Genomic DNA, 54,809 nt, shown 5'->3' on the forward strand with positions numbered 1-54,809 from the left:
CATGATCTCGACGGCCGCCGCCTTGCGGACCGCCTCTTCGACGTCGGACGACCGGTCTTCCAGAAACTCTGCGAGCAACCCTTCGATCATGCGTCCAGCAAAACACGCCCCACTGACAACCGGCGAACAGGGCCCCGACCCCGGGCGTCATCGAGGTGACGTCGCAGGGCGCCGGGGGGCCCCGGCCGCCCCGCGCCGGATCACCGCCGGGGGTCACCGTCCGACCGCGTACCCCTGCATCCCGCGCGGGTTCGCGGCGGCGGACAGGACGGTGCTCTGCGGGTCGCGGGCGACCGCGCACAGCCGCCCCTCCGACCAGGCGCCGCCCACCGTGACCCGGTGCCCGCGCCGCCGCAGCCCCGCCACCACGTCCTCGGGGAAGCGCGCCTCGACCGTGACGCTGCCGTACCGGGTTTCCCGGGGGTGGAAGGAACTCGGAAAGGAGTCGTTGTGCCAGTTCGGCGCGTCGATCGCGCTCTGGAGGCCGGGGCCGCCGCGCTCGCCGGCGCCGAGGGCGACGGCGAGGAAGAAGTGGAGCTGCCACTGGTCCTGCTGGTCCCCGCCGGGGGTGCCGAACGCCAGCACGGGTACGCCGTCGCGCAGCGCCAGGGTGGGCGACAGCGTCGTACGGGGGCGGCGGCCCGGTGTCAGGGTGTTCGGCAGCCCCTCCTCCAGCCAGGCCATCTGCAACCGGGTGCCGAGCGGGAAGCCGAGTTCGGGGACGACCGGGTTGGACTGGAGCCAGCCGCCGCTGGGGGTCGCGGCGACCATGTTCCCCCAGCGGTCGACCACGTCCAGGTGGCAGGTGTCGCCCCGGGTGGCGCCGTCCGGGCCCACGGTGGGCTCGCCCGAGCCCGCCGCGCGGGCCGCGGGCTCCCGCGCGCGCAGGGCCTCGCGGGCGATCCGGGGCGGGCGTCCGCCGGGACTGCCGGGCCGCAGCTCGTACGAGGCGCTCGGGCCGACGAGCGCGCGGCGGGCCGCGTTGTAGCCGTCCGAGAGCAGCTCGTCCGTGGGCACCCGGCGCGCGTCCCCGTACCAGGCCTCCCGGTCGGCCATGGCGAGCTTGCAGCCCTCGACGAGCAGGTGGACGTACTCGGCGGATCCGTACGGCGGCAATTCCCCGGGCAGCAGCGCCAGTTGCTGGAGGAGGGCCGGTCCCTGGCTCCAGGCGCCGGGCTTGCAGAGGGTCCAGCCGTTCCAGTCGTACGTCACCGGGTCCTCGTACGTCGCGGACCATCCGGCGAGGTCGGCCTCCGTCAGCGTGGCGGTGTGGCGTTCGCCGCTGGTGTCCAGGGTGGGGCGGCGGGCCTGCGCGACGAGTGCCCGGGCGACGAACCCCTCGCGCCAGATCCGCCGGGCCGCCTCTATCCGGCGCACGCGCGCGTCCCCGGTCGCGGACGCGCGTGTGGGGGCCGACTCCGCCAGGAGACGGCGCCAGGTGCGCGCGAGGGCCGAGTTGCGCAGCAGCCTTCCGGGGCGCGGGGAACGGCCGCCCGGCAGGTACACCTCGGCCGAGGACGGCCACTCGTTCTCGAAGAGCGCGCGCACGCTCTCCACGCTCTGCCCGATCCGCTCCACGGGCGGATGGCCGTGCTCCGCGTATCCGATGGCGTACTTCAGTACGTCGGCGAGCGGTTTGGTGCCGTGGTCGCGCAGCAGGAGCATCCAGGCGTCGAAGGCTCCGGGGACGGCGGCGGCCAGCGGTCCGGTGCCGGGCACCAGGTCGAGGCCGAGCGCGCGGTAGTGGGCGGCGGTGGCTCCGGCGGGCGCGGTGCCCTGGCCGCAGAGCACGCGTACCGGGCTGCCGGCGGGGGCGAGCAGGATCGGCACCTCGCCCGCCGGACCGTTGAGATGCGGCTCGACGACCTGGAGGACGAAGCCCGCGGCGACGGCGGCGTCGAAGGCGTTCCCGCCGTCCTCCAGGACGGCCATGGCGCTCTGCGAGGCGAGCCAGTGGGTGGAGGACACCATGCCGAAGGTGCCCTGGAGGGTGGGCCGGGTGGTGAACACCCTCGCAGGCTAGACGGGCCCGTGCCGGAATGTCAGAGGCCGCCCGTAACGTTGATCCCGCTCGGAACGGATGGAGGAGCAGCGGTGCACGGTGAGTACAAGGTCCCCGGCGGCAAGCTCGTGGTGGTGGACCTGGACGTGGAGGACGGGGTCCTGCGCGGCGTGCGGGTCGCGGGCGACTTCTTCCTGGAGCCCGACGAGGCGATCGAGGCCATCAACGGCGCGCTGGAGGGCGCCCCGGCCGACACGGACGCGGCGGGCCTCGCGGCCCGGATCGACGCGGCGCTGCCCCCGGGCACGACGATGTACGGCCTGACGTCGGAGGGCGTCGGTGTCGCGGTCCGCCGGGCGCTGGCGCACGCGACGGACTGGACGGACTACGACTGGCAGCTGATCCACGACGGCCCGCAGTCCCCCGCCCTGCACATGGCGCTCGACGAGGTGATCACCGCCGAGGTCGCGGCCGGCCGTCGCCCGCCGACGCTGCGGGTGTGGGAGTGGGGCGCTCCGGCGGTCGTCATCGGCAGCTTCCAGTCCCTGCGCAACGAGGTCGACCCCGAAGGGGCCGAGCGGCACGGCATCACGGTGGTGCGCCGGGTCTCGGGCGGGGGCGCGATGTTCATCGAACCGGGCAACACGATCACGTACTCGCTCTCGGTCCCCGACGCCCTGGTCTCCGGACTCTCCTTCGCGGACTCGTACGCCTATCTGGACGACTGGGTCCTGGAGGCGCTCGGCGACCTGGGGGTGAAGGCCTGGTACCAGCCCCTGAACGACATCGCCACGGACGCCGGCAAGATCGCGGGCGCCGCGCAGAAGCGGGTGGTCGCGGACGGCGGCGCGGTCCTGCACCACGTGACCATGGCGTACGACATCGACGCCGACAAGATGCTCGAGGTGCTGCGCATCGGCCGCGAGAAGCTCTCGGACAAGGGCACCAAGAGCGCGAAGAAGCGCGTCGACCCGCTGCGCCGCCAGACGGGCCTGCCCCGCGAGGCGGTCATCGAGCGGATGATCGCCTCGTTCCGTGGGCGGTACGGCCTGGCCGAGGGCCGGGTGACGGACGAGGAGCTGTCCCGCGCCCACGAGCTGGCGCGGACGAAGTTCTCCAGCGAGGAGTGGACGGCACGGGTGCCCTAGGCGCCCCCGCGTCACACCCGGCCTGCCTGTCCCCGGCCCCGCACGGACCGGTGGCGCCTCGGCCCCCGCGACGGACGGGGGCCCGGGACCCCTCAGCTCAGCGCCGGAATCACCCGCTCCCCGTACGCGTCGATGACCGCCTCCCGCGCGTCGTGCATCGCGTACACCGCGAACTGGTCGACGCCCAGGGCCCGTAGCGCCTTCAGTTTCTCGATGTGGGCCTCCACGGGGCCCAGCAGGCAGAAGCGGTCGACGATCTCGTCGGGGACGAACGCCGTGTCCGGGTTGCCGGTGCGGCCGTGGTGGCTGTAGTCGTAGCCCTGGCGCGCCTTGATGTAGTCGGTGAGCGCGTCCGGCACCAGGCCGGAGTGCTCGCCGTAGCGGGACACCAGGTCCGCCACGTGGTTGCCGACCATGCCGCCGAACCAGCGGCACTGCTCGCGGGCGTGGGCGAGGTCGTCGCCGACGTACGCGGGGGCCGCCACGCAGATGGTGACGGCCGCGGGGTCGCGTCCGGCCTCCACGGCGGCCGTGCGGACCGCCTTGACCATCCACTCCGTCAGGAACGGGTCCGCGAGCTGGAGGATGAAGCCGTCGGCCTTCCGGCCGGCCAGCGCCAGCGCCTTCGGGCCGTACGCCGCCATCCAGACGGGCAGCCGGCCGTCCCTGACCCAGGGCAGCTTCAGCGGCTGGCCGTCGACCTCGGCCTCCCGGCCCTCGGCGAGATCGCGGATGACGTCGATGGCCTCGCCCAGGCGCGCCAGGGTGTTGGGCTTGCGGCCGGCGACGCGCATCGCGGAGTCGCCGCGGCCGATGCCGCAGACGGTGCGGTTGCCGTACATCTCGTTGAGGGTGGCGAAGGTGGAGGCGGTGACCTCCCAGGTCCTGGTGCCGGGGTTGGTCACCATCGGGCCGACGCGCAGCTGCCGCGTGTGCTCCAGGATGCGGCTGTAGATGACGAACGGCTCCTGCCAGAGCACCGCCGAGTCGAAGGTCCAGCCGTAGCGGAAGCCGTTGCGTTCGGCGCGGCGCATCAGGCCGACGACGGTCGAGGCGGGCGGGTCGGTCTGCAGGACGAGTCCGAAGTCCATGGGGTGCTGCTCCAGGTGGCTAGCCGAGGTACTGGGTGGTGGCCCGCGGGGTGTAGACGCCGTGTCCGGCCCGTCCGGTGAACCGACGTTCGTGAAGGACGAGTTCGCCGCGCGAGAGGACCGTCTCGACGCGGCCGGTGATCCGCCGGCCCTCGTACGCCGAGTAGTCCACGTTCATGTGGTGGGTCTCGGCGGAGAGGGTCTGCTCGGCGTGCGGGTCGTAGATGACGACGTCGGCGTCGGCGCCCGGCGCGATGGTGCCCTTCTTCGGGTAGAGCCCGAACATCCGCGCGGGACTGGCGCAGGCGATCTCGATCCAGCGCCGCCGGGAGAGGTGGCCGTCGAGCACGGCCTGGTGGAGCAGGTCCATCCGGTTCTCCACGCCCGGCAGCCCGTTGGGGATCTTGGAGAAGTCGCCCCGGCCGAGCTCCTTCTGCCCCACGAAGCAGAACGGGCAGTGGTCGGTGGAGACCACCTGGAGGTCGTTGGTGCGCAGCCCCCGCCAGAGCGCGGCCTGGTGCTCCCTGGGGCGCAGCGGCGTCGAGCAGACGTACTTGGCGCCCTCGAAGCCGGGCTCGGCCAGGTTGTCGGTGGACAGGAACAGGTACTGCGGACAGGTCTCGCCGAAGACCGGCAGCCCCTTGTCCCGGGCGGCGGCCAGCTCCGCCACCGCCTCCTCGGCCGACACGTGCACCACGTACAGCGGCGCCCCCGCGACCCGGGCCAGCTGGATGGCGCGGTGGGTGGCCTCGGCTTCGAGCAGGGCGCGGCGCACCTCGCCGTGGTAGCGCGGGTCGGTGCGACCGGCGGCGAGCGCCTGCTCGACGAGGACGTCGATGGCGATGCCGTTCTCGGCGTGCATCATGATCAGCCCGCCGTTGGAGGCGGAGCGCTGCATCGCGCGCAGGATCTGGCCGTCGTCGCTGTAGAAGACGCCCGGGTAGGCCATGAACAGCTTGAAGGAGGTGATGCCCTCCTCCACCAGGAGGTCCATCTCCTTGAGCGAGTGCTCGTTCACGTCGGAGAGGATCATGTGGAAGGCGTAGTCGATGGCGCACTGGCCGTCGGCCTTGGCGTACCAGGCGTCCAGGCCCTCGCGCAGGGCGTGGCCCGGCGACTGCACGGCGAAGTCCACGATGGTGGTGGTGCCGCCCCAGGCCGCGGCCCGGGTCCCGGTCTCGAAGGTGTCGGAGGCGAAGGTCCCGCCGAAGGGGAGCTCCATGTGGGTGTGGGCGTCGACGCCGCCCGGGATGACGTACCTGTCCGTCGCGTCGATCGTCCGCTCGGCGCTCCAGCTCTGGGCCGCGCTGGACCCGTGGGCGGCCAGGGCGGCGACGCGGCCGTCCTCGATGAGGACGTCGGCGTGGATCTCGTCGGCGGCGGTGATCACCAGGCCGCCGCGGATGAGGGTGCGGGTACTCATGGGTGGTGCTCCCTTTCGTACACGTACGACGCGCTCCGCTCGCGGGGCGCGGTTGCCCGGCCGTGGGGCGTCCGTGGCCGGTCGCGCGCGGCGGAGCCGCTGATGTCACGGCCGCGTGCCCCGGGTGGGGCGCGGCGGCTACACGCCTCGCAGCGCCTGTTCCAGGATCGCCGCGCCCTCCTCCGCCTCCGCGACCGTCAGGGACAGCGGCGGGGCGACCCGCAGCACGCTCGTGTTGTGGCCGCCGCCCTTGCCGATGAGCAGACCGCCCTCACGGGCCGCCTCCAGGACGGCCGCCGCGGCCTCCGGGTGGGCCTCGTCGGTGCCCGGTTTCACCAGCTCGATGCCCGCCATCAGCCCCCGGCCGCGCACCTCACGTACGAGGGGGAGCTGGGCGGCGACGGCCCGCAGCCGCTCGATGAGCAGTCCGCCGACGCGGCGGGCGTTGCCCTGGAGGTCGTGTTCGAGCAGGTACGACAGGTTGGCGAGGCCGGCCGCCATGGTGACCGGGGAGCCGCCGAAGGTCGAGATGGAGTTGGCGTCCAGGCAGTTCATGATCCGGGCGCTCGCGACCACCCCGCCGATCGACATGCCGTTGCCGATGCCCTTGGCGAAGGTGAGGATGTCGGGCGGGCCGTTCTGGGCGTGCGCCTGCCAGCCCCAGAAGTGCTCGCCCGTCCGGCCCCAGCCGGTCTGCACCTCGTCGCTGATCCACAGGATGCCGTGCCGGTCGAGGACCTCGCGGAAGGCGGCGTAGAGCCCGTCGGGGGGCGAGGTGAAGCCGCCGACGCCCTGGATCGGCTCGGCGATGAGCGCGGCGACCTCGCGCGTGTGGCCGAGGAGGTCTTCGAGGTCGGCCACGCAGGCGTTGATGAACTGGCGGTCGCTCAACTCCGCGTAGGGGCCGCGGGTGCGCACTCCGCCGTGGACGTACAGCGTCTGCAGGGGGGACAGGCTCGTCGGCGACCAGGAGTGGTTGCCGGTGATGCCGACCGCGCTGAAGGAGCGGCCGTGGTAGCTGTTGCGCATCGCCAGGATCTGGTTGGAGCCGCGGTGGGCGGTGGCGAGCAGCAGCGCGGTGTCGTTGGCCTCGGTGCCGGAGGTGGTGAAGAAGACCCGGGCGTCCGGGATGCCGGAGAGCTGGGCGATCCGCTCGGCGAGCTCGACCATCGGGCGGTTGAGGTAGAGCGTCGAGGAGTGGATGATCCGGCCGGCCTGCTCGGAGACGGCCTTGGTGACCTCGGGCAGGGCGTGCGCGGTCATCGTGGTGAGGATGCCGCCGAAGAAGTCGAGGTAGCGGTTGCCCGCGGAGTCCCAGACGTACCGGCCCTCGCCGTGGGTGATCTCGATCGGGTGCCGGTAGTAGAGCGCGAGCCACTCGGGCAGCACCGCGCGGTGGCGGTCGAAGAGCGAGGTCACGGCCTCACCAGCCCGTCGTAGGCGTCGGGCCGCCGGTCGCGGTAGAACGCCCACTGCCGGCGCACCTCGTCGATGAGGCCGAAGTCGAGGTCCCTGACGAGGAGTTCCTCCTCCTTGTCGCTCGCGGTCCCCCCGACGAACTGGCCGCGCGGGTCCACGAAGTAGCTGGTGCCGTAGAAGTCGTTGTCGCCGTACTCCTCGCGGCCGACGCGGTTGATCGCGGCGACGAAGTACTCGTTGGCGACCGCCGACGCGGGCTGTTCCAGCTGCCAGAGATGGGCCGAGAGTCCGCGCGAGGTGGCGGAGGGGTTGTAGACGAGCTGGGCGCCGTTGAGGCCCAACTGGCGCCAGCCCTCGGGGAAGTGGCGGTCGTAGCAGATGTAGACGCCGACCTTGCCCACGGCGGTGTCGAAGACCGGCCATCCCAGGTTGCCCGGTTTGAAGTAGTACTTCTCCCAGAACCCCTTCACCTGGGGGATGTGGTGCTTGCGGTACTTGCCGAGGTAGCTGCCGTCGGCGTCGATCACGGCCGCGGTGTTGTAGTAGAAGCCCGAGTCCTCGATCTCGAAGACCGGGACGACGATCACCATCCCGGTCTCCCGGGCGAGCTCCCGCATCCGCTGGACGGTCGGCCCCTCGGGCACCGGCTCGGCCCACCGGTAGTGCTCGGGCTCCTGCACCTGGCAGAAGTACGGGGCGTTGAAGACCTCCTGGAATCCGATGATCTTCGCGCCCCGCCGGGCGGCCTCGCGGGCGTGTTCCTCATGTTTGGCGATCATGGATTCGGTATCGCCGGCCCAACTGGCCTGGACCAGGGCGGCGCGGACAACAGTGGCCATGAGCTGCTCCTTAGACGAGCCGTCAGCCAGGCGTCGACACGCGTAGATTGCGTGTGGAGAGACCGTAAAGCCCGTCACGCACCGTGGCAAGACCATCGCCGTCACGCCACGAAGTCGATCACATTTCCCTCGGTAGGGGGCCGGGCAGCCGCCCCCAGCCGCCCCGCCGGGCGTGCCTCAGCAGCACCGGGTCGTCCCCGACGACCACCGGGTGGCCCACCTCGGCGAGCAGTGGCAGATCGGCCGCCTCGTCGGCGTAGGCGTAGCAGTCGGCGGCGAGCAGGGCGCGTGCGCGCAGCAGGGCGCGGGCCGCGTACCCCTTGCCCTGGCCGGACATCGGGGCGCGCGGCCGGGCGCAGAGCACCGCGTCCGCGCCCAGTTCGCGGGCGACGGGCGCGACGGCCCCGGCGGGCGACGGCGTCACCAGGACCACCAGGTGGCCCCGGTCGGTGTGGTCCTGCAGGGCGGCGAGCACCGGCGCGTGCCAGAGGCGGCCGAGCGGCGGCCCTGGGCCGCCCGGGGGCAGCTCGGGCAGCGCCAGGAGCGTGCCCTCGACGTCGAAGAACGCGGCGGCGCGCGGCGCGCGCGACCGGGGCGGGCGGGAGCGGAGCCGGGATACCTGGGCGTCGTTGTCCATTGCCGGGGAACCTGCCCACCCGCACCCTGCCCTCAATCCATGGATTTCAACGTTCTGTTGCCATTCCGGCCACGCGGAACGCGTGCACGAGGTCCCGTCTGCGGCCCTCGGAGACCGCGCGGGCGGCTGCCAGCAGCCGGGGGCCGAGGCGCGCCGGGGCGTGCGCGGCCAAGTGCGCCGCGTCCTGGGGCGTACGGACCCGGACGAAGACGTCCAGCAGCGCGTCCGCCTCGCGCTCGCGCCCGGCGTCGTCGAGCGCGAGCACCGCGTGCGCGAGCTGTTCGGCGGGACGGCTCACGCCTTGGCGCAGCAGACGGTGGCAGTCCTCGTCCTGACCGGCTGCGGCGAGGGCGGCGGCAGCGGCGGCGAGCCGGTCGGGCGGCAGCGAGGCCGCCTCCCAGAGCAGGGTGGCCCAGTCGGCGCCGAGGCCCGCGCGGTGGAGCTCGCCCGCGAACAGCGGCAGCAGGTCGGCGGGCCCGGCCGCCGCGTCGCACAGCACGGCGTGCGCCTCGCCGGTACGGCCCCGGGCCCGCAGCCGTACGAGCTTGACGACGGCCTCGCGGACCGTGCGCCGCCGGTCGCGCTCGTCCGCCCGCTCCTGCCGCGGCTCGTCCTGGCCACGGGCGTGCTCGGGCTGTCTGCGGGGCTGCCGACCGCCGCCGAACCGGGCGCCGGTGGGCGCGGCGGCGACGGACGGCAGTAACGGCCCACCGCCCTCGGCCTCCGCTTCCCCGGTCTCGAGCCCGGCGAACCGGGCCCCGCGCGAGACACGCCGAGTAGCGGGCCGGGGCGGGGGCGCGTGAACGTCCGGTTCGGGGCCGCTGGGGACCTGGGCGACCCGGGGGGCCACCGGGGCCACCGGGGCGTGGGGCGCGTCGGCGGCCGCCGGGGACGCCCCGCCCCGGGGCCGGGCCACCGCCCGCTCACCGAACCAGCCCCGCGGCACCTCCGGCCCCAACGCGGCGATACGGGCTCGCAGTTCGGCACAGCGGGCGGTGGCCCGGGCCAGGTCGTCCTGGATCCAGGCCGACTCGTCCGGGGCGGCGCCCGGCAGGCGCTCAGCCGCGTGCGCCTGGGCACGCAGCACCACGGCCAGCTGTTCGCGCAGGGCCTCGCGCCCGCCCGGGCGGGTGTCGTACGCCGTCGCGGCCGCGGTGTGCAGGGCCCGCGCCCGTACCGTCTCGCGGGCCACCGCTTCCGGGCCGTGGGTCGGCACGAGGTCCTGGAGCAGCGAGGCGACCACGTCCCAGGGCGGGACCGCGCTGCCGTCGAAGCAGGCTGCCAGGGAGTCGGGGTCGCGCTGCCGGAAGACGGCGTACCAGCCCCCGGACCGGTCGAGCAGGTCCGCCACCCGACCCATGTACCGAACGAAAGCCCCTATATCAACAGGGAGTTGATTGCCCGTCATCGCGCCGCCCCCCAACCGCCGACTGAACCCCCACGGCCCTCGGGCATTCGATACCCGCCGTATTGCGCCGGTGTTACGCCGAGGTCTTCGCCGCGCTACCGGGGTATGGCCGCGGGCCGAACGGCGAGGTGATCCCAAAAGACGCACGCCCCACAGGGCGCCCCCGCACGCCCCGCTCCTCCAGGCGACGAACAGGTCAGCCGCCCCGGCCGGACGCGGACCCCAGGGGCGCGAGGAACTGCGCGACCGGCCCTAAGACCTCCCGCACGCAAACCACCAGACCAGCCCCATCAGGGGCGCGGGGAACTGCGCGACCAGCCCAAAGACCACCCGCACCCAAACAACAAGCCCGGCCCCATCAGGGGCGCGGGGAACTGCGCGAGCAACCACCCACCGACCCGCACCCGAAATCAAGGCCGCCCCACGCACCCCACCACGCCCCACGCAAGCCCTCACGCAGGCAGCAGACTGCAACTCCCCGCGACCTCGTCGAGCGAAAGCCCCAACACGCCCGCCAGCGCGGCCACGGTGAAGAACGCCGGCGTCGGCGCCCGGCCGGTCTCGATCTTCCGGAGGGTCTCCGCGGAGAGCCCGGCCGCCGCGGCGACCTCGCTCATACTGCGCCCGCCCCGCGCGGCCCGCAGCAGCTTGCCCAGTCGTTCGCCGCGCTCGCGCTCTTCGGGGGTGAGAGGGGTGCGAACCATGGGCCCGAGTCTAGTCCGACACGGACCGCCACGGACCGGGGGCGGACCGGGAGCGGACCGGGAGCGGACGGGGGACGGGCCGGGGACGGACCGGGCACGGACCGGGCACGGGTACCCCGGAACCACCGGCCCGGACCGGCCCCACGGACTCAACCCCCCACAGCCCCCTCCGCCGCCCACCCCTCCACCTGGAACCGCGGCGTCACATCCCGTCGGCGGACCTCCTCGCCGCAGGACCGGCACGCGATCATCGGGTCCAGGTCGGCCCCGCACGTGTGCTGCCACACCGTGGGCGGCACGTCCGCGAGGTGCCGGTCGCCCCACCGCATGAGCGTCAGCAGCACCGGCCGCAGCTCCTGCCCCGCCTCGGTGGCCCGGTACTCGTACCGCGCGGGCCGCTCGTTGTAGAGCACCTTCTCCAGGACCCCCGCGTCCACGAGCCTGCGCAGCCGGGCGGTGAGGATGTCGCGCGGGGCGCCCACGTTGCGGGCGATCGCGTCGAAGCGGTGCACGCCGAAGAAGACCTCGCGCAGGACGAGCAGCGCGTACTTCTCCCCCACGACCCCGAGCGCGTCGGCGATCGAGCAGGGCCGGGAGTTCTTCTGCGATGTCGTCATGGCTCCACGGTAAGCCAGGAAGAGCGGTGCATTGGATTTTCCAACCCACCGGGCTACAGTGAATCCAGTTTCCCAACCTACTCGTGGGTAGCGAGTGGGACCCGAGCAGCATGCGAGCAATCCAGCACCCCGAGCAGCATCCGAGCACACCGAACACACCGAACACACCGAGGAGCGCGCGATGCGTGACGCCGTGATCGTGGAAGCCGTCCGTACCCCGATGGGAAAGGGGAAGCCGGGCGGGGCGCTGTCGCAGACGCACCCCGTCGAACTGCTCGCCCACACCCTGCGCGCCCTCGTCGAGCGCAGCGGAGTCGACCCGGCGCTGGTCGACGACGTGATCGGCGGCACCGTCGACCAGGTCGGCGAGCAGGCCATGAACACCACCCGGTACGCCTGGCTCTCCGCCGGGTTCCCGGACAGCGTCCCCGCCACCACCGTGGACCGTCAGTGCGGCTCCTCGCAGCAGGCGGTCCACTTCGCCGCCCAGGGCGTGCTGTCGGGGGCGTACGACCTGGTCGTGGCGTGCGGGGTGGAATCGATGAGCCGGGTGCCGATGTGGTCCAACGTGCCCGCGGGCACGGACCCGTTCGGGCCGGGGGTCGCCGCCCGCTTCCCCGAGGGCCTCGTCCCGCAGGGCATCAGCGCCGAGCTGATCGCCGCGAAGTGGTCGATCGGGCGGCAGGCGATGGACGAGTTCGCCACCGCCTCGCACCGGAAGGCGGCCACCGCCTGGGACGCCGGGCTGTTCGACGCCGAGACCACGCCGATCGCCGGGCTGACCCGGGACGAGTCGGTGCGCCCCGCGACGACCCCGGAGATCCTGGCCGGGCTGAAGCCGTCGTTCGCGGACCCGCACTTCGCCGAGCGCTTCCCGCAGATCGACTGGTCGGTGACGGCGGGCAACAGCAGCCCCACCAACGACGGCGCCTCGGCCGTACTGATCACCTCCAGCGAGACCGCCGCGCGGCTCGGGCTGCGCCCGCTCGCCCGGCTGCACAGCTTCGCGGTGACCGGCTCGGACCCCGTGCTGATGCTCACGGGTGTCATCCCGGCCACCGAGAAGGTGCTGCGCAGGGCGGGCCTCGGCCTCGCCGACATCGACCTCTTCGAGGTCAACGAGGCCTTCGCCAGCGTGGTGCTCGCCTGGCAGCAGGAGACCGGCGCCGATCTCGCGAAGGTCAACGTGCACGGCGGCGCGATCGCGCTCGGCCACCCGCTGGGCGCCAGCGGCACCCGGCTGATGACGACGCTGGTGCACGCGATGCGCCGGCGCGGAGCGCGCTACGCCCTCCAGACCATGTGCGAGGCGGGAGGACTCGCCAACGCCACGGTCCTGGAGGCGCTCTGACGCCCGCCCAGCGCCCGCCGGCCGTGCGGAGGGACGTGTGACGCGCTCCACCCGACCGGTATAGTAATTGGAATGGTGACGATCAAGACGGACGTACAGATGGACGCGATGCGCGAGGCCGGGCGGGTGGTGGCCCGGGCGCTCGCCGCCGCCCGGGACGCGGCGGACGTGGGCGTCAGCCTGCGCGACCTCGACACGGCGGCCCACGAGGTATTGCGGGCGGAGGGCGCCTCCTCGCCCTTCCTCGGCTACCACCCCGAGTTCGCGCCGGTCCCGTTCCCCGCGGTCGCCTGCGTGTCCGTCAACGACGCGATCGTGCACGGCATCCCGGACGGCTACCGGCTGCGCGACGGCGACCTGGTCAGCGTCGACTTCGGCGCGGTCCTGGACGGCTGGGCCGGGGACTCGGCGATCAGCTTCACGGTCGGCCGGGCGCGGACCGAGGACGTGCGGCTGATCTCCACGGCGTACGAGGCGCTGGAGGCGGGGATCGCCGCGGCGGTCGTCGGCAACCGCATCGGCGACATCGCGCACGCGATCGGCACGGTGTGCCGGGGCGCCGGCTACGGCATCCCGGACGGCTTCGGCGGCCACGGCATCGGCCGCCACATGCACGAGGACCCGGGCGTCCCCAACGAGGGCCGCCGGGGGCGGGGCATGACCCTGCGGCACGGCATGGTGCTCGCGATCGAGCCGATGCTGATCGCGGACGGCACGGACGACTACTTTCCGGCGCCCGACGGCTGGACCCTGCGGACGGTGACCGGCACCCGGGCGGCCCACGCGGAGCACACGGTGGCGGTGACGGAGAAGGGCCCCCGCGTCCTCACACGCCTCTGAGCGGACCACGGAGCGGACCACGGGACGCCCCCGCCCCGGCCGTCGGCGGCCGGAAGCGGACGCCCGGAACAGGCCACGGAATCCGCCCCGCGAACGGGCTACCGTGGCTGGTCCGTACCTGTCCCGGAACGTCACGTTCTGCTGTCATGGACCCGCCAACCCCCCACAGGAGTCCGGGCTGGCGACATGACCGAAGGGAGCGTCATGTTCAACGCACTGGCCATCGGCGGCGCATCGGCCGTCCTGCTGGCCGCCCCGCTCAGCACCTCCGGCCACACCCCCGGCTGGGGCACCCCGCCGCCCGACAAGATCGTGATCGACCTGGTGACCGTCAACGGTTCGGGGTGCCCCGCGGGCACCGCGGCCGTCGCGGTCTCCCCCGACAACACCGCGTTCACCGTCACGTACAGCGCCTACCTGGCCCAGGTCGGCAAGGGTGCCCAGCCGACCGACCTCAGAAAGAACTGCCAGCTCGCGCTGAACGTCCACGTCCCGCAGGGCTTCACCTACGCGGTCGCCTCGGCCGACTACCGGGGCTTCGCCCACCTGGAGAAGGGCGCCACCGCGCAGGAGCGGGCCAACTACTACTTCCAGGGCATGTCGCAGACGGCCTATATCGCGCACCCGTTCAAGGGGCCGTTCGCCGACGACTGGCAGACCAACGACACCACCGACGTCGCCGCCCTCGTCTACAAGCCCTGCGGGGAGGAGCGCTATCTGAACATCAACACCGAGCTGCGGGCCGGGGCCGGCACCTCCGACACGGTCAACACCACCAGCTTCATCACGATGGACTCCACCGACGCGAGCATCACCACCACCTACCACTTCTCGTGGAAGGCGTGCCCGCCGAAGTAGCGCCCGGCGAAGCGGTACGCGCGGGGGCCGCCCGCCGCGGGGCGGACGGCCCACCGCGTCAGTTGGCGGCGATGAACCGCCGGGCCAGCTCGTCGCCGAGCGAGACCGCCGCACTGTGGCTCTCGATCGGCTCGACCCGCGAGTTCCTGAAGAGGATGTACGTCACGCCGGACTCGGCGCCGCCGGAGACCGGGTCGGGGTTCATCCCGAGCGCCTTGGCGGTGGCGTAGGACGCCTCCCCGATGATCCTGGAGGGGCCGGTGTCGCCGACCACCGCGTACTCGACCTTGTCGCGGTAGATGACGGCGACCAGCCCCCCGCCCCCCATCCCCGACGAGGCGTAGTTCCAGATCGAGCCGGAGGCCGGCACGACGACGTACGGCAGCTTCTCGGCGTTCAGCGGTCTGCCGTCGGACTGGCGGAAGGCGGTCTCGCCCCGGAACCAGGGGTCGGTGCCGGGGTTGCAGGCGGCGGTGGTCTGGCCGTCGCAGTCGATGTCGAGGTCGGCCTTCCAGAAGACCGCGCCGTTCTTGCCGCAGACCGGGACCGTCGCGGAGGTCTCGCGGTCGGTCCGGTACTTGCCGCGGGAGATCTGCGAGCAGGACGTCACCTTGGCGAGCAGGTCGGCCGCGCTCACCCGGTCCTCGTCGGTACGGGTGGGCGCGTCGGCCGGGCGGGTCGCGGTCGAGGCGGTGGCCGGCAGGGCCGCGGTGGCGAGCAGGGCCGCGCCGGAGGCGGCGGCGAGGGCGAGCGTTCGCGTACGCACGTGGGGACCCTTCTGTAGGAGAGCTTCCTTGCCTGACGCGAACACAGCGAGCCGTTTACATGGGCGCGTCAACGCCGGTCACATAAAATGAAACGCGGCCCCCGTCCCGTGAAGGACGAGGGCCGCGCCCGCTTCACCCGCCCGGCGGACGGGTTCTGACGCAGTGTCACCCGGCCGGGCGCACCACCATCGCGGAGCCGCCGCCGCGCCGGACCTTCTCGGCCGCCGCCACCCAGCGGCCGTCGTCGAGCCGTTCCACACCGGTGGCCGCGCCGATCACCGGGTTCAGCGAGAACGCCTGCCCCAGCGCCTCCAGCCGGGCCCGCAGCGGGCTGTTGTAGAGCTCGGGCTCCAGCTCCGTCTTCGCCGCGTTGCGCTGGCTGGCACGCGGCGCGGCGATGGCGTCGACCAGCGGCAGACCCCGGTCCAGGTGTCCGACGAGCGACTGGAGCACCGTGGTGATGATGGTCGCGCCGCCCGGCGAGCCGAGCGCCATCACCGGGCGGCCGTGCCCGTCGAGCACGATCGTCGGGGACATCGAGGAGCGCGGCCGCTTGCCGGGTCCCGGCAGGTTCGGGTCGTGCACGGCCGGGCTCGCCGGGGCGAACGAGAAGTCCGTCAGCTCGTTGTTGAGCAGGAAGCCCCGGCCCGGCACCGTGATGCCGCTGCCGCCGGTCTGCTCGATGGTGAGCGTGTACGAGACGATGTTGCCCCACTTGTCGGCCACCGTCAGATGCGTGGTGTTCTCCCCCTCGTAGGTCGTGGGCGAGGCCTGGCCGGAGGTGGCGCACGGCGCCGGGTGGCGCGGGTCGCCGGGCGCGAGCGGGCTGGTCAGCGCCTTGGTGTCACTGATCAGACAGGCCCGCGCATCCGCGAACCGCTGCGAGAGCAGCCCCTTGGTGGGGACGTCCTCGAAGGCCGGGTCGCCCACCCAGCGGCCCCGGTCCGCGAACGCCACCCGGCTCGCCTCGATGTAGCGGTGCAGATACTGCGCCTCGGACGCCTTCGACAGGTCGGTGCGCTCCAGGATGTTGAGCGCCTCCCCGACCGTGGTGCCGCCCGAGGACGAGGGCGCCATGCCGTAGACGTCCAGGCCCCGGTAGCCCACCTTCGTCGGGGCCTGGTGCTTGACCGCGTACGACCGCAGGTCCTTCGCGGTGAGGTCGCCCGGGCGCGCGTTGCGTCCGGAGCCGGGCGCCACGGGGGGCTTGCGGACCGTCCGGACGATGTCGCGGCCCAGGTCGCCGCGGTAGACGGCGTCCGCGCCCGCGCGCCCCAGCTCCTCGTAGGTGCGGGCGAGATCGGGGTTCTTCAGGGTCGAGCCGACCACCGGGAGCCGGCCGCCGGGCAGGAACAGCTTCGCGGTGTCGGGGAAGTCGGCGAACCGCGCCTGGTTGTCGGCGGTCTGCTGGCGGAAGGTCTCGTCGACGGTGAAGCCCTCGCGCGCGAGCCGCTCGGCGGGCCGCAGGAGCTTGCTCAGCGGCTTGGAGCCCCAGGCGTCCAGGGCCGCGTCCCAGGTGGCCGGGGTGCCGGGGGTGCCGACGCTGAGCCCGCTGGTCACCGCGTCCGGGAACGGCAGGGGTTTGCCGTTCTCCAGGAACAGGGACGGGGTGGCCGAGCGGGGCGCGGTCTCGCGGCCGTCGATGGTGTGCACGGTGCGGGACCGGGCGTCGTAGTAGACGAAGTACCCGCCGCCGCCGACGCCCGAGGAGTACGGCTCGGTGACGCCGAGGGCGGCGGCCGTGGCGACGGCGGCGTCCACCGCGTTCCCGCCGTGTCTGAGCACGTCGATGCCGGCGGCGGAGGCGTCCACGTCGACGCTGGCGACGGCGCCGCCGTACCCCACCGCCTCGGGTGTCTTGACGGGCGGACGGGCGGTTGCCGGTGGGGCGGCCGCGACCGAGGTCGCCACGGCCGCGGCGACGGCCAGTAACGAGAGACTGCGGACGGCGGAGCGACGCATGCGTACCTCCTGGGTGCGAATGTCCGCGCAGCGTAACGCCGCTCCCGCCGTCGCGTCAGGACCCTCTCGAACACCGCGCCGCGTGGCCGCTAGCATGCGCGCCCATGAACGACGACGTACGCAACATCGTGCTGGGGGTGGTGGCCGCGGGCATCAGCGCCGCCCTGGGCTGGCTCACCCGGACCTATCTCTGGAAGCGGCGGCTCCGCCGCCAGCAGGACTTCTTCGGGCTGCCGACGCACTCCGAGTGCCTGCTCGTCGTCAACCGGGACGCGGGCGCGGAGGGTGCGGTGCACCGGTTCGACGTGTTCGCGCTCCTCGAACTCGCCTCGCTCATCAAGGACTGCGGGGCGCACGCCCGGATCGTCCAGCACGACGCGACCCAGCAGGGCTTCGGCGTACGCACCGAGTTCTGCGTGGGCGGCCCCTACTCCAACCGACGGATGGCCGCGCACCTGTCCGCGCTGCTGCCGGGCGTCACGATGAACGTGGACAGCGAACCCGTCCCGGAGCGGGGCGCGTTCACCATCGGCGGCGAACAGTACCGGGTGGAGGGCGGGGTGACCGAGTACGTCATACTCGCGCGGGTCACCGCCGGCCAGGGGCAGCGGCCCGTCTTCCTCTTCTGCGGGCAGCGCGCCATCACCAACCAGGCGGCCACCCGCTATCTCGCCCGCAACCACGAGAAACTGGCCCGCAAGCACGGCACCGGCACGTTCTGCCTGCTCCTGAAGGTCGTCAACTCCCTCGCCTACGGCCCCGACGTGGTGGAGGTCGTCGCGGACGTCACGCGCGCCGCCCTCACGGCCCCGACAGCTCCAGCGGCAGCGACTTGATCCCGTTGACGAAGTTCGACACCAGCCTGCGCGGCGGCCCGGCGAGCCTGTAAACGGGCAGCAGCCGCAGCGCCTCCTCGTGCAGCACGCGCAGCTGGAGGCGGGCGAAGTGCGCGCCGAGGCAGACGTGCGGTCCGTCGCCGAAGGACACGTGCGGGTTGGGTGCGCGGGTGAGGTCCAGGCGGTGGGGGTCGGCGAAGACGCGCTCGTCGTGGTTGGCCGAGGCGTGGAAGACCACCACCTTCTCGCCCGCCCGCACCCGCTGCCCCGCCAGCACGGTGTCCCGTACGGCGGTACGGCGGAAGGTGAGCACCGGGGGGTGCCACCGCAGCAGCTCCTCGACGGCGCCGTCCACGGCGGCCGCGCCCGAGCGCAGGGCGCGTTGGGCTTCCGGGTGCTCGGCCAGCGCCAGGAAGCCGCCGGGGGCCGCCGCCCGTACGGTGTCGTTGCCCGCGACCGTCAGCAGGAAGAAGAACATCTCCAGCTCGGCGTCGGCCAGTTCGCCGTGGGCGAGCGCGGTCATCACGTCGTCGGCCGGCACGCGCCGCTTGTACGCGGCGAGCTCCTGGGCGTAAGCGAACATCTCGCGCAGCATCGCGGGCGAGCGGGGATTGACCGGCCGCCCGTCGGGGCCGGGCACCGGGGGCTCGTCGGGGTCCTGGTAGCCGATGACCCGCTCCGTCCACTCCAGCAGCAGCCCGCGGTCGCTTCCGGGCACCCCGAGCAGGTCCGCGAGGTTGAGCAGCGCGTAGTCGTCGGTGACCTCGGTGACCAGGTCGACCACCCCGCCCTCGGCACCGTCGCGGGCCGCGCCGAGCAGGGTGCGCGCCCGGGCCCGTACCGCCGCCGCGAACCGGTCGACGCGGCCCGGGGTGAAGGCGCGGCTCACGAGGCGGCGCAGCCTGCCGTGGTCGTGGTGGCCGCCGCGGCCGGGCGCCGGTGGGGAGCCGGGCGCGGGGTCCTGGTTGAGCATCATGCGCCGGATGAACGGCAGGTCCTCGGGGTCGGGGTCGCGGATCTGGGTGGCGCCGAGCGCGGAGGAGTAGCCGGCCGGGTCCTTCAGGACGCGCACCACGTCGGCGTGGCGGGTGACCGCCCAGAAGCCGGGCCCGGCGGGCCAGCCGAGGACCTCGTACTCCTCCTGCCAGGCCACCGGGTGCCGCTCGCGCAGCTCCCGGTAGTCGTCGTGGGGCGGCCCGGCGGCGTACCGGCGCGGGTCGAAGACGTCCGGCAGATCACTCATCGCACCACGGTGCCGCCCGCCGGGGCCGCCGACAAGAGCGCCCGGCGCGGGGGCTCCCGGCGGGGGCTCCCGGCGGGGGCTCCCGGCCGGGCGGGGCCGAGGTGTCAGAAGGGGCAGGCCGTGGGGGGCAGCGTGCCGTCGGTCCCGGTGACCGTCACCGTCACCGTGGTGCTCGCCTCCTCGCCCACCGCGTGCGCGGCCGTGCACGCCAGCTGCTGCCGGGCGAGCGCCGGGAAGTCGCGCACGGCGCGCTCCAGCCGGATGTTCACGCTCCGGCCCTCCCTGCCGACGACCAACCCGCCGTAGTAGTTGGGCAGCTCACTGCCGAGCCCGGCGTCCTTCTCGGCGTCGGTCGGGCCGCTCAGGAGCAGCAGGACGGCGCCGCCCGGTGACTGCTCCTCCTGCCCGCCGGACCGGACCACCGGCAGCAGCCCGCCCGGGCCCGTGAAGTACAGGGTGACGCTGCCGAGGCCGGTGGGCGTGGGCCGCACATAGGCCGGGTCGCCGACCTCGACGACGTCGGTCGAGCGGACGCCGCAGCCGGTGGCGAGGAGCAGGACGGCGCCCAGGGCGGCGAACCGGACCGCCTTCACGAGGGACTCCCCTCGCCCGGCGGGCGCAGCGGGAGCTCGACGGTGAACACCGCGCCGCCGGAGGGCGCGTTGGCGGCCCGGACGGTGCCGCCGTGCAGCCGGACGTTCTCCAGGGTGATGGCGAGCCCGAGACCGCTGCCCGCCGAGCGGGTACGGGCGGCGTCGGCCTTGTAGAACCGGTCGAAGATGTGCGGCAGGACGGCCGGGTCGATGCCGGGGCCGCCGTCGCTCACCTCGGTCACCAGCCGGTCGCCGTCGGCGCGCAGCACCACCCGGACCGGGGCGGTGCCGTGGCGCAGCGCGTTGCCGACGAGGTTGGCGACGACGACGTCGAAGCGCCGGGGGTCCAGCATCGCCCGGATCCCCCCGGGCAGCTCGACGGCGACCTCCTCCTCCCAGCGCCTGCGCTGGAGGGTCTTGGCGATCGTCTCGGCCACGTCGACCTCGTCGAGGTGGAGCTCGGCGGCCTTGGCGTCGAAGCGGGAGATCTCCATCAGGTCGTCCACGAGGGTGGCGAGCTTGTCGGTCTCGGTGGAGATCAGCCGGACCGCGGCCGCCGTGTCGGGGTCGAGCCGGCCGGCGTCCTCGTCGAGGACCTCGGTGACGGCGAGCATCCCGGCGAGCGGGGTGCGCAGCTCGTGCGAGACGTCGGAGGCGAACCTGCGGGCCCGGGCCTCGGCCTTCTGGAGCTCCTCCACGGACCGTTCCAGCGCCTCGGCCGACTCGTTGAACGTCCAGGCCAGATCGGCGAGTTCGTCCGAGCCCTTGACCTCGATACGGGTGTCGAGGCGCCCCTTGCCCATGCTGCTGGCGGCCCGCCGCAGATCGCGGACGGGGCGCAGCACACTGCGGGCGGCGAGCAGCGCGGGCACCAGGGCGACGGCGAGCGCGGGCAGCGCGCCGTCCCGTGCGGCGGTGACCATCGCCTGGACGTTGTCCTCCTCGGCGGACAGCGGCATCACCGCGAACACCGTGAGCCCGGAGGGCTGCCCCGGGTGCACCCCTTCCTCGCCGAGCATCACGGGCATGCCGACGGTCAGCCACGGCCGGCCGTCCTTCACCACCCGCTGGAAGGTGCCGTGGGGGTTGGCGCGGGTCCGGCGCCGCAGGTCCTCGGTGAGGACGCCGGAGGTGGTCTGGCTGACGTTGGAGGCGCGCAGCGTGCCGTACTCGGCGAAGACGTACCAGGGGTGCGGCTTGCCCTGGCGGCCCACGGCGAGGCTGAGGTCGCGCAGCGAGGCGCGGGTCATCGGCAGCTTGACCGGCTGGGCGCCGATCTGGTCGCGGAGCTGGGCGACGGCGGTGTCCTGGGCCTGCTGGAGGATGACCGAGCGCGCCTCCTGGTAGATCAGGGTGGCGGTGGTGCCCGCGGCGATGGCGGCGACCAGGAGGAAGGCGGCGATCAGCCGGGCGCGCAGCCCGAGGCGCCCGGCCCGCAGACGCGCGCGTATCACCGCAGCGGGCCGAAGCGGTAGCCGAAACCGCGGACGGTCTGGATGTAGCGGGGGCTGCCGGCGGTGTCCTCGATCTTGTGCCGCAGCCGCCGGACGCAGGCGTCGACCAGCCGGGCGTCGCCGTGGTAGCTGTGCTCCCACACCGACTCCAGGAGCTGCTGGCGGCTGAAGACCTGCTCGGGGTGGGCCGACAGGTGCAGCAGCAGCTTCAGCTCGGAGGGGGCCAGGGCCAGGCGCTCGCCCGCCTTGGCGGCGGTGAGTCCGGCCCGGTCGAGGGTGAGGTCCCCGTGGAACTCCAGTCCCGGGCGTCCGGGTTCGGTGAGGCGGCGCAGCACGGCCCGGATGCGGGCCTCGATGACCTCCGTACGGGCGGGTTTGACGATGTAGTCGTCGGCGCCCGCCTCCAGGCCCACCACCACGTCGAAGTCGTCGCCGCGGGCGGTGAGCATGATGATCGGCAGCTGGCTGGTCTCGCGGATGCGGCGGCAGACCTGGACGCCGTTGATGCCGGGCAGCATCAGGTCCAGCAGGACCAGCTCGGGCTGGAAGGCGCTGAGCGCGGCGAGGCCCGCCTCCCCGGTCTCGGCCGCGCGCACCTCGTGGCCGCGCCTGCGCAGCCCGAGCTCGACCCCTTCCCGTACGGAGGGGTCGTCCTCGATGAGCAGCACGCGTGGCATGAGCGTCAGTATCCCAGCAGTCTCGTGTGTCCCGGGCGGGTGAGGTCGTTCAGCGCTTGCGGCCGCCGCGGAGCCTGCCGAGCACGTCGTTGATGCCGTCGAGCCGCAGCGGCCGGGCGAGCAGGGCGACGGTCACGAGCAGCACGGCGATTCCGGCTCCGGCTCCGGCGAAGTAGCCGAGGCCGTCGGCGGCGCGGGCGGCCGCCCAGCCGAGCAGCGCCGCCGGGGCGCAGCCCAGGAGCAGCCGGGCGTGGGTGGCGAGCGAGGGCGAGCGCAGTGCTCCGGCGCCGCCGCCGAGCCTGCGGTGCAGGGTGTACGCGGTGAGGGCCCAGCCGGCGAAGAGCGCCAGCGAGTACGCCCCGGCCATCCCGGTGACCGCCCAGCGCGCGGGCAGCAGCACATAGGCGAGCGCGGACAGGCCGGCGTTGCACCCGGCGATCACCAGGTTGAGCAGGAACGGGGTGCGGGTGTCGCCGAGGGCGTAGAAGCCGCGCGAGAGCACGTACTGCCCGGAGAAGGCGATGAGCCCGGGCGCGAACGCCATCAGCATCCCCGCCATGATGTCGACCTCGCCGGGGCTGGTCCTGCCGTACCCGAAGACCACGCCCATCAGCCAGGGTGCCAGCGCGAACAGGGCGCAGGCGGCCGGGACGATCAGCGCGGCGCTGGTGCGCAGCCCGTAGGAGAGGTCGCGCCGCACCTGTGCCGGGTCCCCGTCGGCCGCCGCGCGGCTCATCCGGGGCATCAGCGCGGTGAGCAGCGAGACGGTGACGATGCCGTGCGGCACCACCCAGAGCATGTACGCGTTGGTGTACGCGGTGTAGCCCGCGCCCTTGGCGTGCTGGGCGGCGGTGGTGGAGAGCCGGGTCACCACCCAGTACGCCAGCTGGTTGGTCAGGACCAGGAGCACCAGCCAGCCCGCCGAGCGCAGCGGGCGGGTGATGCCGCTGCCGCGCCAGTCGAACCGCGGCCGCCAGCGGAACCGGGCCGCGCCCAGCGCCGGGACCAGCGCGAGCGCCTGGACGGCTATCCCGGCGGTGGTGCCCCAGCCCAGGATCCGGGTGTCGGTGGCGCTCAGGGTGTCGCCGGAGGTGCCGGCGGTCGCCAGGTACAGGCCGAACACCGCGATCACGACGAGGTTGTTGAGGACGGGCGTCCACATCATCGCGCCGAACCGGCCGCGCGCGTTGAGGACCTGTCCGAAGAGCGTGAACAGGCCGTAGAAGAGGATCTGCGGCAGGCAGTAGCGGGCGAAGGCGACGGTGAGGTCGCGCTGGGCTCCGGTGTAGTCGGTGTAGACGTCGACGATGCGGGGTGCGGCGAGCACCGCGACGGCGGTGAGGGCGAGCAGGGCGGCGGTGCACGCGGTGAGCAGCCGGTCGGTGTAGGCGGCGCCGCCGTCGTCGTGCTCCTTGGCGGCGCGGACCAGCTCGGGCACGAAGACCGCGTTGAGCGTGCCGCCGATGAGCAGGGTGTAGAGGATGGTGGGGATGTTGTTGGCGACCGCGAAGCCGTCGCCGACGAGCTGGACGCCGAGCGCCGCGGACACCACCGCCGAGCGGGCGAAACCGGTGGCGCGCGAGACGACGGAACCCGCGGCCATCACCGCGCCGCTGCGGGCCAGGGACGGCTTGGCGGCGTGCCGCGGCGCCGTTCTGACGGGGGCCGTCACCGGCGCGCCAGATAGGCCTGGAACGCGCGGTACAGCGCGTGGTTGGCGGTGCCGCTCATCGGTGTCTCCCACTCCCCCAGTGTCTCGACCACCTGGCCGCCGGTGCCGAGCTTCCAGCGCAGCAGACCGAACGGGCGGTCCTGTGGATCGAGAGTGGAGGGTACCCCGCGCATGTCGTACACCTCGGCGCCCAGCGCGTGGGCGTCCAGCATCATCTGCCACTGGAGGGCGTTGCTGGGCCGGACCTCGCGGCGGTGGTCGGCGGAGGCGCCGGTCTGGTACCAGACCCGCCCCCCGACGGAGATCATGGTGTGCGCGGCCAGCACCTCGCCCCCGTGCACGGCGAGGTAGAGGCGCATCCGGCCGGGGTGTTCGGCGTTGAGCGCCGCGTACTGGCGCTCGTAGTACGCCAGGGAGCGGCCGAGCCGGAAGCCGTCGCGCTCCTCGGTGACGCGCAGCAGCCGGTAGAACTCGGGCAGGTCGGCCGCGCTTCCGGTGACGACCTGGACGCCCGCCTTCTTGGCCGTGCGCACATTGCGCCGCCACTCCTGGTTGAGCCCGGACCACAGCTGTTCGGGGGTGCGCCCGGCCAGCGGCACCTGGAAGACGTAGCGCGGCTGGGCGTCCGCGTCGCCGCCGTCCCCTCCGCACCGCCGCCAGCCCCGCGCCCGCAGCCGCTCGGCGACGGCGCTGCCGAGGGAGTCGACCTCGGTGGCGAGCACGTCGCCGACCCGGCGGCCGGTGCCGGTCGCGGACTTCAGCAGGGCGGCGTCCCAGCGCCGGTACGCGGGTGAGGGCCCGATACGGACGGCGAAGGCGCCCGCCCGGCGCAGATGGCGCAGCAACGGCTGGAGCCAGCGGTCGATCTCGGGGTCGGCCCAGTCCGCGACCGGCCCCTCGGGGAGGTAGGCGAAGTGTTTCCGGGTGCCCGGGAACTGCCGGTAGAGCACGAGGGCCGCGCCCTTCAGCTCACCGCTGTCGGAGTGCCAGCCGACCCTTTCCGCGGACCACTGGTCCTTCACCTCGGCCCAGGAGGGGTGCTGGAGAAAGCTCACGCCGGAGCGGGCCGCCAGAAAGGACCGGTACTCGGCGACGGAGAGACCGCGCACCCGCAGGTCCTGGTCACGGTCGCCGGTCACGAGCAGTGCGGACACGTGAGTGACCTCCCAAGTACGCCCCGCCATCGGTTCCACGGGGATGCACAGGATGCTCACAGCGGTCCATGACCGGTCCGCGCGGCGCATGTGACCGGACGGTGACCGTTCCTCTGCGGTCCTTGTCACAAAGGAATTCCGTGGATTTCCGGCCCTTTGCGCAACCTAGAGTCGGGTGACCGACTCTCTCCTACGGAGAAGCATTGCTACGGAGGTTTTCCAGTTGAGCCGCACACGCCGCCACACCCCGCTCGGCCGCCGTCGCGTCCGTAACGCCGTCATCACCGGAACCGCGGTCCTCGCCGCCGCTCTGAGCGCCTGTTCCGGCGGCTCGGGCGGATCGGGCGACGCCAAGGGCGGCGCCGACATCTCGGGCGCCAAGAAGGCGGAGATCTCCGTCAACCTGACGGGGCAGCAGGCGAAGGCGGGCGCTCCGGTGAAGGTCACCCTGGCCCAGGGCAGGCTCCAGCAGGTCGCGGTCACCGACGGCAAGGGCGGGACGCTGGCGGGCAAGATAGCCGCCGACGGCAGGACCTGGACGTCGGACCGCAACGCGGCGCCCGGCACCACGTACGCGGTCGAGGCGAAGGACGACAAGGGCTCGTCCGCCAAGGCCGGTTTCGCGACCGCCGCCGCGGACAAGGTGAACAAGCTGTCGCTGGCGCCCGGCAAGGACACCACGGTCGGGGTCGCCCAGCCGCTGTCGATCGTCTTCGACCACCCCGTGAAGAACAAGGCGGCGGTGGAGAAGCAGCTCAAGGTGACCACCTCGGACAACACCGTGGGCTCCTGGGGCTGGATGGAGGACTACTCGGGCAAGTCGCGGGTGGACTGGCGCCCCAAGGAGTACTGGAAGGCGGGGACGAAGGTCACGCTCCAGGCGGACCTCAACGGCGTCGACTCGGGCAGCGGCTGGTTCGTCAAGGACTACAAAACCGGCTTCACGGTCGGCAGGAACCAGGTCGTCAAGGTCAGCCTCGACAACCACCACCTGAAGCTGTACCGCGACGGCGCCGTGGTGAAGGACATCCCGATATCGGGTGGTACGCCCGGCGGCGACAAGGCGTCCTGGCGCGGCAAGGCCGTCCTGATGGCGAAGGAGGGCACGATCAACATGAACTCCGAGACGGTCGGGCTCGGCAAGGCCTACGACAAGATGGTCGACTACTCGATGCGTCTGACCTGGTCCGGGATGTACGCCCACGCCGCCCCCTGGAACAGCCCGTACTTCGGCAACACCAACCACAGCTCCGGCTGCATCGGCATGAGCGACGCCCACGCCAAGGAGCTGTACGGCATGGTGCAGCCGGGCGACCCGTTCGAGATCGTCGGCGATGACGCCAAGGGCACCCAGGCGGTCAACAACGGCTACGGCGAGTGGAACCTCGGCTGGGAGCAGTGGCAGGCCAAGAGCGCGCTGAACGGCGCTTCCACCACGGCCGGCTAGAGCCGCGCCGGGTCCGGGGCACGGCCGCGCCGTACGCCACGCACCCCCACCAAGGAGAGCGGCACCCCCGTCGCGTCTGCACGACGTGGGCCCGCTCGGCCTCGGCAAGCCGGTCGGCGACGCCCCCCGCACCGTCCACGGCAAGACGCCCGGCACAGGTGATGGACACCGTCGACCCGCTCTACAACGAGCACAACCCGACCGGCGCGCAGCTGACCTTCTCCCCGCCCGCGTCAGACCCGTCGTATCTGACGGTCCCTCTCCGCGAGGAGTGATCACCGGCTGCTGCCGGGTGGGCCTTGCCCCCTAGCTACTGCGCACCTGGCAGCAGCGTCCCTGGTTCGGCCGGGGCGACATCCACGGCCTCCGTCTTGGGATCGCGCTTCTGTCTCCTGGCCATCCAGGTGGCGAACCAGGAGAGCAGCATGCACATCCCGATGTAGATCGGTGAGATCACCATCACCACGGGGATGAACGGCAAATCGTAGTCGAGATTCGAGGCGATGAGCTTCCCCGCGTGCAGGAACTCCTCATAGGTGATCAGAAAACCGAGCGAGGTGTCCTTCAGGGCGACCACCAGCTGGCTGATGATGGTCGGCAGCATCGCGCGGACGCCCTGGGGGACCAGCACGTACGTCATGACCTGCGTCTTGCGCATCCCGAGCGAGAATGCCGCCTCCTTCTGGCCGCGTTCCACGGAGTTGACGCCGGAGCGGAACACCTCGGCGAGCACCGAGCCGTTGTAGAGCGTCAGTCCGGCCACCAGCGCCGGCAACGGCTGCACCTTCAGCGCCACGAAGATGAAGAAGATCATGACGAGGACGGGCATGGCGCGGAAGAACTCCACCAGCAGCGTGGCCAGCCAGCGCAGCACCCGGTGGTCGGAGAGCCGCCCGGTGGCCAGGACCGCGCCGAGGACCAGCGAGAACAGTGCCGCGAACCCGAACGCCTTGAGCGTGTTGCCGAGCCCGCGCAGCAGCAGCCGCTGGATCCCCTCGTAGGCGAAGGGCGACCACTTGGTGGAGGTGAACTGGTCGGTGTCGAACAGCAGGTAGACGATCCAGCCGAGCAGGGCGAGGATCAGGACGGTGGAGGCGATCCCGTAGAGCAGGTGGCGCTGCCGGGTGTTCGGGCCGGGGATGTCGTAGAGGGCGGTGGCTTGTCCGGACGGCTGAGCGGTCATCGGGCGACTCCCCAGTACTTCTCCATCAGGTTGAAGACGGCGCTGATGGTGAGCGTGACGATCAGATAGCCGACGGCGATCCAGATGAAGGTCCAGACGATGTCGTAGCCGAGCTCGCTGAGCGTCTTGTACGTGCCGAGCAGCTCGGTGACGCTGAACGCGCCCGCGATGGCGGAGTTCTTGGCCAGCGCGATGAGGGTGGAGCCGACCGGCGGGATGACCGAGCGGAAGGCCTGCGGCAGCACCACCGCGGAGAGCGTCTGGCCGAACGTCATCCCAAGGCTCCGGGCCGCCTCGCCCTGGCCGGTGGGGACGGTGTTGATGCCCGAGCGCAGTGCCTCGCAGATGAAAGCGGAGGTGTAGCAGCCGAGCGCGATCACCGCGAACACCTTGAAGGGCAGCACCAGCCCGAAGCGCGGCAGCCCGAGCAGCACGGCGAAGAAGAGCAGCGTGAGCGGGGTGTTGCGCAGCACGTTCACCCACACGGTGCCCAGCGCCCGGAACGAGCCGACCGGCGAGACCCGGAAGGAGGCCATCAGGAAGCCGAGGACCAGCGCCAGGGCCGAGGCGTAGACGGTGAGCTCGACGGTGCCGAGGAGACCCTTGCCGTACAGCGAGAAGTTCTTGGTCAGTACGTCCATGCGGGGCCTCAGCTCGCCGGGTAGCGGTCGATGGGCGGGGCGGGCGCGGCCTTGCGTCCCGACAGGCCGAGCGTGGCGTCGTACGCCTTCTGCCAGTCGCCGTTCTTCTCGTGGGTCGCGAGGGCGTCGTCGAGGGCGAAGCGCAGGGCGTTGTCGCCCCGGGGCACCCCGATGCCGTAGGGCTCCTTGGAGAACGGCTTGCCGACGACCTTGAGCTCGTCGGGCACCTTGGCCGCGTAGCCGCTGAGGATGGTGTCGTCGGTGGTGACGGCGTCGACCTGGAAGGTGAGCAGGTTGTCCACACAGACGGAGTACGTGTCGTACGCGACGAGATCGGCCTTCGGGTAGTCCTTCTGGATGCGCTGGTACGGGGTGGAGCCCGCGGCCGAGCAGACGCGCTTGCCGTTCAGGTCCCGCGGGCCGTCGATGTCGTCCTCGTCGGTGCGCACCAGCAGGCCCTGGCCGGCCATGTAGTAGGGCCCGGCGAAGCCGACCAGCTTCTTGCGGTTGTCGTTGATGGTGTAGGTGCCGACGTAGTAGTCGACCTGGCCGTTCTGGAGGGCGGTCTCGCGGTTGGCGGAGGCGATCGTCTTGAACTCGATGGACTTGGGGTCGAAGCCGAGGGAGGCGGACATCATCTTGGCGATCTCGATGTCGAAGCCGGAGTAGACGCCGGTGGCCGGGTCCTTCTCGCCCATGTAGGGCTGGTCCTCCTTGGCGCCGACGACCAGGTGGCCGCGGTTCTTCGCCCGCCGCCACACCGTCGAGGCGGGCAGCGAGAAGCCGGTCATGACCTGGTAGCGGGGCAGTTGGTCGGGCTGCGGGCCCTTGACCGGCGGGCTGCCCGACTTGCCGCAGCCGCCGGCGGCCAGGACCAGCGCCAGCGCGGCCAGCGCGCGTCGCGTACGCGTCATGGTTGCGTCCACTCCCCGTTCAGTGCTTGAGGATCTTGGAGAGGAAGTCCTTGGCCCGGTCGCTGTGCGGGTTGGTGAAGAAGTCCTCGGGGGTGCGGTCCTCGACGATCCTGCCGTCGGCCATGAAGACGACGCGGTTGGCGGCGGAGCGGGCGAAGCCCATCTCGTGGGTGACGACGACCATGGTCATGCCCTCGCGCGCCAGCGACTGCATGACCTCCAGGACCTCGTTGATCATCTCCGGGTCGAGCGCGGAGGTGGGCTCGTCGAAGAGCATGACCTTCGGGTCCATGGCGAGGGCGCGGGCGATGGCGACGCGCTGCTGCTGGCCGCCGGAGAGCTGCGCCGGGTACTTGTCGGCCTGGGAGGCGAGGCCGACCCGGTCGAGGAGTTCGCGCGAGCGCTGGTCGGCCTCGTCCTTCTTGCGGCCGCGGACCTTGATCTGGGCGAGGGAGACGTTGGAGAGGACGGTCCGGTGGGCGAAGAGGTTGAAGGACTGGAAGACCATGCCCACTTCGGCGCGGAGCGCCGCGAGCCCCTTGCCCTCCTCGGGCAGCGGACGGCCGTCGATGGTGATCGACCCCGACTCGATCGTCTCCAGGCGGTTCACCGTCCGGCAGAGCGTCGACTTGCCCGAGCCGGACGGGCCGATGACGACCACCACCTCCCCGCGTCCGACGGTGAGGTTGATGTCCGTCAGGACGTGCAACTTCCCGTAGTACTTGTTGACGTCACGCAGCTCGATCAACGGATCGACGGCCATACACTGTCCTGCCCACTCATCGCTGTGTCGAGGTCAGCGCAAACTATCCAGCCCGGAAAGGGACTTCATCTCGACACGCACGAACAGGACATAAACCGTATTTTGGGTTACTGACGAGTTGGGTCCCCGGTACGGGAGGGACCGGGGCGCGGCGGTCAGACCTCGGAGGCCTCCGCGTAGATCTGCGAGAGCTCGGGCGTACCGCTCGCCGCCCACTCCCCTCCGGCGCCCACCACGTCGATCTCGCGCCCCGAGGCGAGCCGCACCACCGGCTGCCCGCCCGGCCACACCTGCCAGGAGGCGCCCTCGACCGTCCGCACGAGCACCGTGCCCAGATACAGGCCGGCGTCGTTGCCCAGCCCGGGCAGCTCCTCGGGGTCGTCCCGCCAGCGCGGCGGCAGCTGGTCCAGCGCGGCCAACGAGGCCGGGCTGTCGTCCAGTTCGAGCCCGGCCTGCTGGGCCCTGACCCGGAGCAGCTCGCACTCCGCGAGCAGCTCCCCCACACCCTCCGGATCGGTCTGCACCGCCTCGGCGAGCACCGCCGTCCGCCGCGAACCGTGCCGCTTGCGCCAGTTGTCCAGGATGTTCATGGCGTCCAGCGTCCCATTCGCCCTCACCCGCGCACCACCGGCGCGCGGAGTGTGATTCTCAGATCTGAAGGCGGAGTGTGATTCTCAGATCTCCAGGTCGACGACGACCGGCGCGTGGTCGGACGCGCCCTTGCCCTTGCGCTCCTCGCGGTCCACGTAGCTGTCCTTGACGGCCTTGGCGAACGGGGCGTTGCCGTACACCAGGTCGATGCGCATGCCCCGGTTCTTGGGGAAGGAGAGCTGGCGGTAGTCCCAGTACGTGTACGGACGGTCGTACTTCAGGGGGCGCGGGACCACGTCGGACAGGCCCGCCTCGCGCAGCGCGGCGAGCGCGGCCCGCTCCGGCGGGGTGACATGGGTCTGGCCCTCGAAGAACGCCACGTCGAACACGTCCTCGTCGGTGGGGGCGACGTTGAAGTCACCGAGCACCGCGAACGGGCGCTCCCCCGCCGCGTCCTGGGCGACGGCCGCCCTCAGCGCCTCGAACCAGGCCAGCTTGTACGCGTAGTGGCCGTGGCCGACCTCGCGGCCGTTCGGCACGTACACCGACCAGAGGCGGACTCCGCCGCAGGTCGCGGAGACGGCGCGGGGCTCCAGGGTGTCCTCGAAGCCGGGGTCGCCGGGCAGGCCCCGCACCACGTCCTCCAGGCCGACCCGGGAGACCAGCGCCACTCCGTTCCACCTTCCCGTGGCGTGCACCGCCGACTCGTAGCCCAGCTCGCGGAGCTCGGCGGCGGGGAAGCCCTCCTCGGTGGTCTTGGTCTCCTGGATGCACAGCACATCCGTGCCGGTGCTCTCCAGCCAGGCCAGGAGACGGGGCAGCCGGGCGGTGATCGAGTTGACGTTCCAGGTCGCGATGCGCATGCGGACCAGCCTAACGGCGGGGTCCGACAGTCACAGGTCCGTCGACTCCCCCGGGCTCAGCCGCGCGTGGTCGGCCCCGCCCAGATTGCCCAGGTGGGTGTCGTAGATCGGCCGGGCCAGATCGGTCAGGAGCGCGTCGTGGACGTCGATGGCCCGGCGCGGGGCGACCTCCCGTACGTACTCGATCACCTCGGAGATCTTGCTCCACGGCGCCTGCACCGGCACCATCAGCGTGTCCACGGGCCGGTCCGGGACGGTCAGCGCGTCCCCGGGGTGGAAGAGCGAACCGTCCACCAGGAACCCGACATTGGTGATCCTCGGCAGATCCGGGTGGATCACCGCGTGCAGCTCGCCGTGGACCTGGACGTCGAACCCGCCCGCGCTGAAGGCGTCACCGTGCCCGACGGTGTGGACCCGGCCCGGGAAGGCCGCCGCGACCTTCTCGGCCACACTGCGCAGGGTCCAGATCTCGGCCGCCGGGTTGGCCTCCAGGGCGGTGCGCAGCCGGTCCTCGGCGAAGTGGTCGGGGTGCTCGTGGGTGACGAGGACGACGTCGGCGCCGAGCGCGGCGTCCGCCTCGCTGAAGGCGCCGGGGTCGATGACCAGCGTCCGGCCGTCCTTCTCCAGCCGGACGCAGGCGTGGGTCTTCTTGGTCAGCTTCAGACTCATGCCCCCATCCTGCTACGGCGCGGGCCGCGGCGCCCGGACCGCGCACAGGCCCGGCTTCGCCCCCCGTCGGGGTGCGGGCGGGGGTACAGGGCCAGGCTCTCAGGGCTGCGGGGTGGTGTCCTCGCGGATGACCGCGGCGGCGGCCCGGAAGGCCGCGCCCGCCGCGGGGAGGCCGCAGTACACGGACGTCTGGAGCAGCACTTCCCTGATCTCGTCGGGGGTGAGCCCGGCCCGCAGCGCGGCCCGGGTGTGGGCCGCGATCTCGTCGAGGTGGCCGCCCGCCACCAGCGCGGCGAGCGCGACGACGGCCCGGGTGCGCCGGTCGAGCCCGTCGCGGGCCCACACCTCGCCCCAGACGTAGCGGGTGGCGAGCTCCTGGAAGGCGCCGGTGAAGCCGTCGGCGTCGGCGGTCTCGGCATCCACGCGCGCGTCCCCGAGGACCTCGCGCCGCAGCTTCATGCCCCGCTCGTACGGGTCGGGCCGCGCCTCGGCCGCGACGCCCGGGGAGGCCACGGGCTCGGCGGCCAGGGGGACGGGCACGTGCAGGGTGTGCGGGGCCGGGGCGTGCGGGGCCGGGGCGTGCGGTGGCTGCGGGGCCGCGGCGACCGGGACGGGGATCGCCGGGAGCGTCTCGTGCCAGGCGGTCGAGAAGTGGTGGACGAGCAGATCGGTGACGGCGGCGGGCTGCTCCACCGGCGCCAGGTGCGCGGCGCCGGGCACCACCGCGAGCCGCGCGTCGGGCACCCCGGCGACCAGGACGCGCGCGTCCCCGGGCCCGGTCACCCGGTCCTCGGCGCCGACCAGGACCAGCGTGGGGACGCCGATACGGGCGAGGTCGCCCCGGATATCGAAGGCGGCCAGCGCCTCGCAGGCGGCGATGTAGCAGCCCGGGTCGGTGGTGCGGACCATCTGGACGGCCCACTCCACAATGGCGGGCTGGGCCGCGGCGTAGGCGGGCGTGAACCAGCGCTCGGGCGCGCTGCGGGCGATCGGGTCCATGCCGTTGCTGCGGACGACGACCCCGCGCTGCCGGAACTCGTCGGCGGTCCCGAACCGGGCGGAGGCGGCGACGAGCGCCAGCGAGGCGAGCCGCTCGGGGTGGCGCAGCGCCAGATCCGCGCCGACGGCGGCGCCGATCGCGCTGCCCGCGTACCCGAAGCGCTGGACCCCCAGCCCGTCGAGGGTGGCGATGAGCCGGTCCCCGAGCTCGGCGACCGAGACCGCCGGGAGGGCGGGGGCCCCGCCGTGCCCGGGCAGATCGAACCGGACGATCCGCCAGCTCTCCGAGAGCTCGGGTATCTGGCGGTCCCACATGTGCCAGGTGGTACCCAGTGAGGGACCCAGGACGAGGACCGGGGCGTCTTCGGGTCCGTCAGAGCGGTATTGCAGGGTGTTCTTCGACGTCTCGCTCACTCGCCCGACCCTCTCATCTGCCGCCGGGTGTCCCATAGCCGGGGTGGGCCTGATCAGGGGCCGGGGTCGGCCTGATCAGGCCGACACCTCGGGGGGCAGGACTTTCCCGACTGCTACGGGCCGCCTCTGCGGCGGGTCGGCTCCGGGCCCTGGGCCCCGACGACAGGCCTCTCGCAATCCGAGTAGATCGGCCGTTCCTGGGAACGATCAGAGCTTCCGAACGGGAAACTCCGGTCGCCTACCCGCAAGGATCGCCGATGCTCCCTGAAGTCCGTCCCCACGTATCCGCGCCCCTCACCGAGCAGTTGAGACATCAGCTGGGTCTGGCCCGGGACGGGGAAGCCGGCCGTCTCGACGTGGAGGGGGTCGCCGGGATCGCCGTCGTCGCGGCCGCCCACTCCAGTGGGTACGCGGCCATCGGCCATCTCCTGGGGCTGCTCGCCGCGCTCCCCGCACCCACCGAGGCGGGCGAGCGGTTCTGGTCGGAGCTGTGGAGGTCCTCGGGGACCGCCTACCTGCTGCCCGCCAACATCAAGGCCGAGGTGTCGCACGCGCTGGCGGGCGAGGGGGCCGGCCTGGCCCGGCAGCTTCTCTCCGCCGTCGACGAGATGACGCCGTCCCAGCGCGTCGCGGCCGGGGAGGTGATCGGTCAGGCCCTCGGGGAGTCCGACCATCTGCCCGATCTCAAGACCCGGGTCATCGGCGAACTGTGGCTGCGGGACCTCGAACTCACCGCCTGGCGCGTCCTGCACGCGGACCGCAGGTCGGACGATCCGGCCGGACGGCGGGCCTTCGTCGACGCCTGGACGCGCGCCTGACGGAAGGACGGACGGACGCATCCGCTCCCGCGAGCGGCGCCCGAAAGGAGCGGGGGCCGCGCGGCGACGGCTGCGCGGCCCCCGGTCCTGTGCACGCCCGGCGCGCGCGGGCGCGTTCGCCCGGGTGGGGCGGCGCGTCCGCGCGGGCGGGCAGAGCGGGTGGGTCAGGCGAGGTTGATGTTCTCGGCCTGCGGGCCCTTCTGGCCCTGGGTGACGTCGAACGTCACGGTCTGGCCCTCCTGGAGCTCACGGAAGCCCGAGGAGTTGATGGCGGAGTAGTGGGCGAAGACGTCCGGGCCGCCGCCGTCCTGGGCGATGAAGCCGAAGCCCTTCTCCGCGTTGAACCACTTCACTGTTCCCGTAGCCATAGTCATGCCTTCCAGTCGATGAACGCCTCCCACTCCATGCGGAAGGCGGAGGTGATCGCCCTGGTTCCTGCGGCACAGCACAGCAAAACGCCCACGCCAAGGCGTGGGCAATGGGGAACTCCGAACCACGACAGCTGACGCAAACGCTACACGCCCGCACGCCGCGTCACCAGAGGAACGATCACGCGGCACACCGAGACCGCGCGGACGGGCGCGTCGGCGCGGACGGGCCCGCGCCTCGCAGGCCGCCGTGGTGACGGGGGCGGGGGCCCGGACGGCGCACCGTCCGGGCCCCCGGCCCCGTCACAGACTGATGCGTTACGCCACCGTGGCGGAGGAGGTACGCCGGGGCGCCCCGGCGGGACGGCGCCGGCCCCTGGAGGTCGCGCCGCGCTTGGGACGCTCGACCACCGGCGCGGTGATGACGACCGGGATGCCGGACGGGGCCTGGGCGCCGGTGATCCGGTTCAGGGCCTCGTCGCCCGAGCGGACCTGGGTGGTCTGCGGGCGGATTCCGGCGTCCGACATGAGGCGGACCATGCCGCGGCGCTGGTTGGGCGTGACGAGCGTGACGACGCTGCCGGACTCACCGGCCCGCGCGGTACGGCCGCCGCGGTGGAGGTAGTCCTTGTGGTCGGTCGGCGGGTCGACGTTGACGACGAGGTCCAGGTTGTCGACGTGGATCCCGCGCGCCGCGACATTGGTCGCGACCAGCACGGTGACGTGCCCCGTCTTGAACTGCGTCAGCGTACGGGTGCGCTGCGGCTGGGACTTGCCGCCGTGCAGCGCGGCGGCCCGTACCCCGCTGTTCAGCAGGTCCTGGGTCAGCCGGTCCACGGCGTGCTTGGTGTCCAGGAACATGATCACGCGGCCGTCGCGGGCGGCGATCTCGGTCGTGGCGGCCTGCTTGTCGGCGCCCTGGACGTGCAGGACGTGGTGTTCCATCGTCGTGACCGCACCGGCCGACGGGTCGACCGAGTGCACGACCGGGTCGGTCAGATAGCGGCGCACCAGCAGGTCGACGTTGCGGTCCAGGGTCGCGGAGAACAGCATCCGCTGCCCCTCCGGGCGTACCTGGTCCAGCAGCGCGGTGACCTGCGGCATGAAGCCCATGTCGGCCATCTGGTCGGCCTCGTCCAGCACCGTGACGCCCACCTGGTTCAGCCGGCAGTCGCCCCGGTCGATGAGGTCCTTGAGCCGGCCCGGGGTCGCGACGACGATCTCGGCGCCGCCGCGCAGCGCGTTGATCTGCCTGCCGATCGACATCCCGCCCACGACGGTGGCCATGCGCAGCTTGAGGGTGCGGGCGTACGGGGTGAGCGCGTCGGTCACCTGCTGTGCCAGCTCACGCGTCGGTACGAGGACCAGCCCCAGCGGCTGGCGGGGCTCGGCGCGCTGTCCCGCGGTGCGGGCCAGCAGGGCCAGGCCGAAGGCGAGCGTCTTGCCGGAACCGGTGCGGCCACGGCCCAGGACGTCCCGGCCGGCCAGCGAGTTCGGCAGCGTCGCGCCCTGGATCGGGAACGGCGCGTCCAGGCCCTGCCTGCCGAGTTCGGCCAGCAGCTGCGCGGGCATGTCGAGATCGGCGAACGACTCGACGGGCGGCAGCGCGGGGGTGATCGTCTCGGGGAGCGCGAACTCGCCCTGCACCGCCGCGGGCCGGCGGCCGTAACCGCCGGAGCGGCCCGGCGCGGCGGAACGGCGCGGCGCCTGCGAGCCGTAGCGGCCGGCGCCCCTTCCGGCGTCGCCGCCGCTCCGTCGGGCGCGGGCGGAACGGTCGTTCGTCATGGTGCGGTTCATGGGGAACCTTCCTCGATGTGGCCCATATCAAGGAATTCCCGCAGCGAATGAACGGCATGCAGAACGACAAGTATGAACCAGTGAAAAAGCAGCGGAGCCTTTCCGGTGGAAATCATCCGGAGGCGCGGGTGCTGGGAATGTGGGTGACGCGAGGGGACCTGGAGAGCCGGTGTCGGCTACGGTGCGGCTTTTCGGGAAGCCGCCGCGTCTCTGAACCAGGAACCCTGCGACGCGGGACCCCCGGACACGTTCCGGGAGGTCCTGCGGGGCGCGGGTGAAACCGCGCGGGAAAAGCGAGCAGCTGGGGCCCGCACCCCGAGGGATGCGGGCCCCAGCTACAGATGGTGCGTGAGCGTCAGGCCGGAACGATGTTCTCGGCGGTCGGGCCCTTCTGGCCCTGAGCGATGTCGAAGCTCACCTTCTGGCCTTCGAGCAGCTCACGGAAGCCCTGTGCGGCGATGTTCGAGTAGTGGGCGAACACGTCGGCGCCGCCACCGTCCTGCTCGATGAAGCCGAAGCCCTTTTCCGCGTTGAACCACTTCACGGTGCCAGTAGCCATGTCATATCTCCTTTAGGGGCAGTGCATCGGCATCCGCACTGTGCGGACACCGAGTCGCCGCGATGATCACCCCGCCCGGAATATGACCGGAAAGACAAAAGTGCTCCCACCTGGCCGGAGCCGGGTGGGGGCACTTGAAGTTTCGGGAACCACAACTGCAACTGAGATCGACAGTAGCACGCCGGAACGGCCCGTGCGGAGTGACTAATTCGACCTTTCCCGGGACGACACAAACCCTTCCCGCATGGTCCGTGGAACTCTCCCTCGACGGGAACAGATATTGACCGCGCGGTGTGCACCATTTCGGGAAGAGTGGTGAGTGTCGTGGGCCCGGTGCCGACCCGGGCGCTCGCCTTCAGGCAGAACCCGCGTCGCCCTCGGAGGCGTCCGCCGCCCGCTGTGCCGTGCGGCGGTACTCGGCGTTGATGCGCTGAGCCTCCTCCAGCTGGTCCTCCAGGATGACGATGCGGCAGGCCGCCTCGACCGGGGTCCCCTGGTCGACCAGCTCCCGGGCCCGGGCGGCGATCCGCAGCTGGTAGCGGGAGTAGCGCCGGTGGCCGCCCTCGGAGCGCAGGGGCGTGATGAGCCGGGCCTCCCCGATGGCCCGGAGGAAGCCGGGGGTGGTGCCGAGCATCTCGGCGGCCCGGCCCATGGTGTAGGCGGGGTAGTCGTCGTCGTCCAGACGATCGCCCAGCGGACTGTCTGCTGTCATGTCACCTCGTTGTGCAGCGCGTCGAGGGGCCTGGACGCCGTACGGCCTGGCCCGGGGGAAAGTCAACACCATCCGTCGCGGTCACCGCCGCGCAGGCCTTGCCTTCCGGCGCCGTGTGTGTGGCGTACCCCTCATCTCGTACCGCGTGTGCTCTTCGGGAAGTGGGCCTCTGCCGGGCGTCGAGGAGGGGTGGATAGAATCTCGTCCCATGTCGAACCCTGACGACCTGCTCGTCGGCATCTCCACCATGGTGGAATCCGGGCAGAGCAATCAGATGTCGCTGACCGTGGTGGTCGGTGGAGCTGTCATCACCGGCCGGCTGGCTCCCGAAGCCGTATGGAGGGAGCGAGTCTCGGAGGTACTCAAGGACTCGGACCATCTGGGCCCGTTCTCCGACGTCTTCACCGCGGACCCGCCGCGGGGCCGTGCCGACGACGGGGTGCCCACCCATCTGCACTTCCATCTCGCCCGGATCCTCCAGGGGAACGTCGGGATTCCCGAGACCGGGGGGATGTACCGCGTCGCCATCAAGGACGTGAGCGCCTGGACCGTGGGCGACTTCAGCTACTCCGACCACTGAGACCTCGAACAGCGGGGAAGGGCCCTGCCGACATGTGTCGGCAGGGCCCTTCCCCGCTGTTCTGTACGGACCTGCTGTCCTGTACGGACCCGCTGTCCGGTACGGACCGGCGTGCGGCGGTCGTCGTCAGAGCCCCAGCGGGCCGGGGCCGCCCAGCAGCGCCGAAGCGGTCTGCATCGGCGTGGTCTGCGCCGCCAGCGGCACGGGTACGGCCGCTTCGGGGCCGCGGCAGCTGAAGCCGAGCCGCGCCATGGCCCGGGTGACCTCCTGGCCGGTGAAGTCGCGGCGGTCCTGCCGGGTGATGACCTCGCCCACCTGCTTGACGGGGTAGTGGCGGCGGCCGATGAGCACGGACTCCCCCGTGATGATCTCGGGCTTCACACCCTTCATCGAGGTCACGACCCCGCTCTTGGTGAGCTCGAAGGGGAAACGGGCGATGACGCAGCGCATGGTGCCTCACAGGGTGGAAGAAGGGCGACGGGGCGGCCGGGGACGGCGGGGTGGATCAGCGGAACAGGGCGAGGACGCCCGGGGTGGAGCCGGGCGGGCCGTCGGCGGCGAGGACGTCCCGCAGCCGGAGCCGGTCCGTGTAGGCGGCGCTGTCACGGACAGCGGCCAGCCGGGTCCGGGTGACCGAGCCGGTGATCTGCTCGTCCCGGTCGCACAAAAGCAGGAACCCGACCCGGGCGCCGGCCATGACGGACAGGGCCATCTCTACGGTCATGTCGTCACTCACGCGCGGGCCCGACAGGTCGGCGGCCTCGGCCGTGCCGTGGTGTGGGGCGGGGCGTTGCCGGGTCTGGACGGGTGTCAAAGGACTCTCCTGCGGGACGGGGACGGGTGGTCCGCTCACGAGGGCCCGGCGCGGTGCGCGCGGGCCCGCGATGGCGGGGAGACGCGAACGGTCTACGCGGCCTCGGCCGGGGCCGGGCGCTGGGCCGTGCGGCGGGCCGTGTCGGCGCCGGACCTGCCGCGGCCCGCGGTGCCGCGGCGGCCGCGGGGTGTGGAGGAGGCGGAGCGGCGGGAGCGTTCCTCGGCGGGCACGGTGATGGTGACCGGGACGCCCGAGGGTGCCTGGGCGCCGGTGATCCGGCTCAGTTCGGCTTCGCCCGAGCGCACCTGGGTGGTCTGCGGGGTGATCCCGGCGGCGGCCATCAGCCGGCTCATGTCGCGGCGCTGGTTGGGCGTGACGAGCGTGACGACGCTGCCGGACTCACCGGCCCGGGCGGTACGGCCGCCGCGGTGGAGGTAGTCCTTGTGGTCGGTCGGCGGGTCGACGTTGACGACCAGGTCGAGGTTGTCGACGTGGATGCCGCGCGCCGCGACGTTCGTCGCCACCAGCACCGTCACATGCCCGGACCGGAACCGGGACAGGGTCCGTGTCCGCTGCGGCTGGGACTTTCCGCCGTGCAGGGCGGCGGCCCGTACCCCGCTGTTCAGCAGGTGCTCGGTCAGCCGGTCCACGGCGTGCTTGGTGTCCAGGAACATGATCACGCGGCCGTCGCGGGCCGCGATCTCGGTGGTCGTCCGGTGCTTGTCCGCGCCCTGCACATGCAGGACGTGGTGCTCCATGGTGGTCACCGCGCCCGCGGACGGGTCGACGGAGTGGACCACGGGGTCGGTCAGATAGCGGCGGACCAGCTGGTCGACGTTGCGGTCCAGCGTGGCCGAGAACAGCATCCGCTGGCCGCCGGGCTTCACCTGGTCGAGCAGCTCGGTGACCTGGGGCATGAAGCCCATGTCGGTCATCTGGTCGGCCTCGTCGAGGACGGTGACGGCGACCTGGCCCAGCCGGCAGTCCCCGCGGTCCACGAGGTCCTTGAGGCGGCCCGGTGTGGCGACGACGACTTCCGCGCCGCCGCGCAGCGCGGCCGCCTGCCTGCCGAGCGACATGCCGCCGACCACGGTAGTCAGGCGGAGTCTGACGGAGCGGGCGTACGGAGTGAGGGCGTCGGTGACCTGCTGGGCGAGCTCGCGGGTGGGCACCAGGACGAGGGCCAGGGGTTGGCGCGGCTCGGCGCGCAGCCCCGCCGTACGGGCCAGCAGGGCGAGGCCGAAGGCGAGGGTCTTGCCCGAACCGGTGCGGCCGCGGCCGAGGACGTCACGGCCGGCGAGCGAGTTCGGCAGGGTCGCCGCCTGGATCGGGAACGGTACGGTCACGCCCTCGTGGCCCAGCGCTTCCAGCAGCTGCGCGGGCATGCCCAGATCGGCGAACGCCTCGACGGCCGGCAGGGCCGGGGTGAGCGTCTTCGGGACCGCGAACTCACCCTGGGGCGCGTTCTGCCGCCGTCCGGGGCCCGAGGGGCGGCGCGGGGAGCCGGAGCGGAATTCACCGCCGGAGCGGGGATTTCCGGTGCGGGTGCGGGCGGAGCGGTCGTTTATGCGCGTGCGGTCCACGGGGAACCTTCCTTGACGTGGCACGTATCAAGGAATTCCCGCAGCGGACGAGCAGCGCAGAGAATCGCAAGAACGAGCCGGGATAATGGGGTTCACCAACCCCTGAAAACGCAGCAGCTGGGGCCCGCACCCCAAGGTGCGGGCCCCAGCTGCGCAAGTGCGTGTCGACGTCAGGCGAGAACGATGTTCTCGGCCGTCGGGCCCTTCTGGCCCTGCGCGATGTCGAAGTTCACCTTCTGGCCTTCGAGCAGCTCGCGGAAGCCCTGGGCGGAGATGTTCGAGTAGTGGGCGAACACGTCGGCGCCGCCACCGTCCTGCTCGATGAAGCCGAAGCCCTTTTCCGCGTTGAACCACTTCACAGTTCCGGAAGCCATGTTATTTCTCCTTCGGGGCGGTGCTCGCGGTGCACACCGTGTGCACTGCGTGTCGCCGTGATGATCACCCTGCCGGAAATAACCGGGACCAGAAAGGGTCACCGCCGGAATCGACCGGCGGGACACCTGCAAGATTTCAGGCGCCACAACTGCAACTGAGATCGACAGTAGCACGGTGCGATCGGCCGTGCGCGGCACATTTCCCCGCCCCGGCCTGTCGCGTCATTATTATTAATCGCGCCCCGCTTCTCATTCTCATGTCGCGGTGACAGATATCCGTACGCCGGCCCCATGGTTTGCTGCCGGTATTTCGGCCCGGGGACGCGGCCGTGCGGGCGGGTACGTCAGGGCGTGGCCGTGGAGACGACGAAGACGACCGGGTTGTCCGGGTCGCTCTCGTCCACCGTGATGTCCTGCGTGGGCAGCGGGTCCTTCTGGGCGTGCCGGGTGCCCGCCCAGTCGTGGCCGGAGGCGAAGGTCCAGCCGACCTTCCTCGCGTCGGCGGCCCCGATCGCCACCGCACCGGGGCGCAGCGCCGCCGTGCTGCTCCCGGAGTCCTTCAGGAACTCGGCGAGGCCGGCGGCGGTGGTCCTGAAGGACACGAACAGCTTGCTGACCTTCCAGCTGTTGGTCTCGTAGTACCGCACGTCCGTGGCGTCGTCCGGGACCGGCACGTCGTAGATGCGCCGCTGGGTCTTGGACGGCCAGTCGTGCTGGAGGCCGGTCGCCGAGGCCTCGCTCTCCTTGTCGCGCCCGCTGTCGCGGCTCTGCCCGGCGGAGATGGCGAGATAGCCGGCCGGGACCCCGATGAGCAGGACGATGATCACGGCGGTGACCCAGCGGCGGCGGATCATGTGCCGGCGGTCCTCCGGCGGCCGGCTCCCGTCCGGGGGCGGCGACTGGCGCGGCACGGCGGGCCGCTCTGCGGGGGTCATCACGGCGATTCCTCGGTGGCACGGGTGGAGCCGGTCTTGCGTACGGCCTCGGCGACCTGGGCGTACCGCTCGTAGCGCTCCACCCGGCGGCGGTTGGCGCGGCGGAAGCGGCGGGCGACGAGGCGGGCCAGGTCCGCGGCGCCGACCATGCCGGCCTCGGGGCCGAGCTGCGCCTTGGCGATCCGGGCCTCGGGGCGGTAGCCGCGGCCGGTCAGATGGCGCCGGAAGGCGTCCCGGGCCGGGCCGATCAGCAGGTCGTCGGCCGCGCTGACGCCGCCGCCGACGACGAAGCAGGACGGGTCGAGGGCGGCGGCCAGGTTGGCGATGCCGACGCCGAGCCACTGGCCGATGTCCTGGAGCAGTTCGACGCACATGGCGTCGCCCTCACGGGCGAGCTCGGTGATCAGCGGCCCGGTGATGTCGGGGATGCTGCCCTTGACCCGCTCCAGGATGTTGTACGCGACCGGCGAGTCCGCGACCGCCAGTTCACGGGCCTCGCGGACCAGCGCGTTGCCCGAGCTGTACTGCTCCCAGCAGCCGCGGTTGCCGCACGGGCAGCGGTGGCCGCCGGGCACGACCTGCATGTGGCCGAACTCCCCGGCCACGCCGTACTTGCCGCGCTTGACCCGGCCGTCCTCCAGGATCGCGCCGCCGATGCCGGTGCCGAGCGTGATCATGACGAGGTGGTCCTCGCCGCGGCCCGCGCCGAAGCGCCACTCGGCCCAGGCGGCGGTGTTGGCGTCGTTGTCGACCATGACGGGGACGGCGAGCCGGGACTGGAGGGCGTCGCGCAGCGGCTCGTTGCGCCAGGCGAGGTGCGGCGCGAAGAGGATGGTGCTGCGGTCGGCGTCGACCCAGCCGGCCGCGCCGATGCCGACGGCGTGCACGTCGTGGCGGTCCGAGAGGTCGAGGACCAGCTCGGTGATGGTGTCCTCGACGACCTTGGGGCTCTTGGACTTGTCCGGCGTCTCGGTGCGGATCTGCTCCAGGATGACGCCGTCGGCGTCGACGACGCCCGCCATCACCTTGGTGCCGCCGATGTCGATGCCGACCGTGGGGACGCGGGGCGCGGTCAGGTGCGAGCGGCGCTCGCGGGTGCCGACGGTGCGCAGGACGGTGGCCCGGGCGGAGCCTCGGTAGGTGTTCATCGGGCCGCACCCCGTCGCCGAGGAAGGGGGGTGTCCACATTAGCGCGCACGACTCGGGTCGTCCCTGGTGGTCTCGGGGAGCCGGGGTGGCCGGCGGCGGACGGCGCCCGCCGTGCCCGATTCTGCCACCCCGGCCGGGACCGGACCTCGCGCGCCCGTACCGCCCCGGGCGCCCCGGGCGTCACTCGCCGCTGTCGGCGGCCCGGGCGCCCAGGTTGGGCTCGGGGGCCCGCTGGAGTTCGTGGCTGAGCTCCTCCAGCTCGCTGCCGCCCGCCATCTGGCGGGTGAGCTCGTCCAGGGTGATCTGGCTGCGCAGATGACTGCCGGTCATCGCCCCGCGCTTGAGCAGGACGAAACGGTCGCCGACGAGGTAGGCGTGGTGCGGGTTGTGCGTGATCAGGACCACGCCGAGGCCCGCGTCCCGGGCGGCCGCCACGTACTTGAGCACGACGCCGGACTGCTTGACGCCGAGCGCGGCGGTGGGCTCGTCCAGGACCAGCACCTTGGCGCCGAAGTAGACCGCCCGGGCGATCGCCACGCACTGGCGCTCGCCGCCCGACAGGGTGCCGATGGGCTGGTCCACGTCGCGCAGGTCGATGCCCATGCGCAGCAGCTCCGAGCGGGTGGTGCGGCGCATCAGGTCGACGTCGAGCCGCTTGAAGGGGCCGGCCCCCTTCGTCGGCTCGGAGCCGAGGAAGAAGTTGCGCCACACCGGCATCAGCGGGACGACCGCGAGGTCCTGGTAGACGGTGGCGATGCCCCGGCCGAGCGCCTCGCGCGGGTTGCCGAGCGAGACGTCCTCGCCCTCGATGCGGAAGGCGCCGGAGTCGTGCCGGTGCAGCCCCGCGATGATCTTGATGAGGGTGGACTTGCCGGCGCCGTTGTCCCCCAGTACGCAGGTGATCTCGCCCGCGTGGACCTCCAGCGAGACGCCTTCCAGGGCGCGGATGTTGCCGTAGTACTTACTGACGTCGTCGAGCTCCACCAGGGGGCTCTTGGTCAGGGTCGCGTCCGTCATGCCGTCGCCTCCGCCCGCTTGCGCACCCACGCGTTGAGCAGGGTGGCCAGCAGGAGCATCGCTCCCAGGAAGAACTTGAACCAGTCCGGGTTCCACTCGGCGTAGACGATGCCCTTGCTGGTCATACCGAAGATGAACGCGCCGACGGCGGAGCCGATCGCCGAGCCGTAGCCGCCGGTGATCAGACAGCCGCCGATGACGGCCGCGATGATGTAGATGAGCTCGTTGCCGACGCCCTCGCCGGACTGGACCACGTCGAACGAGAAGAGCAGGTGCTGGCCGGAGACCCAGGCGGCGAACGCCACGCCCATGTACAGGCCGATCTTGGTCTTGTAGACCGGTACGCCGACCGCGCGGGCCGCGTCGGCCTCGCCGCCGACCGCGAAGATCCAGTTGCCGAAGCGGGTGCGCAGCAGGATCCAGGTGGCGACCGCGACCAGGCCGAGCCACCACAGGATGGTGACCTTGAGGTCGACCGAGCCGACGCTCAGCTGGGAGGCGAAGACCTTCTTCGCCGAGGCGAAGCCCTCCATGTCGGCGATGGACTTGGTGGAGACGGTGCCGCTGATCAGCTTGGTGAAGCCGAGGTTGAGGCCGGTGAGCATCAGGAAGGTGCCGAGCGTGATGATGAAGCTGGGCAGTTTGGTCCGGGTCAGCATGAAGCCGTTGAAGGCGCCGAGGGCGAGCGTGGTCAGCAGCGAGACCCCGACGCCCACCCAGACGTTGGCCGTCATCTGGTAGCTGAACATCGACGACACGAGCGCCGACGTCGTCACCAGCACACCGGCCGACAGGTCGAACTCGCCGCCGATCATCAGCAGCGCCACCGGCACCGCCATGATGCCGATCGTCGACGCCGCGTACAGCACGGTCGAGAGGCTGGAGGCGCGCAGGAAGCTGTCCGCCACGACCGAGAAGAAGACGAAGACGGCGATGGCGCCGACGACCGAGCCGAGCTCCGGGCGGCCGAGCAGCCTGCGCAGCACGGACCGGTGGATCAGGCGCTCGTCCCCGGCGGCCGCGGGTGCCGGCGCGGTGGCGGTCATCGGGTCCCCCGCTTCGTGTACTTCTCCAGCTCGGCGGCGGCGTCCTTGGTGATGATCTGGGGTCCGGTCAGCACCGGAAGGCCGCCGCCGAGCACGTCGCCGTTGTACTTGTAGAGCCAGAGCAGGTCCACGGCCTCGTACCCCTGGAGGTAGGGCTGCTGGTCGACCGCGAAGCCGAGGGTGCCGTCCTTGAGCTCGGAGGCGACCTTGGCGTTCAGGTCGAAGGTGTCGACCTCGGTGGAGCTGCCGGCGGAGTTCCTGGCCTTGACGGCGGTGTCCGCGAAGGGGGCGCCGAGGGTGACCACGGAGTCGATGGACCGGTCCGCCTGGAGCTTGGCCTCGATGGAGGACTGGACGTCGGGCATGTTGGTGCCCGTGACGTAGAGGTTCTGGAGGTCGCCCTTGAAGGACTTCTTGGTGCCCGCGCAGCGCTGCTCGTGGCCCACGTTGCCCTGCTCGTGCAGGACGCAGAGCGCCTTCTTCCTGCCGCGCTTGTTGAGCTCCTCGCCGACGGCCTCGCCCGCGATGGTCTCGTCCTGGCCGATGTGGGTGAGGGCGCCGAACTCCTTGGACTTCTCCGAGCCCGAGTTCACCGTGATCACCGGGATACCGGCCTTCGCGGCCTTGGCGACGACGTCCTTCATGGCGTCCGGCTTGGCGAGGGTGACGACGATCCCGTCGACCTTCTGGTCGATGGCCGTCTGCACGAACTGCGCCTGCTGCTGTCCCTGGTCGCTGTGCGAGTACAGGAAGTCGATGTTGTCCTTCACGGCGGCCTGCTTGGCGCCGCTCTGGACGATGTCCCAGAAGGTGTCGCCGTCGCCCGAGTGGGTGATCATGGCGAACTTCCAGCGGGGGGTGTTCACCGCCGCCTTGCCCTGGGCGGCCTCCGCCTTGCGCGCGTCCTCGGCGCGCTTGCCCCCGGTGCTGCTGCATCCCACCAGGGAAGCCCCGAGCACCGCCGCCAGCACCGCGCCCACCGCGCGTACCCCTGTCCGAACCCTTGCCACGACGCCGTGCTCCTCTTGCTGTACTCCCAGGTGCGCCCGGGACTGGTGCGTGCCTGCCCCGGCCGCCCAAGTATGGGTCACATCCGGTCGGCGGCGGATCATCGGGTACCGCGAGCGGTGTACTTCTCCAGCGCCGGCACGTCCTTGCCGGTGACGACGGCGGGCCCGGTGAGGACCGGCCTGCCGCCGCCGACGACGTTGCCGTTGGTCCGGTGCAGCCACAGTTCGTCCACCGCCAGATACCCCTGGAGATACGGCTGCTGGTCGACCGCGAAGCCGATCTCCTTGGCCTTGAACTGCTTGATCACGGCGGCGTTGAGGTCGAAGGTGTCGACCTCGGCGGAGCTGCCCGCGCCGCCCTTGGCCTTGACGGCGGCGGCCGCCATCGGCGCGCCGAGCGTGACGACGGCGTCGATGGCCGATCCCCCGGAGCCGGTTTGCAGTTTCGCCTCGATGGAGGATGTCGCGGCGGGCGTGTTGGTCCCGTCGACGTTGAGGTTCTCCACCGAGCCCTTGAAGGTCTTCCTCACCCCGGCGCAGCGCTCCTCCAGCGAGACGTTGCCCTGCTCGTGGATGACGCAGACGGCCTTCTTCCTGCCGTTTGCGTTCAGCTGCTCGCCGACCGCCTCACCGGCTACGCCCTCGTCCTGCCCGATGTGGCCGAGGGCGCCGAGCTCCTTGGAGTACTGCGCGCCGGAGTTGATGGTGACGACTGGGATGCCCGCGGCGACCGCCTTCTTCACGACGTCCCGGACGGCCTCGGGCTTGGCGAGGGTGACGACGATCCCGTCGGCCTTCTGGTCGATGGCCGCCTGGACGAGCTGCGCCTGCTGCTGGCCCTCCTTGTTCGCCGAGTAGAGGAAGTCGGCGTTGTCCTTGGCCGCGGCCTGTTTCGCGCCGCTCTGGACGATGTCCCAGAAGGTGTCGCCCTCGCCCGCGTGGGTGATCATCGCGATCTTCATCCGGGGGGTGGAGACGCCCTTGCCGCCGGCCGGGGCGCCGTCGTCGGCCTTGTCCTCGGAGCTCTTGCCGCCCGAACCGCTGCATCCGGTGACCGCGAGTGCGAGGGCCGCGGCGAGCGCCGCCGCCGTGGCTGCCGTGCGGGGTATGCGCATGGGGTCCGCCTTCCGTCCCGGCCGCCGGTGTGCGGCACGTGAGTTCTAGCGGCGGGCGCTCTCAGCCGTCAATACTTTGTCCGAACATTCTTACGCGGAGATCTCGCCCGGCCCGGCCGGCCGCGCTCACGGCCGTACGAGCAGCTGGAACTCGAAGGCGTACCGCGAGGCCCGGTAGACGTGGGTGCCGTACTCCACCGCCCGCCCGGTGTCGTCGAAGGTGGTGCGCTCCATGGTCAGCAGCGGCGCGCCCGCGGTCTCGGCGAGCAGGGCGGCCTCGGCGGCGGTCGCCGCCCGCGCCCCCACCGACTGCCGGGCGCTGTGCAGGGTGATCCCCGCGCCGCGCATCAGCCGGTACAGGCCGGTGGCCTCCAGCTGCGGGGTGTCGAGCGCGAGCAGCCCGCCCGGCAGGTAGTTGCGCAGCTCGGCCATCGGCTCGCCGTGGGCGTACCGCAGCCGCTCGACCAGGTGGACCTCGTCGCCCTCGGCCACCCCGAGCGCCGCCGCGACCTGCGCGGTGGCCGGTTCCACGGTGTTGCGCAGCACCCGGGTGGCGGGCTTCTGCCCGGCCGCCTCCAGGTCGTCGTAGAGGCTGCTCAGCTCCAGCGGGCGCTTGACCTGGCTGTGCACCACCTGGGTGCCCACGCCCCTGCGGCGTACCAGCAGGCCCTTGTCGACCAGGGTCTGGATGGCCTGGCGGACGGTGGGACGGGACAGGCCGAGCCGGCCCGCGAGGTCGATCTCGTTGCCGAGGAGGCTGCCGGGCGTGAGGGTGCCGCGCTCGATGGCCGCCTCCAGCTGCTGGGAGAGCTGGAAGTAGAGCGGGACCGGGCTGGTGCGGTCCACGCCGAGCTGGAGCGGCACGGCGGGATCCGGCGCGTTTCTGGGCTGCTTGGACACGGGGTGAGCGTAGTGCTCGGGCCATGTTGACGGGAAGTCGTGAAGTCTGATTGTCAGGACAAACCCTTGACAGGGCGACCGGGTGCCGCCACCTTTTGGCCATGCGCATCGGACTCATCGGAACGGGACGTATCGGCTCCTTCCACGCGGAGGTGCTGGCCCGCCACCCCTCGGTCACCGAGCTCCTCGTCGCCGACACCGACCCCGCGCGGGCCGCCGGGGCCGCCGGGCGGACCGGGGCCGCGGCCACCACGGTCGACGGGCTCTTCGCCGCCGGGCCGGACGCGGTGGTGATCGCCTCGGCGACCGCCGCGCACGCCGGCCTGATCGCCCGCGCGGCCCGCGCCGGACTCCCCGCCTTCTGCGAGAAGCCGATCGCCCTCGACCTGACCGGCACGCTGGCGGCCCTGGACGAGGTGGAGAGCGCGGGAACGGTCCTCCAGATCGGGTTCATGCGCCGCTTCGACGCCGGATACGCGGCGGCCCGCGAGCGCGTCCGGGCGGGCGGCCTCGGACGGCTGCACACCGTACGGGCGGTCACCTCGGACCCGGCGCCGCCGCCCGCCGCGTATCTGCCCCTCTCCGGCGGCCTCTACCGGGACTGCCTGGTCCATGACTTCGACATCCTGCGGTGGGTGACCGGCCGCGAGGTGACCGAGGTGTACGCGACCGGCTCGGACGCGGGGCCCGCCATGTTCCGCGAGGCCCACGACGTCTCCACGGCCGCAGCCCTGCTCACCCTCGACGACGGCACCCTCGCCACGGCGACGGCGACCCGGTGCAACGGCGCCGGGTACGACGTACGGATGGAGCTGGCCGGGGAGCTGGACCAGATCGCCGTGGGGCTCGGCGAGCGCACTCCGCTGACCTCCGTCGAGCCGGGGGCGCCCGCGCCCGCCACCACGCCGTGGCCCGGTTTCCTGGAGCGGTTCGCGCCCGCCTACCGGGCCGAACTCGACGCCTTCGTACGGGTCGTACGGGGCGAGCTGGCGAACCCCTGCGACGGCCGCGAGGCGCTGCACGCGCTGCGCGTCGCGGAGGCGTGCGAGCGCTCCCGGCACGAGCGGCGCCCGGTGGCGCTCGCGGAGTTCACCGGCTGAGGCGCGGCCCCCCGCTCCCCCGGGGGCTTCTACCCGGGCAGCGGCGAGGGGAGGCGCGGTGCACAGGCGTTGGTGGTTCATGGGGATGCTGCGCCCGGCCGGTCCGGCGCGGCCGGCGTGGGAGCCGTCCAGGGAGGAGCAGCAGCGCGTCCTGGACGAGTGGAGGACGGCCCGCGAGCGGCTGGAACGGCTCGTCTCGGCCCGGGTGACGGCCGTCGGCGACGTGCTGCGGACGGCCGAACTCCCGGTCGGCCCGGACGCGGCGCAGAGCGCGCGGCCCGGTGGGGACGCGGACGACTACGCGTGGGTGCTCGACGCCTTCCAGGCCGCGGGCAAGCTCCTGGACGAGGCGGCCGACCTGCCGGACCTGGCCGCCGCCGCGGTCCTGGCCGAGCGCGCCCTGGTCCGGTTCGCCGCGCTGCACGCCCGCCGCGCGGGGCAGCCGGCACCGAGGCCGCCCGAGCGCTGCTACTACAACCCGCTGCACCCGGCCGCGGAGAGCGCCGGGGCGCCGGTGCGCCGGGAGCACCGCCGGCGTGCCCGGCGCCGGACCGGGCCGCGCGAGGCGGCGGCCGACCGCCGTCCCGCCTGCGCGTCCTGCCGCAAGGCGATCCTGGCGGGGCAGCCGCCGGACGTGCTGCCCGCGCTGGTCCCGGTGAAGGTGTCCCGGCGGCGCACCGCGCGGCTGCTGGTGCCGTACTACTCGGTGCCGCAGCAGTGGTCGCTGTGGTCTCTCTCGGCGTGCGGGGCGTACGGCGACGAGTGGCCCGCGCTGGTGCTGCGCGGCGAGCACCGGCGCAGGGCGGAAGCCGCCCGCACGGCGTGAGCACCGCGCCTCACGGGCCGCCACACCTCACGAACCGCCGCGCCTCACCCTTCGTACGCACGCACCGCTCACCAGCGCACCGGCAGATGGCGCACGCCCCGGATGAGCATGCCGGGCAGCCACTCCAACGGGCCAGCGTCCTCGGCGAGTCGGAGGCCGGGCGCGCGCTCCAGGAGCGTACGGACCGCGATGCGGCCCTCCATCCGGGCGAGCGGGGCACCCAGGCAGTAGTGGATGCCGTGGCCGAAGGCGAGGTGGCTCTGCGGGGTGCGGCGGATGTCGAAGCGGTCCGGGTCGGGGTGGCGGGCGGGGTCGCGTCCGGCGGAGGCGAGGCCGACCAGGACGGTCGCCCCGGCCGGGACGACCGTCCCGCCGCACTCGACGTCCTCGCGCGCGTAGCGGTACGTGGCGGTCTCCACCGGGCCGTCGTAGCGCAGCATCTCCTCGACGGCCCCGTCGATCAGGCCGTCGAAGTCGGCACGCAGGGCGGCCAGTTGCTCCGGGTGCGCGAGGAGTGCCCGCACCCCGTTGGAGATGAGGTTGACGGTGGTCTCGTGGCCCGCGACGAGCAGCAGGAAGGCCATGCCGATGAGCTCGTCCGGGGAGAGCTGGTCGCCGTCCTCGTGCCGGGTGCGGATGAGGGCGCTCAGCAGGTCGTCCGCCGGGGCGGCGGCCCGCTTGTCCTCGATGAGCCCGACCAGATAGGCGCCCATCTCCAGGGCGGAGGCGTTCGTCCCGTCGTTCTCGGTGGGGGCGACCGCCTCGTTGGAGAGCCTGCGGAAGGTCTCCCGGTCCAGGTCGGGGACGCCCAGGAGTTCGCAGATGACCGTGATCGGCAGGGGGAAGGCGAACGCGTCGACCAGGTCGGCGGTGCGGCCGGGGGCGGCCAGCATGGTGTCGAGCAGCGTGTCGGTGATCTCCTGGACGCGCGGGCGCAGCGCCTCGATCCGGCGCGAGGTGAACTCGCGCGCCACCAGCTTGCGCAGCCGGGTGTGCTGCGGCGGGTCGGAGTCCAGCATGTTGGCGCTGACCGCGGTGAACTGGCTCTCGTCGGCGACCGCCCGCCAGTCCTTGGAGAAGCGGCCGTCGGCGAGCGCGGCCCGCGCCTCGTCGTGTCCGACGATCAGCCAGACCTCGTCCATCTCGCGGGTGCGGACCCGGTGCACCGGCCCTTCCGCGCGCAGCTTCGCGTAGTACGGATACGGGTGGGCGGTGAAGTCCTCGTGGTCGCGCAGATCGATGAGCGGCATAGGTCTGTTCCCCTCCGGTGGTCCGGTTCAGCCTACGTCGCCGTCCTCGTCGAGGAGGCCCGCGTCGTGGACGAGCAGGGCGATCTGGACACGGTTGTTGAGCCCCAGCTTGGCCAGCACCCGCGAGACATGGGTCTTCACGGTGGGCACGCTGAGGAAGAGGGCGGCGGAGATCTCCGCGTTCGACTGGCCGCGGCCCACGGCGACCGCCACCTCCCTCTCCCGCTCGGCGAGTTGGCCGATCCTCGCCCGGGCCCGGGCCGCCCGGTCGCCGCCGGGCCCCTCCGGTGCGCCCGCGACCTGGTGCATCAGCTGGCGGGTGACGGCCGGGGAGAGCACCGGCTCGCCCGCCGCGACCCGGCGCACGGCGGCGACGATCTCGGCGGGCGCGGTGTCCTTCAGGACGAACCCGGCGGCGCCCGCGCGCAGCGCCCGTACCACCTGTTCGTCGGCGTGGAAGGTGGTCAGCACGATGACCTCGGGGGCGTCGGGGCGGGCGCGCAGGAGTTCGGTGGCGGCGAGTCCGTCGACGGTCGGCATCCGGATGTCCATCAGGACCACGTCCGGGCGCAGCCGGTCGGTCAGCTCCTCGACCTGGGAGCCGTCGGAGGCCTCCCCGACGATCTCCAGGTCCTCGGAGCCGCCGAACATGAAGGTGAGTCCCGCGCGGACGAGGGGGTCGTCGTCGACGACGAGCAGCCGGATGGTCATGAGGGCCACGGTAGCCAGGCGCGGACCTCGAACCCGCCACCGGGGACGGGCCCGTGCTCCAGCCGGCCGCCCGCGAGCGTGGCGCGTTCGGTCAGCCCGATGAGGCCCTGCCCCGACCCGGGCACCTCGGGCACGTCCCCGACGGGGGCGGGGTTGCGCACCTCGATGCCGAGCCCGTCGCCCGGGCGGCCGGTGACGGTCACGGTGACCTCGGCGCCGGGGGCATGTTTGCGGGCGTTGGTGAGGGCCTCCTGGGCGATGCGGTAGGCGTTGCGCCCGGTGGCCGCGGGGACGGTCTCCGGGTCCCCGATCCGGCTGTCCAGGGTGACCTTCATTCCGGCCTCGCGGGACTCGGCGACCAGCGCGTCCAGGGTGGCCAGCGTCGGCTGGGGCCGGTCCTCGGCGCCCTCGTCGGGGCTGCGCAGCACCCCGATGATCTGGCGCAGGTCCTGGAGGGCCTCGTGGGCGCTGTCGCGGATGACCCCGGCGGCACGGGCGACCTCGGCCGGGGGCGCGTCCGGGCGGAACTCCAGGGCGCCCGCGTGCACGCTGAGCAGGGTGAGCCGGTGGGCCAGTACGTCGTGCATCTCGCGGGCGATGGCCTCGCGGGCGAGCCGCTGGGCGTGCTCGGCCCGCAGCGCGGCCTCCCGCTCGGCGCGTACGGCCCGCTCGCGGAGCGCGACCACCAGCTGGCGCCTGGCCCGGACGAGCATGCCCCAGCCCATGGCGAGCAGGACCATCAGCGTGCCCATGATGGCGTTGGCGAGCAGGCCGGTGCTCGGGTCGGGGCGCAGGACGGGCTGCACCCACGAGGTGACCAGGGCCGCGGCGCCGACGGTGGCGACGGCCGGCTTGAGGGGCCGGTGCACGGCGATGCCGAAGAGGGCGACCAGCACCGCGCCGGCGGCGACCGGGGCGACCAGGGTGACGACGACGAGCACCCAGGCGAGCTGGACGGGCCAGCGCCGGCGCAGCCAGAGCGCGCAGCAGGCGAGGGCTCCCGCCAGCTGGTCGGCGGCCTGGAGGGTCTCGGAGTAGTCGGCGGCCTGGCTCATGGCGTCGGCGGCGAGCATGCCGATGGCGGCGGCGCAGAGGAAGGCGCAGGTGTCGACGATCCAGTCCCGTACGGTACGGCGCGGCCGGTTGCGGCCCGGCCGGTCGCCGGGGAGTTCGGGAGCGACGACGGCGGATGGCAGCAGCCAGCGGTATTCGGGCCCAGCGGGTGTCATGTCACCCAAGCTACGCAGGTCAGGGGCGGCGTGGCGGGTTCCGGGCGGGGTGCGCTACCAAAGTCGTACGGTCCGAGACTTTCGCCGCGCGGGCCGAGCCCGAAGGCGGACGCGGGGGCCGGTGCGCGCGGGCCAGGCTCGGGGGCATGAAGAGATTCTTGGAAGTCACCGGGTTCGTGCTGCTGGTCCAGGGGGCCGGCGGGCTGCTGCACGAGTGGACCGGCTGGTTCGGGAAGTGGAGCGTGCTGCACCGGGCGGATTTCCTGGCCGGGCACGAGATCTTCGCGGGCGTGGTGGTGGCCGTCCTCGGCGCGGCCCTGCTGGTCGCCTCGGACAGCGCGCCGCGGGACTAGGGCGTGTTGCGAAGGCCCGGCCCGTGGCTTGTATCGCGGGGCGCTCCGGTGCTGTCGGCCGGAGCGCCCCGCGCGGGGGCGGGTGTCGTCAGCCGCCCAGCTCCTGGTGGCGGGCGTTCAGCCGCGCCGCGCCGTCGCTCGTGAGCGAGCCGAACAGGCGCAGCCGGGAGATGCCGCCGTCGGGGAAGATGTCGACGCGTACATGCGTGGCCGGCGCGGGGGCGTCGAGCACGAACCGGTGGTTGGTGTCGGGCTGGAGACGGGTGCGGGGCAGGATCTCGCGCCACTCGCCCGACGCGCCGTCGCGGACCGAGAGCGCCGCCCAGCCCGCCGAGTTGCCCTTGAGGTAGGCGGTGTCGATCTCGACCGCGCGGATCTCGGACCGCGCCGCCAGGTGGTAGCGGATCCAGTCGTTGCCCTTGTCGCGGCGGCGGCGGGTCTCCCAGCCGTCGTCCATCTTGTGGGAGCGGCCGGGCTGGATGGTGTTGGTGGCGGGCGAGTAGAAGCGGTCGGAGGCGTCCTCGACCTGGCAGCCGTTCTCCAGGGCCGCGAGGTCGAAGGTGCCGAGGGCCTGGAGCCACGCCGGGTCCGGGGCGACCTCGCCGTACACGCGCAGCCGGGCGATGCCGCCGTCGGGGTGCTGGTTGACACGCAGGTGCGTGAAGCGCTGCTCGACGTCGACGGCGAAGCCGTTGGCCGCGTGGCCGCCGACCGCGGTACGGGGCACGAGCGTCACCCACTTCACGTCGTCCGCGAGCAGCTCCTCGGGCGAGGGCGAGCCCGCGACCGAGGTGGCCTCGACGGAGACGGCCTGCGGGTAGTTGCCGCGGAAGTGCGCGGTGTCGACGACGATGCCGCGCACCACGCCCGGGGCGCCCAGGCGCACCAGGGCCCAGTCGTGGTCGTCCTCGGTGGGGTGCGGCACGGCGGCCGAGACACCGCGGCGGCGGCGGGTCTCCCAGCCGTCCATGATCTTGCCCTTGTGGCCGAAGTGCTCGGGGTCGAACTCGGCGGCGGCGGGCTTGAGGAGGTTCTCGCGCTCGGCGAAGAACTCGTCGTTGGCGGCGATGACGCCCGCGCCGAGCCGCCGGTCGGCGAGGTCCGCGTAGTGCGTGAAGGGGAAGTCGGCGGTGCGGTAGTCCGCGTACGGGTCACCGCCGCCGTAGGGGTCGGCGTCACCGGTGAAGGAGGGTATGGCGCTCACGGTCTCAGTGGTTCCTTTCGAGCAGGCGGCCGGTGGGCCCGGTGAGGGTGCCGTCCTCCTGGACGCGCTTCCCGCGCAGCCAGGTCGACTTGACGACACCGTGCAGGGCCTTGCCCGCGTAGGCGGTGACGCGGTTGCGGTGCTGGAGCTCCGCCGGATCGACGGTGAAGGTCGCGTCCG

Annotated in this window: 57 protein-coding genes and 1 pseudogene (2 of these 58 cut by a window edge); 12 read left to right on the forward strand and 46 right to left on the reverse strand. The window is 72.5% G+C overall.

The window, feature by feature from the left end; genetic code table 11:
* Positions 1–90, reverse strand: partial view of an inositol monophosphatase family protein gene (locus tag AC069K_RS17825; RefSeq protein ID WP_478617152.1) — the beginning only. 747 nt of this gene lie to the left of the window's left edge; the window shows 90 of its 837 coding nt (coding positions 1–90); it begins with the start codon at positions 88–90; the stop codon falls past the left edge of the window.
* A gap of 123 nt (positions 91–213) precedes the next feature.
* Entirely contained in the window at positions 214–2,010 is a 1,797-nt protein-coding gene (locus tag AC069K_RS17830; protein WP_478617155.1) for a gamma-glutamyltransferase family protein, read from the reverse strand.
* Positions 2,011–2,094: 84 nt separating this feature from the next.
* Between AC069K_RS17830 and AC069K_RS17835 the strand changes: the two genes are divergently transcribed.
* Positions 2,095–3,150, forward strand: coding sequence for a lipoyl protein ligase domain-containing protein (locus AC069K_RS17835; protein ID WP_478617158.1), 1,056 nt, complete (start codon positions 2,095–2,097; stop codon positions 3,148–3,150).
* 92 nt (positions 3,151–3,242) lie between these two features.
* On the opposite strand, the gene AC069K_RS17840 is transcribed toward AC069K_RS17835, so the two are convergent.
* From AC069K_RS17840 to AC069K_RS17875, 8 genes are all read right to left on the reverse strand, one after another.
* Positions 3,243–4,241 (reverse strand): TIGR03842 family LLM class F420-dependent oxidoreductase, encoded by a 999-nt coding sequence (locus AC069K_RS17840; RefSeq protein ID WP_365099576.1) that lies wholly within the window; start codon positions 4,239–4,241, stop codon positions 3,243–3,245.
* Positions 4,242–4,260: 19 nt separating this feature from the next.
* Positions 4,261–5,664, reverse strand: coding sequence for a dihydropyrimidinase (gene hydA / locus AC069K_RS17845; protein ID WP_365099574.1), 1,404 nt, complete (start codon positions 5,662–5,664; stop codon positions 4,261–4,263).
* A gap of 138 nt (positions 5,665–5,802) precedes the next feature.
* Positions 5,803–7,083: an aspartate aminotransferase family protein gene (locus tag AC069K_RS17850; RefSeq protein ID WP_365099572.1), complete on the reverse strand. Its 1,281-nt coding sequence runs from the start codon at positions 7,081–7,083 to the stop codon at positions 5,803–5,805.
* Positions 7,080–7,922 carry a nitrilase-related carbon-nitrogen hydrolase gene (locus tag AC069K_RS17855; RefSeq protein WP_478617164.1) on the reverse strand — a complete coding sequence of 281 codons (843 nt, stop codon included), beginning with the start codon at positions 7,920–7,922 and terminating at the stop codon, positions 7,080–7,082. The genes AC069K_RS17850 and AC069K_RS17855 overlap by 4 nt, the downstream gene beginning before the upstream one ends.
* 118 nt (positions 7,923–8,040) lie before the next feature.
* A complete protein-coding gene (locus tag AC069K_RS17860; protein WP_478617167.1) occupies positions 8,041–8,559 on the reverse strand; it encodes a haloacid dehalogenase-like hydrolase in 519 nt (172 codons plus the stop codon).
* A 46-nt stretch (positions 8,560–8,605) separates the two neighbouring features.
* The gene (locus AC069K_RS17865; protein ID WP_478617170.1) at positions 8,606–9,919 is read right to left on the reverse strand and encodes a hypothetical protein; all 1,314 of its coding nucleotides are present in this window, start codon (positions 9,917–9,919) and stop codon (positions 8,606–8,608) included.
* 500 nt (positions 9,920–10,419) lie between these two features.
* Entirely contained in the window at positions 10,420–10,671 is a 252-nt protein-coding gene (locus AC069K_RS17870; protein ID WP_358833405.1) for a helix-turn-helix domain-containing protein, read from the reverse strand.
* A 149-nt stretch (positions 10,672–10,820) separates the two neighbouring features.
* Positions 10,821–11,288, reverse strand: a complete 468-nt coding sequence (locus AC069K_RS17875; RefSeq protein WP_365099562.1) for a winged helix-turn-helix transcriptional regulator — start codon at positions 11,286–11,288, stop codon at positions 10,821–10,823.
* A gap of 181 nt (positions 11,289–11,469) precedes the next feature.
* Here AC069K_RS17875 and AC069K_RS17880 point away from each other — a divergent pair, with 181 nt between their 5' ends.
* The 3 genes from AC069K_RS17880 to AC069K_RS17890 all read left to right on the forward strand — a co-directional run bounded on the left by AC069K_RS17880 (position 11,470) and on the right by AC069K_RS17890 (position 14,337).
* Positions 11,470–12,639 carry a thiolase family protein gene (locus AC069K_RS17880; RefSeq protein WP_478617175.1) on the forward strand — a complete coding sequence of 390 codons (1,170 nt, stop codon included), beginning with the start codon at positions 11,470–11,472 and terminating at the stop codon, positions 12,637–12,639.
* A 72-nt stretch (positions 12,640–12,711) separates the two neighbouring features.
* On the forward strand, positions 12,712–13,479 hold the full coding sequence (gene map, locus AC069K_RS17885) for a type I methionyl aminopeptidase (RefSeq protein ID WP_478617177.1): 768 nt from the start codon (positions 12,712–12,714) through the stop codon (positions 13,477–13,479).
* 204 nt (positions 13,480–13,683) lie between these two features.
* A complete protein-coding gene (locus tag AC069K_RS17890) occupies positions 13,684–14,337 on the forward strand; it encodes a DUF4360 domain-containing protein (RefSeq protein ID WP_365099936.1) in 654 nt (217 codons plus the stop codon).
* A gap of 58 nt (positions 14,338–14,395) precedes the next feature.
* Here the strand turns inward: AC069K_RS17890 and AC069K_RS17895 are convergent, their stop codons facing one another.
* On the reverse strand, positions 14,396–15,103 hold the full coding sequence (locus AC069K_RS17895) for a glycoside hydrolase family 75 protein (RefSeq protein ID WP_478617180.1): 708 nt from the start codon (positions 15,101–15,103) through the stop codon (positions 14,396–14,398).
* Between the two features lie 166 nt (positions 15,104–15,269).
* Positions 15,270–17,066: a gamma-glutamyltransferase gene (gene ggt / locus AC069K_RS17900; RefSeq protein WP_478617182.1), complete on the reverse strand. Its 1,797-nt coding sequence runs from the start codon at positions 17,064–17,066 to the stop codon at positions 15,270–15,272.
* Between the two features lie 104 nt (positions 17,067–17,170).
* Here ggt and AC069K_RS17905 point away from each other — a divergent pair, with 104 nt between their 5' ends.
* Positions 17,171–17,902 carry a hypothetical protein gene (locus tag AC069K_RS17905; protein ID WP_358833411.1) on the forward strand — a complete coding sequence of 244 codons (732 nt, stop codon included), beginning with the start codon at positions 17,171–17,173 and terminating at the stop codon, positions 17,900–17,902.
* Here AC069K_RS17905 and AC069K_RS17910 read toward each other — a convergent pair.
* The 6 genes from AC069K_RS17910 to AC069K_RS17935 form a co-directional block, all read right to left on the reverse strand.
* Entirely contained in the window at positions 17,868–19,145 is a 1,278-nt protein-coding gene (locus AC069K_RS17910; RefSeq protein WP_478617185.1) for a cytochrome P450, read from the reverse strand. The two genes, AC069K_RS17905 and AC069K_RS17910, sit on opposite strands and share 35 nt — an antisense overlap.
* A 104-nt stretch (positions 19,146–19,249) precedes the next feature.
* Entirely contained in the window at positions 19,250–19,738 is a 489-nt protein-coding gene (locus AC069K_RS17915) for a hypothetical protein (RefSeq protein ID WP_478617188.1), read from the reverse strand.
* Positions 19,735–21,192 carry a HAMP domain-containing sensor histidine kinase gene (locus AC069K_RS17920; RefSeq protein ID WP_365099548.1) on the reverse strand — a complete coding sequence of 486 codons (1,458 nt, stop codon included), beginning with the start codon at positions 21,190–21,192 and terminating at the stop codon, positions 19,735–19,737. Before AC069K_RS17920 ends, AC069K_RS17915 begins: the two co-directional genes overlap by 4 nt.
* Positions 21,189–21,869 (reverse strand): response regulator transcription factor, encoded by a 681-nt coding sequence (locus AC069K_RS17925; RefSeq protein ID WP_358833415.1) that lies wholly within the window; start codon positions 21,867–21,869, stop codon positions 21,189–21,191. Before AC069K_RS17925 ends, AC069K_RS17920 begins: the two co-directional genes overlap by 4 nt.
* A 49-nt stretch (positions 21,870–21,918) precedes the next feature.
* The gene (gene murJ, locus AC069K_RS17930) at positions 21,919–23,541 is read right to left on the reverse strand and encodes a murein biosynthesis integral membrane protein MurJ (protein WP_478617193.1); all 1,623 of its coding nucleotides are present in this window, start codon (positions 23,539–23,541) and stop codon (positions 21,919–21,921) included.
* Positions 23,538–24,695 carry a lipid II:glycine glycyltransferase FemX gene (locus AC069K_RS17935; protein ID WP_365099542.1) on the reverse strand — a complete coding sequence of 386 codons (1,158 nt, stop codon included), beginning with the start codon at positions 24,693–24,695 and terminating at the stop codon, positions 23,538–23,540. Before AC069K_RS17935 ends, murJ begins: the two co-directional genes overlap by 4 nt.
* A 223-nt stretch (positions 24,696–24,918) precedes the next feature.
* Between AC069K_RS17935 and AC069K_RS17940 the strand changes: the two genes are divergently transcribed.
* Both AC069K_RS17940 and AC069K_RS17945 read left to right on the forward strand, forming a co-directional pair.
* Complete coding sequence (locus AC069K_RS17940) at positions 24,919–26,142, forward strand: L,D-transpeptidase (RefSeq protein WP_478617196.1); 1,224 nt, start codon at positions 24,919–24,921, stop codon at positions 26,140–26,142.
* Between the two features lie 5 nt (positions 26,143–26,147).
* Positions 26,148–26,417, forward strand: a pseudogene (locus AC069K_RS17945) (acyl esterase); the annotation flags it as partial.
* A gap of 35 nt (positions 26,418–26,452) precedes the next feature.
* On the opposite strand, the gene AC069K_RS17950 reads toward AC069K_RS17945, so the two are convergent.
* From AC069K_RS17950 to pcaDC, 8 genes are all read right to left on the reverse strand, one after another.
* The gene (locus AC069K_RS17950) at positions 26,453–27,325 is read right to left on the reverse strand and encodes an amino acid ABC transporter permease (protein WP_365099540.1); all 873 of its coding nucleotides are present in this window, start codon (positions 27,323–27,325) and stop codon (positions 26,453–26,455) included.
* Entirely contained in the window at positions 27,322–27,966 is a 645-nt protein-coding gene (locus tag AC069K_RS17955; protein ID WP_358834694.1) for an amino acid ABC transporter permease, read from the reverse strand. Before AC069K_RS17955 ends, AC069K_RS17950 begins: the two co-directional genes overlap by 4 nt.
* An 8-nt stretch (positions 27,967–27,974) precedes the next feature.
* Positions 27,975–28,880, reverse strand: a complete 906-nt coding sequence (locus tag AC069K_RS17960) for a glutamate ABC transporter substrate-binding protein (RefSeq protein ID WP_365099538.1) — start codon at positions 28,878–28,880, stop codon at positions 27,975–27,977.
* 19 nt (positions 28,881–28,899) lie between these two features.
* Positions 28,900–29,643: an amino acid ABC transporter ATP-binding protein gene (locus tag AC069K_RS17965; RefSeq protein WP_358834696.1), complete on the reverse strand. Its 744-nt coding sequence runs from the start codon at positions 29,641–29,643 to the stop codon at positions 28,900–28,902.
* 155 nt (positions 29,644–29,798) lie between these two features.
* Complete coding sequence (locus tag AC069K_RS17970; RefSeq protein ID WP_358834697.1) at positions 29,799–30,233, reverse strand: DUF6278 family protein; 435 nt, start codon at positions 30,231–30,233, stop codon at positions 29,799–29,801.
* An 84-nt stretch (positions 30,234–30,317) separates the two neighbouring features.
* On the reverse strand, positions 30,318–31,097 hold the full coding sequence (locus AC069K_RS17975; RefSeq protein WP_365099535.1) for an exodeoxyribonuclease III: 780 nt from the start codon (positions 31,095–31,097) through the stop codon (positions 30,318–30,320).
* A 30-nt stretch (positions 31,098–31,127) separates the two neighbouring features.
* A complete protein-coding gene (locus AC069K_RS17980; RefSeq protein WP_365099533.1) occupies positions 31,128–31,766 on the reverse strand; it encodes an MBL fold metallo-hydrolase in 639 nt (212 codons plus the stop codon).
* Positions 31,767–31,865: 99 nt separating this feature from the next.
* Entirely contained in the window at positions 31,866–33,215 is a 1,350-nt protein-coding gene (gene pcaDC, locus AC069K_RS17985) for a bifunctional 3-oxoadipate enol-lactonase/4-carboxymuconolactone decarboxylase PcaDC (protein WP_478617205.1), read from the reverse strand.
* Between the two features lie 221 nt (positions 33,216–33,436).
* On the opposite strand from pcaDC, the gene AC069K_RS17990 reads away from it, so the two are divergent.
* Positions 33,437–33,997, forward strand: a complete 561-nt coding sequence (locus tag AC069K_RS17990; protein ID WP_365099529.1) for a hypothetical protein — start codon at positions 33,437–33,439, stop codon at positions 33,995–33,997.
* 164 nt (positions 33,998–34,161) lie between these two features.
* On the opposite strand, the gene AC069K_RS17995 is transcribed toward AC069K_RS17990, so the two are convergent.
* The 4 genes from AC069K_RS17995 to AC069K_RS18010 form a co-directional block, all read right to left on the reverse strand.
* Complete coding sequence (locus AC069K_RS17995) at positions 34,162–34,365, reverse strand: cold-shock protein (RefSeq protein WP_030325187.1); 204 nt, start codon at positions 34,363–34,365, stop codon at positions 34,162–34,164.
* A gap of 318 nt (positions 34,366–34,683) precedes the next feature.
* A complete protein-coding gene (locus AC069K_RS18000) occupies positions 34,684–36,162 on the reverse strand; it encodes a DEAD/DEAH box helicase (RefSeq protein WP_478617208.1) in 1,479 nt (492 codons plus the stop codon).
* Between the two features lie 355 nt (positions 36,163–36,517).
* Positions 36,518–36,721 (reverse strand): cold-shock protein, encoded by a 204-nt coding sequence (locus tag AC069K_RS18005; protein ID WP_004986771.1) that lies wholly within the window; start codon positions 36,719–36,721, stop codon positions 36,518–36,520.
* A gap of 355 nt (positions 36,722–37,076) precedes the next feature.
* Positions 37,077–37,433, reverse strand: coding sequence for a MerR family transcriptional regulator (locus tag AC069K_RS18010; protein WP_365099524.1), 357 nt, complete (start codon positions 37,431–37,433; stop codon positions 37,077–37,079).
* 208 nt (positions 37,434–37,641) lie between these two features.
* Here AC069K_RS18010 and AC069K_RS18015 point away from each other — a divergent pair, with 208 nt between their 5' ends.
* A complete protein-coding gene (locus AC069K_RS18015) occupies positions 37,642–38,013 on the forward strand; it encodes a hypothetical protein (protein WP_478617216.1) in 372 nt (123 codons plus the stop codon).
* Positions 38,014–38,139: 126 nt separating this feature from the next.
* Here AC069K_RS18015 and AC069K_RS18020 read toward each other — a convergent pair whose 3' ends face one another.
* The 11 genes from AC069K_RS18020 to AC069K_RS18070 all read right to left on the reverse strand — a co-directional run bounded on the left by AC069K_RS18020 (position 38,140) and on the right by AC069K_RS18070 (position 47,902).
* Positions 38,140–38,463, reverse strand: coding sequence for an SCO5918 family protein (locus AC069K_RS18020; protein ID WP_365099520.1), 324 nt, complete (start codon positions 38,461–38,463; stop codon positions 38,140–38,142).
* 55 nt (positions 38,464–38,518) lie between these two features.
* Positions 38,519–38,827, reverse strand: coding sequence for a CBS domain-containing protein (locus AC069K_RS18025; protein ID WP_478617220.1), 309 nt, complete (start codon positions 38,825–38,827; stop codon positions 38,519–38,521).
* A 92-nt stretch (positions 38,828–38,919) separates the two neighbouring features.
* Complete coding sequence (locus AC069K_RS18030) at positions 38,920–40,410, reverse strand: DEAD/DEAH box helicase (RefSeq protein WP_478617223.1); 1,491 nt, start codon at positions 40,408–40,410, stop codon at positions 38,920–38,922.
* 170 nt (positions 40,411–40,580) lie between these two features.
* Entirely contained in the window at positions 40,581–40,784 is a 204-nt protein-coding gene (locus AC069K_RS18035) for a cold-shock protein (RefSeq protein ID WP_358836351.1), read from the reverse strand.
* A 344-nt stretch (positions 40,785–41,128) separates the two neighbouring features.
* Entirely contained in the window at positions 41,129–41,719 is a 591-nt protein-coding gene (locus AC069K_RS18040) for a hypothetical protein (RefSeq protein ID WP_365099516.1), read from the reverse strand.
* The gene (locus tag AC069K_RS18045; RefSeq protein ID WP_478617228.1) at positions 41,719–42,867 is read right to left on the reverse strand and encodes an ROK family glucokinase; all 1,149 of its coding nucleotides are present in this window, start codon (positions 42,865–42,867) and stop codon (positions 41,719–41,721) included. Before AC069K_RS18045 ends, AC069K_RS18040 begins: the two co-directional genes overlap by 1 nt.
* A gap of 181 nt (positions 42,868–43,048) precedes the next feature.
* Positions 43,049–43,885 (reverse strand): ATP-binding cassette domain-containing protein, encoded by an 837-nt coding sequence (locus AC069K_RS18050; RefSeq protein ID WP_365099512.1) that lies wholly within the window; start codon positions 43,883–43,885, stop codon positions 43,049–43,051.
* Entirely contained in the window at positions 43,882–44,931 is a 1,050-nt protein-coding gene (locus AC069K_RS18055) for an ABC transporter permease (protein ID WP_365099510.1), read from the reverse strand. The genes AC069K_RS18050 and AC069K_RS18055 overlap by 4 nt, the downstream gene beginning before the upstream one ends.
* Entirely contained in the window at positions 44,928–45,941 is a 1,014-nt protein-coding gene (locus tag AC069K_RS18060) for a sugar ABC transporter substrate-binding protein (RefSeq protein WP_478617232.1), read from the reverse strand. The genes AC069K_RS18055 and AC069K_RS18060 overlap by 4 nt, the downstream gene beginning before the upstream one ends.
* Positions 45,942–46,039: 98 nt before the next feature.
* Positions 46,040–47,056: a substrate-binding domain-containing protein gene (locus AC069K_RS18065; RefSeq protein ID WP_478617235.1), complete on the reverse strand. Its 1,017-nt coding sequence runs from the start codon at positions 47,054–47,056 to the stop codon at positions 46,040–46,042.
* Positions 47,057–47,182: 126 nt separating this feature from the next.
* Entirely contained in the window at positions 47,183–47,902 is a 720-nt protein-coding gene (locus AC069K_RS18070) for a GntR family transcriptional regulator (RefSeq protein WP_365099916.1), read from the reverse strand.
* Between the two features lie 155 nt (positions 47,903–48,057).
* Here AC069K_RS18070 and AC069K_RS18075 point away from each other — a divergent pair, with 155 nt between their 5' ends.
* Entirely contained in the window at positions 48,058–49,056 is a 999-nt protein-coding gene (locus tag AC069K_RS18075; RefSeq protein WP_478617238.1) for a Gfo/Idh/MocA family protein, read from the forward strand.
* Between the two features lie 58 nt (positions 49,057–49,114).
* Positions 49,115–49,882 carry a hypothetical protein gene (locus tag AC069K_RS18080; protein ID WP_478617241.1) on the forward strand — a complete coding sequence of 256 codons (768 nt, stop codon included), beginning with the start codon at positions 49,115–49,117 and terminating at the stop codon, positions 49,880–49,882.
* Positions 49,883–49,950: 68 nt separating this feature from the next.
* Here AC069K_RS18080 and AC069K_RS18085 read toward each other — a convergent pair whose 3' ends face one another.
* The 3 genes from AC069K_RS18085 to AC069K_RS18095 are packed head-to-tail and all read right to left on the reverse strand — an operon-like array spanning position 49,951 to position 53,072.
* Positions 49,951–51,132: a cytochrome P450 family protein gene (locus AC069K_RS18085; RefSeq protein WP_478617244.1), complete on the reverse strand. Its 1,182-nt coding sequence runs from the start codon at positions 51,130–51,132 to the stop codon at positions 49,951–49,953.
* Between the two features lie 27 nt (positions 51,133–51,159).
* Entirely contained in the window at positions 51,160–51,843 is a 684-nt protein-coding gene (locus AC069K_RS18090) for a response regulator transcription factor (RefSeq protein ID WP_358837709.1), read from the reverse strand.
* The gene (locus AC069K_RS18095) at positions 51,840–53,072 is read right to left on the reverse strand and encodes a sensor histidine kinase (protein ID WP_365099500.1); all 1,233 of its coding nucleotides are present in this window, start codon (positions 53,070–53,072) and stop codon (positions 51,840–51,842) included. Before AC069K_RS18095 ends, AC069K_RS18090 begins: the two co-directional genes overlap by 4 nt.
* A gap of 146 nt (positions 53,073–53,218) precedes the next feature.
* On the opposite strand from AC069K_RS18095, the gene AC069K_RS18100 reads away from it, so the two are divergent.
* Positions 53,219–53,425: a hypothetical protein gene (locus tag AC069K_RS18100; RefSeq protein ID WP_358836962.1), complete on the forward strand. Its 207-nt coding sequence runs from the start codon at positions 53,219–53,221 to the stop codon at positions 53,423–53,425.
* 88 nt (positions 53,426–53,513) lie between these two features.
* Here the strand turns inward: AC069K_RS18100 and alc are convergent, their stop codons facing one another.
* Together alc and allB are read right to left on the reverse strand one after the other, a co-directional pair.
* Positions 53,514–54,629, reverse strand: coding sequence for an allantoicase (gene alc, locus AC069K_RS18105; protein WP_478617249.1), 1,116 nt, complete (start codon positions 54,627–54,629; stop codon positions 53,514–53,516).
* Positions 54,630–54,633: 4 nt separating this feature from the next.
* On the reverse strand, positions 54,634–54,809 hold the 3' end of the coding sequence (gene allB / locus AC069K_RS18110; protein ID WP_478617252.1) for an allantoinase AllB. The gene runs 1,162 nt beyond the window's last position; 176 of the gene's 1,338 nt are visible here — the last part of the coding sequence; its start codon lies off the right edge, out of view; its stop codon occupies positions 54,634–54,636.

It is taken from the genome of Streptomyces sp. NPDC043908, assembly GCF_056435525.1.

What these genes read in the sequence shown, in the direction of transcription:
- AC069K_RS17840 (WP_365099576.1), bottom strand. Translation starts at nt 4,241, where the DNA reads ATGGACTTCGGACTCGTCCTGCAGACCGACCCGCCCGCCTCGACCGTC.
- hydA (WP_365099574.1), bottom strand. Translation starts at nt 5,664, where the DNA reads ATGAGTACCCGCACCCTCATCCGCGGCGGCCTGGTGATCACCGCCGCC.
- AC069K_RS17855 (WP_478617164.1), bottom strand. Translation starts at nt 7,922, where the DNA reads ATGGCCACTGTTGTCCGCGCCGCCCTGGTCCAGGCCAGTTGGGCCGGC.
- AC069K_RS17860 (WP_478617167.1), bottom strand. Translation starts at nt 8,559, where the DNA reads ATGGACAACGACGCCCAGGTATCCCGGCTCCGCTCCCGCCCGCCCCGG.
- AC069K_RS17865 (WP_478617170.1), bottom strand. Translation starts at nt 9,919, where the DNA reads ATGGGTCGGGTGGCGGACCTGCTCGACCGGTCCGGGGGCTGGTACGCC.
- AC069K_RS17870 (WP_358833405.1), bottom strand. Translation starts at nt 10,671, where the DNA reads ATGGTTCGCACCCCTCTCACCCCCGAAGAGCGCGAGCGCGGCGAACGA.
- AC069K_RS17875 (WP_365099562.1), bottom strand. Translation starts at nt 11,288, where the DNA reads ATGACGACATCGCAGAAGAACTCCCGGCCCTGCTCGATCGCCGACGCG.
- AC069K_RS17880 (WP_478617175.1), top strand. Translation starts at nt 11,470, where the DNA reads ATGCGTGACGCCGTGATCGTGGAAGCCGTCCGTACCCCGATGGGAAAG.
- map (WP_478617177.1), top strand. Translation starts at nt 12,712, where the DNA reads ATGGTGACGATCAAGACGGACGTACAGATGGACGCGATGCGCGAGGCC.
- AC069K_RS17890 (WP_365099936.1), top strand. Translation starts at nt 13,684, where the DNA reads ATGTTCAACGCACTGGCCATCGGCGGCGCATCGGCCGTCCTGCTGGCC.
- ggt (WP_478617182.1), bottom strand. Translation starts at nt 17,066, where the DNA reads ATGCGTCGCTCCGCCGTCCGCAGTCTCTCGTTACTGGCCGTCGCCGCG.
- AC069K_RS17905 (WP_358833411.1), top strand. Translation starts at nt 17,171, where the DNA reads ATGAACGACGACGTACGCAACATCGTGCTGGGGGTGGTGGCCGCGGGC.
- AC069K_RS17910 (WP_478617185.1), bottom strand. Translation starts at nt 19,145, where the DNA reads ATGAGTGATCTGCCGGACGTCTTCGACCCGCGCCGGTACGCCGCCGGG.
- AC069K_RS17925 (WP_358833415.1), bottom strand. Translation starts at nt 21,869, where the DNA reads ATGCCACGCGTGCTGCTCATCGAGGACGACCCCTCCGTACGGGAAGGG.
- AC069K_RS17950 (WP_365099540.1), bottom strand. Translation starts at nt 27,325, where the DNA reads ATGACCGCTCAGCCGTCCGGACAAGCCACCGCCCTCTACGACATCCCC.
- AC069K_RS17955 (WP_358834694.1), bottom strand. Translation starts at nt 27,966, where the DNA reads ATGGACGTACTGACCAAGAACTTCTCGCTGTACGGCAAGGGTCTCCTC.
- AC069K_RS17960 (WP_365099538.1), bottom strand. Translation starts at nt 28,880, where the DNA reads ATGACGCGTACGCGACGCGCGCTGGCCGCGCTGGCGCTGGTCCTGGCC.
- AC069K_RS17965 (WP_358834696.1), bottom strand. Translation starts at nt 29,643, where the DNA reads ATGGCCGTCGATCCGTTGATCGAGCTGCGTGACGTCAACAAGTACTAC.
- AC069K_RS17970 (WP_358834697.1), bottom strand. Translation starts at nt 30,233, where the DNA reads ATGAACATCCTGGACAACTGGCGCAAGCGGCACGGTTCGCGGCGGACG.
- AC069K_RS17975 (WP_365099535.1), bottom strand. Translation starts at nt 31,097, where the DNA reads ATGCGCATCGCGACCTGGAACGTCAACTCGATCACCGCCCGGCTGCCC.
- AC069K_RS17980 (WP_365099533.1), bottom strand. Translation starts at nt 31,766, where the DNA reads ATGAGTCTGAAGCTGACCAAGAAGACCCACGCCTGCGTCCGGCTGGAG.
- pcaDC (WP_478617205.1), bottom strand. Translation starts at nt 33,215, where the DNA reads ATGGGACACCCGGCGGCAGATGAGAGGGTCGGGCGAGTGAGCGAGACG.
- AC069K_RS17990 (WP_365099529.1), top strand. Translation starts at nt 33,437, where the DNA reads ATGCTCCCTGAAGTCCGTCCCCACGTATCCGCGCCCCTCACCGAGCAG.
- AC069K_RS17995 (WP_030325187.1), bottom strand. Translation starts at nt 34,365, where the DNA reads ATGGCTACGGGAACAGTGAAGTGGTTCAACGCGGAGAAGGGCTTCGGC.
- AC069K_RS18000 (WP_478617208.1), bottom strand. Translation starts at nt 36,162, where the DNA reads ATGAACCGCACCATGACGAACGACCGTTCCGCCCGCGCCCGACGGAGC.
- AC069K_RS18005 (WP_004986771.1), bottom strand. Translation starts at nt 36,721, where the DNA reads ATGGCTACTGGCACCGTGAAGTGGTTCAACGCGGAAAAGGGCTTCGGC.
- AC069K_RS18010 (WP_365099524.1), bottom strand. Translation starts at nt 37,433, where the DNA reads ATGACAGCAGACAGTCCGCTGGGCGATCGTCTGGACGACGACGACTAC.
- AC069K_RS18015 (WP_478617216.1), top strand. Translation starts at nt 37,642, where the DNA reads ATGTCGAACCCTGACGACCTGCTCGTCGGCATCTCCACCATGGTGGAA.
- AC069K_RS18020 (WP_365099520.1), bottom strand. Translation starts at nt 38,463, where the DNA reads ATGCGCTGCGTCATCGCCCGTTTCCCCTTCGAGCTCACCAAGAGCGGG.
- AC069K_RS18035 (WP_358836351.1), bottom strand. Translation starts at nt 40,784, where the DNA reads ATGGCTTCCGGAACTGTGAAGTGGTTCAACGCGGAAAAGGGCTTCGGC.
- AC069K_RS18040 (WP_365099516.1), bottom strand. Translation starts at nt 41,719, where the DNA reads ATGACCCCCGCAGAGCGGCCCGCCGTGCCGCGCCAGTCGCCGCCCCCG.
- AC069K_RS18045 (WP_478617228.1), bottom strand. Translation starts at nt 42,867, where the DNA reads ATGAACACCTACCGAGGCTCCGCCCGGGCCACCGTCCTGCGCACCGTC.
- AC069K_RS18050 (WP_365099512.1), bottom strand. Translation starts at nt 43,885, where the DNA reads ATGACGGACGCGACCCTGACCAAGAGCCCCCTGGTGGAGCTCGACGAC.
- AC069K_RS18055 (WP_365099510.1), bottom strand. Translation starts at nt 44,931, where the DNA reads ATGACCGCCACCGCGCCGGCACCCGCGGCCGCCGGGGACGAGCGCCTG.
- AC069K_RS18065 (WP_478617235.1), bottom strand. Translation starts at nt 47,056, where the DNA reads ATGCGCATACCCCGCACGGCAGCCACGGCGGCGGCGCTCGCCGCGGCC.
- AC069K_RS18075 (WP_478617238.1), top strand. Translation starts at nt 48,058, where the DNA reads ATGCGCATCGGACTCATCGGAACGGGACGTATCGGCTCCTTCCACGCG.
- AC069K_RS18085 (WP_478617244.1), bottom strand. Translation starts at nt 51,132, where the DNA reads ATGCCGCTCATCGATCTGCGCGACCACGAGGACTTCACCGCCCACCCG.
- AC069K_RS18090 (WP_358837709.1), bottom strand. Translation starts at nt 51,843, where the DNA reads ATGACCATCCGGCTGCTCGTCGTCGACGACGACCCCCTCGTCCGCGCG.
- AC069K_RS18095 (WP_365099500.1), bottom strand. Translation starts at nt 53,072, where the DNA reads ATGACACCCGCTGGGCCCGAATACCGCTGGCTGCTGCCATCCGCCGTC.
- AC069K_RS18100 (WP_358836962.1), top strand. Translation starts at nt 53,219, where the DNA reads ATGAAGAGATTCTTGGAAGTCACCGGGTTCGTGCTGCTGGTCCAGGGG.